Here is a 52,047-nt window from a genome sequence, read left to right on the forward strand (position 1 = left end):
TAAAATATATACAGGTCGTTTAAAACAGCCTTGCTGCATAAAAAAGTCTTCAGAAATATACCCCGTAACACGACACAAGATTACCTTGCTTTGTTTGGTTCTTACAAATACTAGATCGCCCGCCTGCATCACGGATAACCAATACCGAATAGCTAAATCACAGCGACGCTTACCTGAATCTTCTAGTTTGATTTTTCCAGCGTCTACAAGTGATAGCTTAATATCTCGAACTAATTTGGCTAAGTCTTTCCCACTGAGGCTAAGCTCAGGGAAAATTAAATGCTTATGTTTTGTCGCAACTTCTAAATCACCACAACTGCCGTGAGCACTGTAAATGTATGGCGAATTTTCATTAAGATCGAGGTCCTTCCAACCATCGTTGTCCATACGGATAAACCAAATATTCATTCTGAATCCTATCATTATCGAGAAAGTGCCTAACGCCCACATAAAAGGCGGAACGTCAGCGACGTCCAGCGCACGAAGTGTAGCGGTTTGGCTGTCCCTCTGGCTGGCCTTATTATGCGTGACCTTACTGCCCATTTTCTATGGCCTGTTTAATTATTGGCACAACGGTTTCGGGAGTAATCCCGCGCTCTTGGCAATATTTTTGTAGACACTCAGTTATACGCCTCTGCGCTCATATTCCACCGGTCTAAGACAGCCCAAACGGAGTGCCTGCTCTCTCGGTTATAAAACACTTCGATGAACTCGAAGATAGCGGATTTGGCCGCCGTGATCGACTCGAAATGCTCGGCATATATCAGTTTCACCTCCAGCTGACTGAGAAACGATCCCGTGTGCGCGATGTCCCAACAATTTCCCTTACGGCTCATGGAGTAGCTCCGTGCTAAGGGCTAGCCAAACAATAGAAGGTATCTTCTGTTCGCGGGTAACTCTGTAGCCTAAAACGTCTCAATCAGCTGACGCTTTAGCTTTCGGATGAATTGATTTGCTAGGCAACTCAACATCGATAATCCAATCCGCCTCGGCGAACATATCCAATTATGCTCGATCACCAATACCGAGTTACCGGCATCCACTAAGCGATGCAATGTCCCGCTAAATGTGCCAACACAAATTCAATAAAACAGGAGGCCCAGTTGTACTTAGCGAAATTTTGCTGAATTAGCTATTGAAACTAGAACATATTTTCTTACGGCGTAGTTAAGAAGACACTTTTTTAGTGGGTGCACAGAGTTGGAATAGTTGCGTGTTTTGGTCCACCCATTTAAGCAATTCCGCCAATCGCGCAGACTTGTTATACCCTTGTCGATAAACCACAGATATTGGCAAAATTGGACTTCGCCACTCAGGCAGTAATTGTATGAGTTCGCCGCTTTCAACTTTTTCGCGCACGACAAACCAAGGCAGATGCGCAAGCCCCATACCACCTTCGACTATATTCACCAAGCTGACAAAATCGCCACATTGAAAGGCGACATCCAGATTCACTTGCTCAATTTCCTTGCCACTTTTTAACACCCAGGTGGGGCTTTCACCTTCAAAAATTTGAATACTCTTGTGTTTCACCAAATCTGAAGGCTGACGAATAGGCTCACACGACTTCAGGTACTCAGGGGACGCCACTACTACGCGGTTACTGGACCCAATTTGCTTTTCTATCAAATTTTCGTCTCGGTTTTTGCCCATTCTAAAGGCTAGATCAATCCCTTCCTTAAAGAGGTTTTCATATTCATAAGACAACTGAAGCGAAACGGAAATATTTGGCCATTGCTGGAGAAAAGTAGGAAACAACGTTTCAGACAAAAAACGCCCCAAGGCCGGAGACGCCCCTAATCTCAAGCGACCAGCAACCCTAGTGCTCATGGTACGCATGTCATCCAGTAAATAGCTGGACTCTTCAAGTAGCACCATAGCGCGACCGTAGAGCAATCGGCCAGCGTCAGTAAGCCTCACGACTCGGGATGAACGCTCGAATAAGCTCAGCTTCAATTGCCCTTCAAGCTTAGCAATACTTGTACTTAGTTTTGACTTGGGGATCCCCAGTTTATCTGCTGCCGCTGTAAAATTAAGAGTGTCCGCCGAGACCACAAAATATTGCAGCAACCTCAAATCCATTGTTTCATATTTCATAACGATATGTTTTATAACTCACTATTGTTTAAATGAAGACTATGCATCAAACTCCTTTTACCAGCAATGAAAGTTTGCTAAATCAAAACTGTTTAAAGGAGAGAGTCATGATTAAAGCCTATGCAGCATCAGCACCTGGGGCCAAGCTAGAACCCTTCGAATACGATCCAGGTCCTTTGGCACACGATGACGTGGAAATTGATGTTGAATCGTGTGGTATATGCCATAGCGATCTCAGTATGTTGGACAATGATTGGGGCTTCACTCAATACCCTTTTGTGCCCGGTCACGAGGTGATTGGCGTGGTCAACGCCGTGGGTGACAATGTGACGTCTATTCAGGTAGGCCAACGCGTCGGTTTGGGCTGGCATTCAGCCTATTGCAACACCTGTGGTACCTGTCAATCGGGCGATCATAATTTGTGCTCTAAAGCCGAGATGACTATGGGTGGACGTCACGGTGGTTTTGCTGAAAAGGTCCGTGCTCAGGCCAGCGCTGTAGTGCCTCTTCCAGAAGGCATAAATCCTGACTCTGCCGGGCCCTTACTATGTGGTGGCATAACCGTATTCAATCCCTTGATTCAGTTTGGTGTTAAGCCAACGTTTAAAGTCGGTGTTATTGGCATTGGTGGTTTAGGGCATATTGCCTTGCAATTTTTAAACGCGTGGGGATGTGAAGTCACTGCATTTACCCGCAGCACCAAAGAGGCTGACGAACTCAAAAAACTGGGTGCACATAAAGTTTTAAACAGTAGTAATGCAGAAGAGCTGGAAGCCGCCGAAGGACGATTTGATTTTATTCTTTCTACGGTTAATGTGAAGCTGGACTGGAACGCCTATATCGCCACACTCGCGCCGAAAGGCCGCTTGCACTTTGTGGGTGCCACGCTAGAGCCATTGGATATCAACGTGTTCCCATTGATCATGGGGCAGCGCTCTGTGTCGGGTTCACCCGTGGGAAGCCCAGCGACCATCCGTAACATGTTGGACTTTGCCAGCTTACACAATATTGCACCGGTAACAGAATACTATAGCTTTGAGCAAATAAACGAAGCGCTGGATAGACTACGCAATGGTAAACCCCATTATCGCATTGTCTTAAAACGCTAAATTTAAGCTAATTGTAGCGGCTTTATGGGTGTCCCAGATTATTGACTTCTACCGATGGTTCCAGATATTGCTGGAACCTTCTCCAAAATTCTATGATTTTGGTAAATGCTCGATTATCCATAGTGACACTTAACTTTTAAATAAGGTGCGCAGACGCGTAGGCGAAAATGGCGAAGCCGCCCGCGTGTTTGCGTCCCAGCGAACGCACTGAGTGCCAACAGCGTTTTGTTAGTCGTCCCTGAATAATGGCGTTTTTAGACTAAAGCGCCATTTCATTTTCTAGCCTTCTTGGCAATAAGGCTTGAATCCATTCCATCCCGCTATAAAAGCAACCCCAGATCAAGGTAAAATTAAGCCACTTCAGCAACTTACGAAGGTTTTAACCACAGGCACTTAAGATCACGTTATTAAGTTAGCTGGCATATATAAAATCAAATAATTGCTACATTTTTTCGAAAAAATAGTTTTATAGTTGATTGATACCTACGTGAAAGCTGTTTTTCAAGCGCATAGCATCCTGTTTTGGAGCATAACCAAGCAGCTTAGAGTATTCTCGACTAAATTGTGCTGGCTCACTATAACCCACCTTAAACCCGGCTTCTGCAGCATCGTAGCCTTCAACAACCATAAGGCGTCTCGCCGCCATTAAACGCAAATGACTTCTAAAGCGAATAGGGCTTGTTCCAGTAACCATTTTAAAGTACTTATGAAAACTAGAGTGTCCCATTAATGCTATATCGGCAAGATCCCTAGTGGATATAGATTCAGTGAAGTGAGATTCGATCCATTCAATCGCTTTTCTAATACGGCGTAACCGACTACTTGATGTAACCATTTGAGCAAGAACAGAATGAGTCTCTGGCTGCTGAAGAAGTCGCCAAATCAATTCTTTTTCAACCAATGGAGATAAAACATCAATACTCTTTGAATCATTCATTGTTTCCGCAAGTCTCACTACTGTATCGACGAGTTCATTATCCATTTCTCCAAGCCTTAACCCTGAAGAGATAGCATGGTTTATTTTCTCTTCAACAGATAACGACATCAATTCGACTATGATTTCGGAATCTAAGTCCAGTCTAAGACAAATATAAGGGTATTTTTTTGTGGCTTTTACAACGGAGCCAAAAACTGGCTGTCGGACAGAGCCCAATAGATAACGAGCAGAGTCATAACGATAAGTCTGATCATCAATTCTTGCTTCTTTGACGCCTTGAGCGACCACGCATATTGAAGGCTCGTATAAGACTAATTCAGGTATTGTAGGTGCGGAACAGCGCATGATAGACATTCGAGGAATAGGCGTATGAAATACCCCATCGCTGCCTGAAAACTGCATTAGCAAGTCCACTAAATCATTAATCGTACGCATTTAAATAATGTCCACACCTAGTTTCTCCCAACAAATACGAACACGGATAAATGGAGGATTATACAAGAACAAGAGAATGTAAACATACCGCATTGAAGCTCTTTTTTGGCAATATTTTCTCTACACCAGCCCGTGACCATGGGTTGATATTATTGAATATGTAGGAGCAAAAAGTATGAAAAAAACTTGGTTTATCACAGGTGGATCTCGCGGAATAGGCGTCGAAATAGTGAAAGCTGCCCTTGCTCAAGGAGATAACGTCGTCGCAACTGCACGCGATGTTACAAAACTTAGAGAACAGCTTAGTGAGCATGCAGATAAATTGGAGTGTATCGAGCTAGACGTGCAAAATAGTAAGGCAGCAACAAAAGCAGTGGCAAGATCTGTTGAACGGTTTGGAGGAATCGATGTTCTGGTGAACAACGCTGGTTACGGGCAGCTAGGTCATTTCGAATCTGTTGAAGCAGCGTCGATTGAGACGCAGTTTCACGTTAATGTTTTTGGCTTGATGCATGTAACTCGAGCAGTTTTGCCACAAATGCGCAAACAACGAAGTGGATGTATATTTAACCTTTCCTCCATAGGTGGCGCAATTGGGTTTGATGGAGCGTCAATATATTGTGCTTCTAAATTTGCTGTCGAAGGTTTTTCAGAAAGCCTTGCACAGGAAGTGGCTCGTTTTGGAATTAATGTCACTATCGTCGAACCTGGTTTCTTCCGCACTGACTTTCTGGATGCGTCTTCTGTACTCTACGGTCAGGTTCAAAATCAAGATTATACGGATGCTGTTAGCAATCAAAGATCACAGTACGATGCCTATAGCCATATGCAGCCAGGTGACCCTTATAAATTGGCACAACTCATTGTTAATACTGAAGGCCTTATCCAACGCCCGGCCCGCCTTGTTGCTGGTTCGGATGCCCTCTCAATGTCTCGTGTTGCTCTCAATGATCGCATAGCAGAGCTAGAACAGTGGGCAGCTTCATCAACATCAACAGATTTTCATGAAGGAAAATAGTAATAAGTTTGCTTTTCTTTCCTGCACTCTGGAAGTCAAACTTAACGTCGTTATCAGGAGGCCGAAAAGTGGAGCCAATTTTGTGTAAAATTGGAGCGGAGCGACATACACAAAATTTGCGTAACTTTTTGGCTCCCCTGCATAACCTTGTTAGGCATAGACACTCCGTTGGAGCAATAATCATACAAGCTATCAAAAGGCGTCCATTAAAGAATGAGCATTCGCTCTATTACTAGCAACCTTGTTAGTCATCTTTTGAAAAAACATAAATTTCACCTTCGTGATTCTCATAATACCCTGCTTTAACCACGTGGTCATACGCCAAAACATCAACCTGCTTCCCAAAATAATCTTCGAGAACAGCGTGTATGGACATATCTCTTCCGTCGCCATCTTCATTATTTACTAAAACGTATACTGAATTTTGAACACTGAGTTTCTGCAATTTTTTTAATACATCATCGGCTTCTTTAATAAGATATAATTGAAATCTCTGCTTATCTAAATGCCTTCCATCATGCAATAGATCCCATACACCATCCTTACGTCTTTTTTTACTACTTAGGAGCGATTTATAACGCTCTCTCTTATCTTTCAAGACGAAATTATCTATAAACGAATTTAGTACTTCTGACATGATAATTGCCTAACAATTAAGGGTTATACGGCAGCGTAGCTGCGGCTATAAGCCACTGTTGAACGGCTGCGTTGTCTATATAGGGAATTTGCTTTTTTCATGGTAGGACGTCCCTGTTAGATAACTCGTTGAACATCAAAGTCTGTTTGGACTATGCCGCTTCAGATCGTCCTTGATCGCCGCTGTGTAGGTTCTTTATTTACTCTTTTGTAGCGTAATTTGACCCGCGAGGCAAGCGCTTCCCTCAGGCTTTATGACTTGATCTGTTGTTAGACCCTGACCTCACTAAGTGCTAACGCTAACAGCTATTGTCCCATGGCAGCAGATATTAAGCTGTTCTGCTGTTTTACTCTCAGAGACATCGTCAAGATACATCTCAGCACGCTCGCTACAAGCAGGACATAAGCAATTTGATTCAGCCTTGATATGAGACTTTATGCGTTAAATTCTCGCCTCCTCAGAGAGTGAGACGTTAGCGCAGATTCACACGGGAACCGAGGTCCTACAGATCGCGAAAACATTTCGCTCGTACAAAAGATGGCTCAGTCTTAATGAGAGACTTTACGCGTTGGATTCGCGCTGACGGTCGCGGAGCGACATTACGCAAGCGAATGCAATGCATGAATTCTCGCCTTCTCAAGGAATGAGGCGTTAGCGCAAATTCCCTCGGGAACCGAGGTCCTACAGATCGCGAAAAAATTTTGCTCGTACAAAAGATGATTCAGCCTTGATAAGAGACTTTATACGTTGAATTCGCGCTGACGGTCGCGAAGCGACATTGCACAAGCGAATTGAATGCATACATTCTCGCTGCCTTAAGGAATGAGACGTTAGCGCAGATTCCCTCGGGAACCGAGGTCTTACAAATCGCGAAAGGATTTCGCTCGTACAAAAGATGATTCAGTCTTGATGAGAGACTTTATACGTTGGATTCGCGCTGACGGTCGCGAAGCGATATTGTGCAAGCGAATTGGTTACAACGCTGGTCTTTAAAAGCACCTTAATGGCGAAAAAACTCTGTTTCAACAACTCTTTTAAGAGGATATTTTTGAAAAACAGAAGTCAGAGCTAAATCGCACGACTTGTTCACAGCATCTTCAATATCTGTGATTTCAAGCACATATTCTGCTGAGGAAGATCACTATTATGCGACTCATATTATTGTGCCTACTAATCTCAATTTAAAAGGATTTTATAATGAAAAAAAACTACTCCCTATTATTGGGTGCCTTAATCACTTCCGCTCTTCCCTCTATTGCAAATGCTGATTTTTATGCTGGCGTAGAGGCAGCAGATAAAGTCATCAATATTAAACAAAATGATAAGCTAAGAAGGTTAGAGAGCCAGCTAACTAGTATACCAGAGGAGCCAATTGATAATGATGTCTCCATTGAATATCTAGATGACATTTACAAATCAGATAATATTGGAGGCAGCTTATTTGTTGGTTATAAGTTTAAAAACAATTACTCCGTTGAAATGGGGTACTTCACATCGAACGGTCGTTACAAAGATATAGACTATGGTACTAGGGATATTGGTAAAATAGATATAGACAGCCTAAGTATAGACATTAAAAAATCTGTCAAGCTTGATCCGAGTGACGCTTGGTCCTTCATCGGAAGCTTCGGGGCTATTTATCAAAAAAGCACGGTAACAACTAAGACTGTGCTTCGCTCACAGACATGTAGCAGCTATCCAGACCTTCCATGTTCTAGTTATTGGGTTGCTCCCGGGTCACAGACCAAATTCTACGATACTCGACTCGAACTCGGTATTGGGACCCGTTACGATCTCGATGAAAAAATTTCCTTAAGAAGTATGGTGAAGTTTATTCCTAATGATCTAAGTTTTAGCAGCAGCACGCCTTACTATATTAGTTTTGGGGCACTTTATAACTTTTAAATACTGATAAATAGTATTTTTTCATCATATAAAATAGAAAACTTTGGGTTTTAATTAAAAATATTTCTAAAAGAAAAGACATTAATAAAACAAGAAAAGGGCAGCGCTATAAAACATATCGAGTCTGCCCTTTTTACCCTAATTTCTTTATCTAGCTCAAGTGATGCACCTCGCTCCATTCGATAGACAGGAAAGGTAACCACGGTTAGGAGCGAAATTTATTCGTAGAATAACGAAAAATTTGGACTACCGCTTCCAGCTACGATGGCGTTATCACACAACATCAACGTACCCACTATATGAATGCTACGACGCCTCAACAAATTATGCATAAATTCTCACCTCCTCGAGAAGTGAGGCGTTAGCGCAAATTCCCTCGGGAACCGAGGTCCTACAGATCGCGAATAAAATTCGCTCGTACAAAAGATGATTCAGTCTTAATGAGAGATTTTACGCGTTGGATTCGCTCTGACGGTCGCGGAGCGACACTGCGCAAGCGAATGCAATGCATACATTCTCGCCTCCTCAAGGAGTGAGACGTGAGCGCAGATTCCCTTGCAACCGAGGTCTTACAGATCGCGAAAGGATTTCGTTCCCACAGATTAATTATGAGGTGATGGCTCAGTGATTTTCGTTATGTCAGTTTCTTAGCGACGAAAAAAAAACAGTGGGTAAGCGACCTCAATACCCTCATTATTCTCTTTCAAAACCTCATAGTATGGCGCCGCATGTTCGATGCGAAAACCGTTCTGCTCAGCGATGGTTTCTAGCTCCACTACATCAAAACCATTGTGCCCATCGAAATCAGGCTGGTTTTTATGAAATGAACCATCTTCTTTATAAAGATCCGCAATCATCAACGTTCCTTTAGGCTCTAGCGCTTGCCACGCCTGCGCGAAAAAGTCTTTTACATCAGGAATATGATGTAGCGTCATGAGCGTCACAATGGCTGAATGCTGATCCGGTAACTCAGACAAAGACATTATGTGGTGAATGTGGACGTTATCTAAGCCCGCTTTTGAGATTTTGTCTTGAGCCACTTCTAACATTTTTTCTGATGAATCGGCTAGATGCACGGTTGCAAACGTATGTCGAAGCTGTACGCCTAGCAAACCAGTGCCACTACCAAAATCCACCACACTGTCATAAGTCTCAAAATCAATGCTCTTGACCTTCGCAGCGGTCGCTTCTGCGCGCTCCACCTTCATAGGGTTATCATCCCAAGTGCTGGCTAACGAATCAAAATAATCACTCATAAACTTCCTTCCTTATCTGTAGGCGAGCCATTCACAGCCTGTCCATGTATCGGCCCTTTTAAAAGGTACTACACCCAAAGCTTTTATTAGACCAAAACTAGTTTTTTGATTCAAAACTGGTGCTTTGATCGCGGGTGAGATCCGTTCGTACAAGGCGTCTGTAGTTGATATTTGAGATCGCTATAAAGTCTTGAGCGGCTGTGCCGATACGAAGAAGATCTAAGTACTTCACAGGGAGTGGATCATGGCACATATTTCGTTGACAAGCTTACCGACGACGCATATTTCTGCGACGTCACGCACCAGTGAATCGCGTGTAAGTAAAGCCAGTGCTGAAGACATGCAAGACGCTTTGTCAGAGGTTCGAGCAGCGCAGTTGGCGCAACCAGCCCCTGAGATTGAAGCGGTCGATAGTTTTTCTTTGATCCGCCCTAAGGGTGACCCTTATCACCTTTACCAAAAAACGCCTGAGCTTTTAGAGCAAGCCAAAGCCCTCGCCGAACGCTTAGATGGCCCCATTCACCACGCCAACGCTGACAACTTTTTCTTTCAAGACAGTATGCGCGATTTTTTGCAGGCTGGTTTGCTGACCGATCCTGATTTTCTCGATCTGAGCGCGTCGTTAAGTGACGAAGAGCTTGGCGAGCTGGCGATGACGGTATCTGCGATGAGGTTACCCGCTTCTGCCAACTACACGATTCCTAACGAAGCGGATCGATCTTATCAAGAGAAGGTCGCTGAGTTTATGGATGTCTTAGAAAACAGCTCTCCTGAAGACCGAGCAGCTATCTTGAGTCAGTCCGCAGAGTACGCTTCGCAAGTGGATACCGAGGCTGTCGCGAACTTTAGAAAGAATATTTATAGCCAGACACCGAACGACGTTAAGTTTAGCCCCTACCCTAGGGAAACCTCCGCTAATCCTCTGCATAATTACATTACGGCGGTTCTCGCAACCGACGACCCCGCGGCGCTTACCGAGCAACTGGGCCAACTGCCTCCCGATGCTGAAACGGGCTTACTGAGTGTCTATGGCTTAGACCCCTCACTTGGGGATCGATTATCACAGTTGGCGGGGCCTGATGGCCAAAACCTGCCCAACTCGTTACTCAGCGCTCTAGGGAGCATGGCCGATGCGGTCAAGCTGTCGCCATTCACCTCGCACGCAGACGGGAAGTTTGGTTTTGCATGGTACGGTGAAGAAGCGCTGTTAAAAGATAACGAACAAAGTCAGGGACGCGATTTTGCCTTGGACTCTGTGTCTAGCATGATCGACATGATAGAAACCTTTGACTTCTCTGACGAGCAATTAAACACAATGGGCTCCGAATTAAACGGCCTGTCGAATACAGAAAAACGCGCTTACATCGAAATCACCACACTCGGGCTAGAGGACATGCTGCATAGCAAGGTAGCGGACAGCTTTAACAAAAAGAACTTAGACGAAGCCATCGAAGTGGTCAGTGAACTGCGCACTAATCAAAAAGTACTGTCGTTGGTAAACGGGGCACGTTATCACGATGTCACATTGATCGAGCGCCCTGATATTGAGCGAGGGTCGTTCCTCGTTGCCTTAGAAGGCGCGGCTGTGTTCCAAGATTTGGATTCAGCCGTCCAGCAGTCTCGTCCGTTAATCGGTGCCGACACTGACAAAGTCAATATGGTCAACGGTCATTCTGAAATCGGTCATGAGTCAGAGAACCTGTACAGCGCTAAGAGCCTAGATCTTTATAAAAACGATGTGAGCAATCTGGTCAGTACCTTAGTCGCCTTTGAGAGTATGCGCGAAGATAGTACCGCCAAAGACAAACTCTCCCTAAACGCATTTAGTGATCATCTTGATGACATGCACTCTGGCATTCGTGATGAAACCTTGAATCGCGTCAAACAAGCTCTGGACACCAATGTCATACGCAACAAGGCCACCGAAAATACCCAGTTTGCGTTCTTATCTAATCTAATACAAGAAATGGCGTTTGAAACAAAGCGCGATTTCAAAGATGAGATCTCTCCAGCCATGGACAACTTTGTGTAGCAACCGAGAAGCCGTTAGAGCCGATCACTGACCGCCAGTTTAAGCCCAAGCCCAGCAAAACTGGTGGCAAACACCCTTTGCATGACGGTGCTGGCGGTCTTCGAGTGAACGATCACATCTCTGAATAAGCCGGACAGAAAGCCGTAGATTAGAAACACGGCGAAGGTCATCAGCATAAACACGGCCCCAAGCATGAGCATACTCAATAAAGCGTTATCCGCGCTGCTGGGAATAAACTGCGGTAAAAAGGCGAGAAAGAAGATCGACAGTTTGGGGTTGAGGATGTTAATCAAAAACCCTTTAAACAGCGTGTCGCGATAGCGAATGGCGGAGGATGTCGTGTTTAACGACAATGCACCAGAGGCGCGCCACATCTGCCAAGCAAGATACAACAGATACGCCGCACCAGCGTATTTGATCACGGTAAACGCCACCGCACTGGTATGGAAAATCGCCGCCAACCCCAACGCACTTGCGAGCAAGGCCGGTAGGATACCAAGGGTACAGCCTAACGCTGCGAAGACACTGGCACGCTTCCCCACAAAAAGCCCTGTGGCCACCGTATACAACACTCCCGTGCCGGGGATTAACACGACCACCAGTGAGGTGAGTAAAAATTCCATCGACCACATTTCACGTATCCTTTTGTTGGTTAATCTTGATCTAACGATACGTGCTTTGGGCCGTTTGTCTAATACATAACGGAGCCATTACGATGCAAAACATGGCGCCATTCACACCATTCACCCCATGCACAATGGCCTAGTGGTGCCATCGCACGACACCACGCGAACGGTCCGGTTTCGCTCATTTACGCTCAAGGTAGTTTGCCATTTTATGCAAGGTGCTCAGTGCATTGTCGAGCTCATCCCGCGTTATCTTTTGCGCGCCTGATGCAGCCCATTGCTCTTGTTTTCGATCAAGCTTTTCATAGACAACCGCTCCGGCTTCGGTCAACGCCACCAGCTTGGCTTTTTTGTGGTTGGGATTGTCCAACAGCTGCACCAGCCCATCCTTGCTCATAACATCGACGACACGCTGAGTGGCCTGTCGGCTTTGTCCCATGACACGACTGATTTCTGACACTGTAACCGGTTGATCGGCCTTTACGATTGCCCCCATAACCTTCCAACGCGCACTGCTCAGACCAAACTCCTCAGTGAGTTGGTCGCCTTCTGTATTCAACAGCCCACTGACTTTGAACACTTCCAAAACGATTTTAGTAAACACTTCACCATTTGTATCCATCATTCACCTTGACAACATATTGTCAACTAACTAAGCTCAACTCATAATTTGACAACATATTACCAACATCAGCCACCGAAGAGAACACTATGCTTCCAAGACTTCACCGCTTCGCCGCCCTCGTAGCGACCTTATGTATCGCCTTGTTCTTCACATCGACTCTGGTGGTTGAACTTGTTGGTACGACCGAGTCCATTGTGCGCATCAAATCACTCATTCTATCGCCGGGTTTATGGATCTTGATCCCCGCGATCGCGTTGACGGGCATCACTGGCGCCATCATGGGCCAACATAGCCAAAACACGTTTGTTGTGCGTAAGAAAAAACGCATGCCGTTTATCGCACTAAATGGTGTGGTCATTTTGATACCCGCTGCGTATTTCTTACATCACTGGGCAAGCTTAGGCGAATTTACCGCGACATTTTATCTTGTCCAAGGGATAGAGTTGCTGGCTGGGGCAATCAACCTCACCTTGATGACGTTGAATATTAGAGATGGCAGAAAACTTCACGCTAAGGCTTCTAAGCGAATGATTTAATAGAGATGCTCATTAACTGCATTCCATGTGTTTGATTTGCCCTGACGGTCGCGAAGCGACATTGCGCAAGCGAATGGAATGCATGAATTTTCGCCGCCTCAAGAAGTGAGGCGTTAGCGCAAATTCCCTCGGGAACCGAGGTCCTACAGATCGCGAAAAAATTTCGCTCGTACAAAAGATGATTCAGCATTAATGAGAGACTTTATGCGTTGGATTCGCGCTGACGGTCGCGAAGCGACATTGCGCAAGCGAATGGAATGCATAAATTCTCGCCGCCTCAAGAAATGAGGCGTTAGCGCAAATTCCCTCGGGAACCGAGGTCCTACAGATCGCGAAAAAATTTCGCTCGTACAAAAGATGGTTCAGCCTTAATGAGAGACTTTATGCGTTGGGTTCGCGCTGACGGTCGCGGAGCGACATTGCGCAAGCGAATGGAATGCATAAATTCTCGCCGCCTCAAGAAATGAGGCATTAGCACAAACTCCCTCGGGAGCCTAAGTTCTTCAACTCCCGAAAGGATTACTCTTTTAGCGAGCTTAGTTGATCCGTGTCCAGAAGGTCATATCCACGCTTTCGGAGTCAAGCAGCTCCAAATACTCCAGCGCCACCGCATTAGACAGCCATTGCTGGCAGTACTCTTCAACTTTTTCTTGCGTGCTTGCCATGGCTACGTCGGCGTATACACCATCGGCTCGCTTTAACAAAAAATGCGCCACCAGCTCTGATTGCTGGCTTAAAAACTCGGCTTCAACGCGTTTTGAAAGTACAATCAAGTCCTGTTCAAGACAGCCCTCTTTTAGCTTAAAGAATGCGATCTCAACACCGCCCATTGCACTTAAGTTGTTTTCATCGATCATGGTAACCTCCTCGTTTGTTAGAAGGTTCACTATAGGATGCCCCTACTGACAACCTTGTGTCAGTAGGATTCGCCTTGACGAAGATTAATATAATGAGATAACGATACGTTATTGGGGATGGAGCGTTGTTCGGCTGGCAATAACCCTTTAATACGATCAATACGAAAGTCACGGTAGGCATGACGTTTGAAACACCAAGCACCCAACGTCCATTTGCCACCCCAATAAAACAACCCCAAGGGGTAAATAGCACGCTGCGTCACTCTTTCATCGGCACTTTGATACTGGAGTGTTATCTGAGCTTGGTTTTGAATGGTGTCATGCAAGTGCCCCCAGACTGACCGATCCACGTCTTTCGTGGCCAACACGGGCGTCCGCACTATACGTTTGTCATCGGTTTGCGACATATGTTCTGGCAGAGCCGCTTCGATCTTCGCTAACAAAGACTGTGCACTTTGCGAAAAACTGTCCGTGGTTAACGCTGCCACAAAGTTTACCCCGGATACCAGCGCTTCGAGTTCCTGCGCCGTCAATGTTAAAGGCGGCAGCTCATAACCTTCGGACAAAGAGTAACCTACCCCAGCTTCACCATAGACAGGCACACCGGATACAGATAAGTCGTCAATATAACGATAAATCGTACGTTCGCTAACACCGAGCTTTTCCGCCAAGGTTTTAGCCGTTACTGGCTGATGCTTTATGAGGATATTCGTTAGCTGGAATAAACGATCGGATTTGCGCATGGACACTCAAATGAAAGAAAGGCTTACAAAGCAACATACTAAATACTAAAACCCCAAATCAATACCTTTAGGATTCTCTAGACCATTTTTCAAGAATGCACTCTAACTGCTTGAGATTAATCGGTTTGCCCAAAAAGTCGCACATGCCAGCCTCTTCACATTGTTTCTTATCGTCTTCAAAAACGTTAGCCGTTAATGCGATGATGGGGACATGGCGATAGTCATCCATTTTTTTAATTTCTAGGGTCGCTTGCAGGCCATCAATTATTGGCATTTGCATGTCCATAAAGATCAAATCAAACACCTCTGTTTTACAGATATTGATTGCTTGTTCACCATCTTCGGCGAGTGTAATCGAGCCAACTTTTAGCTTACTTAGGACCCCTTTAACAACAATCTGGTTAGTTTTGTTGTCTTCGGCCACCAGCACCTTTAAATTCGAATAGTCGGCATTCTCTGATGACGTATCACTCTTTTCAGCTTGCGCATCTGATACGGCTAGGGAGCATTGTTCGGTTTCAATTTCAAAAAAGAACCTCGACCCTTTTTTGACGTCACTCTCGACTTCAAGTTCAGATCCCATTAGAGACAGCAACTGGCTGGTGATGGTTAGCCCCAGACCCGTACCACCAAATTTTCGCGTTATGGATGTGTCCGCTTGTGCGAAGGCACCAAACAGCTTTTCAATGTTGTCGGGATCAATACCAATACCGGTATCGGTCACGCTGAACAACAAGGTCATTTTATCGTCCGAATCTACTTCAGCGTGGGTTGTTAAGGCGACTTCACCATGGTCTGTGAATTTGATCGCATTCCCCAGCAAATTCATCAGTATCTGCTTGATTCTTGTTTCATCGCCGACAAAGGCTATGTTCTGGTTTGTAGGGCACGTGCGGACTGATAATTGAATGCCTTTAGCAGTAGCTTGGCCATTGAATAAAAGTTCAATGTCTTTTAATAATGCATTCAAGTCTATGGGGCGTTGTTCAAGCTCAATTTTACCTGCTTCAATCTTACTCACGTCTAAAATATCATTGATAATCACCAATAAGCTTTCACCGGATGACGTAATAATATTGAGCATTTCTCTTTGTGGCGCGACTAGGTCTGTGTGAGATAACTGCGATGCCATCCCCAATATGCCATTCATGGGTGTGCGAATCTCGTGACTCATATTTGCAAGAAATTCAGACTTCACTTTAGACATCTGTATAGCGGCTTGTTTCTCTTTGTCTAAGTCTATACTCATATCTCGAAAACGACTGGCTGCCTGAGCCAGTACACCAATCTCGTCTTTACGGTTGATATGGTGTACTGATGCTGATAGATCACCACTAAGAAATCGACTAAAGCTATCTGTTAAGAGCGTAATGGCTTTAGTGATATGGACATGAAGGAAGAATGCCAGAAATATTAAATACAAAATAATTGCAATGCTTAAAATGTTCAGAATATTTTCTGTTGTGATGATGCTTTCGTTAGCACGTCCCTTTATTTTCTGTAGTCTTAATTGGGAATGTTCTCTTAACGTATTGGCTAATGTACTAAACTCGATGGCATTACCGGCCATTACCACATTAACAAGATTAAAATAGTTTCGATTAACCTGTATGCTTTTTAAAAAATATTTTCGATACTCTTTTGCAAGTTCATTTACCCTCAAAGACTCTTCGCTTTTGCCAAACAAACGACTTGAAGCTATTTCATTTAAAGCGGAAGTGACTTGTTTTCTTTTATGATAGTCTTTTTTAGATAAAAACAACCAAGCGTTACGATGTAAGGTATGCCATTTATTCATTTCCTCTACTAATACAAGCTCATTTTCTACGCTATTAGACATTTGATTTAAGTTATAGAGCTCAGCAATAGCTGTATGATAGATATCCTCTAGCACAACATCTATTAGAGTTGATCTTGATTTATAGAGTGAGGTAAGGCCCTCTAAGTTATGCCCTAGCTCATCAACTAACAAGGCAAGCGAGCTAATGTATTGACTTTCTACTTCTGAAGTATCGACAGCGGATAATGAATCTAACCTAATTTTTATGTCTTGAAAGTTTTCATCTATTTTTTCAAATACAGCATCGCTGCCCGATAAGCTGTAGACAGAAACATCTCGCTGCATCTCGATAATGTCTTTGTTTATTCTTATGATCGAAATGGTATTACTGCTTATCTCTGTCACGTTATTCATGGCCACGCCGATGGTATCGAGACGCTGAGCCATAACGATGTAGCTTACGACAAGCGTGACAATAACGAAGCTAAAGGCTAAAGCAACTTTTGCAGCAATTGAGCGAGAGATAGATAACAGCACATTTTTTCCTTAAGCGTTTAGCAACTCGTACCACTTATCTAAACTATAGTCATAGTTCTGCATGACCGTATTCCAGACTGCAATGTTTGAGAAGCGCGACACATAACTACCACCGTGCCTTACTTCTCCTGCTTTCACCGAAATATTACCATCCGTTCCTCTTAAATCGGTGACCGCTTCTTTTCCATCATACCAGTAATCCCACTCTGCCTGAGACATTAAATCTCGACTGCGCTCTGGATTGGAGATGTAATACCCTTGGCGCGCAATAAAGGCGCCAGGATAACCAGATAGCCACCAATTCATATACCTATAAGCCGCATCTTTCACTTCTTCACTGGCGTTCGAAGACAAACACATCACACCATGCCATGCCCGATACCCTTCTCTTGGCGCGGCATAAACAACAGGGACACCTTGACCTCGACAGGCACTTACCGCTGGCGAAAACATGCTTTGAATATTGGCGCGTCCAGATGTCATAAACTCAACCGATTGCGGGACGGACGTCCAAAAACCTGAGAAGTGCCCTTGTCTCTTTTTCTGCAATAAAATTTTGAACAATTGATCTATTTCATTGATGGTCATATTGCCGATATCACCAAATGTCATCAGCCCTTGTGCTTGGGCGGCCAATGCTGCATCAAAGATACCAATCGTGGGTGCGTTAATGAGTGCTACTTTTCCTTTGTTTCGCTCGTCTAGCAGCCACGACCAAGACTCTGTCTCATACGCGATACCTTCAGGGATATATTGGGTGTTGTAACCAAACGAATCCACATTATGAACATATGGCATAAAACTCAGCTGATTTGTCGGATTCGAGCCGAGGGATCCATCTGGCTGAACATAAATAATCTTGTTGGGCGCATCGCCTGCACCGACATGAGAGTTTTCCGTTAACTTTCCTGTTTTAGTCAGGTTGTTAACCTCGTGCCAGTACAGCAGTCGATCCGTTTCAAGGGGCTGAATGGAGCCAGCTTGCCATAAAATATTTATCGAGTCAGACCAGTGCTCATACAGATCAAAAGCGCTAGGATCGGAGGACGCTTTTTGCAGTAACGCCGCATCTCCCATGGGAGTAAATTCGAGGTTAATGCCTAATTCTTTCATGGCCCTCTGACGAAGCTCTTCTTGCAACGTGACATGCGTCCCCATCACTCTTAACGTAACCATCTTGTTGGGGTAGGCGTAAGGAGCCTTGAGTGCAACGGTCGATAATGCAGCACCTGCCCCAAGTGTCCGTAAAAAGCTTCGACGATCGATTAAATCACTCATAGTGCTTGTCCTATCACAGCTCTAAAGAATTACTACAGTGTAGATCGTAAAACAGACAATGCATTAAGGGCTCTGTTTCAATACTACTGTTTACTGATAGCAACGGTGATCTTTTATTGTATTAGAATAAACTGAGCAGGATGTAATATTCTGTAATCGAGCGTTTCAAGGTATCGTACTGTGTCTTAGTGCATCCGTTTGAAGGTTAAATACTTTCGATTTACGATCACTCTGTAACCTAAAAGCAAAGCAAAAATCACTGAAAAAATCACCGCGAGCGAAGTATCGCTTTTCACTTGCCACCACAAGTGCAAAAGGATGGCGAGCGCTGCGAGGTAAACAAAGCGATGCAGACGCTTCCAGTTGCGTCCGAGTCGCTTCATCATTTTCTTAGTGCTAGTGATGGCTAATACAAAGAGAACCACAAGTGCGAGCACACCCGCGTAAATATAAGGTTTTTCAAGCAAATCTGAGCGTATCCAACGCCAGCTCAATCCGGCGAACAGCACCAAATAGATCACAAAGTGCAGGATGGCGTAGAAGAATGCAGAAAGCCCAATAAAGCGCCGATATCGAGTCAGTGCTTTTAAACGCTTAAATTTCATCAGCGGGGTAACTGACAATGCCGCTGCCATCAATACACAGGCCCAAATACCGCTTAATCGCATTAATAGTTTGCCCGGATCCGGAAAATAGTGACCTAATAATAAAGAGCCTAACATCCAAAAAAACGGTAATAGAAAGACAATCAGTACGTACGGTTTCTCTTTACGATCCCAAAATTTTTTCACGTTAAAAGTTCTTCTTCAGGTCCATACCGGCATATAAATCCGCGACTTCCTCTTGGTAGCCATTGAACATTTCGGTTTCAATGACATTCGGAAAAAGCACACCACTCGGTAATCTTCGCTCTTCTTTTTGCGACCAACGAGGGTGATCAACTTCTGGGTTTACGTTGGCATAGAAGCCGTATTCATTCGGCGCTAGCATCATCCAGGTGGAAGTCGGCATCTTCTCAACAAAACGTATTTTGACGATGGATTTGATACTTTTAAAACCGTATTTCCACGGCAGTACGAGTCTTACTGGTGCACCATTTTGATTGGGTAAAATACTGCCATACATGCCGACACTGAGTAATGCTAGTGGATTCATAGCCTCGTCCATGCGCAAGCCTTCTCGGTAGGGCCAGTCAATTGAGCCACCTCGCTGTCCAGGCATTTGCTTAGGATCATGAAGCGTTTCAAAGTAAACATATTTCGCTTTAGAAGTAGGTTTGAATTTTTTGAGAACATCCGCCAGCGGTATGCCCACCCATGGAATCACCATTGACCACGCTTCAACACAGCGAAGGCGGTAAATCCGTTCTTCTAAAGCAGCTTCTTTGATAATATCATCTAAATCAAACACACCAGTAACCTCAGCTTCACCTTCAACGGTAATGCTCCATGGACGCGTCTCTAGCGAGCCTGATTTTTTTGCAGGATCATCCTTGCCATATCCAAATTCATAGAAGTTATTGTAGGACGTCGCCACATCATAAGGTGCAGGCGTTTCACCTTTGCCATAGGTCGTTTCAGCGATGTTTTGAAAAGCGTTTTGCAGCGCTTGTGGCGGCGCTAAAGGATTGCCAGATTGCAGTGCTGCAAAGGCATTGCCAAAGCTTAATCCTAACGCAGCGCCTCCTGTGACTTTCATAAACTGGCGTCGGTTTAGATAAACCGACTGATCAGTGACCTCATTTTCAGAACAATCGGACCGTTTCTTATTTTTAATCAACATAGCACTTTCCTCTCTTGTTAACTGGATTGACTACCAAAGTACGTGCTTGTTCTACAAATATCTTAAACATCACATTTACGCCACATTCACAAGTTTATGAACCATCTTAGACGAGCAAAATGGCAAAAACGTTGCTCAAGTTTCATTCAACTCGGCCGCTAACAAAGCACAGATTCATTAAAGGGACTTTGAAGATGGCACATATATCAGTAACCGGTATGAGCAATATTAACGTGGCAATAACGCCTTACTCATCCCAACGATCTAGCCAATCTCAACTCAGCAATGCCTCCTCTTCGGGGTTGCAAGACGCTTTAGTGGATCTAAACTCGTCGCTGGTTCAACAGAGTGAGAGTGATACCTTAGAAGAATCTTCCTTTTCACTGATTCGTCCAAAAGGCGATCCATTTAATCTGTACCAAGATAATCCCGAGCTTAAAGGAAAAGCAAAGGCTCTCGCTGAGCGCCTTGATGGCCCAATACACGAGGCTAATGCGGGGCAATTCTTCTATCACGACAGCATGCGCGATTTCCTTCATGCGGGTGTGTTGACCGACCCTGAATTTCTGGATATGGCGGAATCCATGAATGATGAGGCGTTGCAGGATTTAGCCGTTACGATCAAAGCAATGGTTCTGCCAGCGTCGGCAAATTACACAACTCATAACGAAGCCGACCGCTCTTATCAAAACAAAGTCGCTGAATTTATGGATGTTCTAAAAAGCAGTAACACTGCTGAGCGCAGCGCTATATTAGAACAATCAGCCAAATACGCAGGGCAAGTCGATGTCGACGCAGCCGCCAGTTTTACACAGAATGTCTTCGGCCAAAAGATCACTCAGATCAGGTTTGACCCTTATCGTAATGACACTTCCGCCAATAACCTACACAATTATGTCTCTGCTGTCGTCGCCACAGACGATCCTAGCGCTCTAACCGAGCAACTGGACCAGATGAATGATGAATCACAACGGGGCTTACTCAGCGTTTACGGTTTAGACACAGCCCTAGGCGACCGTTTGGCACAACTAGCGGGGCCAGAGGGCAACCAACTGCCCGACTCCCTACTTGGCGCATTAGGTGATATGGTCGACTCGGTCAAGGTTTTTGAGCTGACGTCTCAGGTCAAAAAAGACTTTGGTATTGCGTGGCATGGTAATGAAGCCTTGTTAAAAGATAATGAAGAAAGCCAGGGACGCGATTTTGCCTTGAACTCGGTGACCAGCATGATCAATATGTTGGAGCAATACGACTTCTCTGAAGAACAACTTGAAACGATGGGATCTGAGCTAAGCGGCTTATCGAACCCAGAAAAACGCGCTTACATTGAGATTACCACTATAGGGCTCGATGAGATGCTACAAGCCAAGGTGTCAGAGAATAGTAATAAAAAGAACCTTGATGAAGCGGTTGCTGTGGTGAGTGAGCTGCGTAATAACCAAGATGTTCTCTCATTGGTTAATGGTTCACGCTACCATGATGTCACTTTGATCGAACGTCCTGACATCGAAGAAGGCCAGACGGTTGTGGCATTAGAAGGCGCGGCTGTGTTTAAAAACCTCGACAGTGCGGTGAATCAGTCAAGAATACTCTTAGGCGCCACCAAAGACCAAGCCAACATGGTTAACGGCCACTCGGTAAAAGGCCATGAATCGGAAAATATATACAGCGCTAAAACCTTCGACGAATACAAGCAAGATGTTGGCAATATGGTCAGCACGCTTGTAGCGTTTGAAAGCGCTCGAAGTGACAGCACTGCCAACGATAAAATGTCTCTTAACGCCTTCGCCGAGACCTTAGCGGACATGCACTCGGGCATTCGTGATGAAACTTTACAGCGTGTCAGCGATGAAATAGTGACGGACTCATTCCGTAATAAAATCACTGAAAACACACAGCTCGCGTTTTTATCTAACGTTGTGCAGCAAATGGCATTTGAAACACAGCGTGACTTCGAAGAGTCAGCAAACAGAAGTGTTTAACACGTTATGATAAGCGCTAGCCTGTTACCCTTCACAAATTAATTACCGCACTATAATGTCCAACTTTTTGAGTGGCAAAGTATGTGTTACGTAATACACTGGGGAAGGACTTAGACAAGTTATAAAGGATAAATAACCATGCGAAAATTACTGTTAGCAACCTGCTTCTCTTTAGCGCTTGTTGGTTGCTCTGACGATGAAGTGGGCGATGTGTCTCTGGGCATGTTTACCTTAAAAGATATTAAAATCTCGAAACTGACCGATGACAAAGTCCTCGGTGTCACCTGCCATATTGCCTCGATCGAAGCCAATTTGAGTTTTTCAGATCCTAGCGACAGTTCCATTGCCTGCCGTCAAACCGGTGAAATCACACCGGCGATGATCGCGACCATCGACAAAAGCTCATCGGGTGAAGTCGTCTTCCGAAAATCGAAAAGTATTTTCTTTAAAACAATGAAAGTACGACGTATTTACGATGCCGAGAATCAAACGCTGATGTACGTGTCGTATACGACAAAGGAAACTAACGGCAGCTTTAAGCACAGCCTGTCAACGGTACCATTGTGGGGGACTCAAGCGTACGTCGAGCCGCAAACATCTCGCTAGCATGACGCTGCAAAAAAGCCCTTTAAACAATGTCTAAAGGGCTTTTTTAAGTACATTCATCTTCTTGAAGATTACAAGTTTATCGACTGACCATTCAGTGTCATTTCGCCTTTATCCATAAGAAAATTTGAGACATAGGCATCTTCACGTTCTTCTAACAAGCCTTGTGCTATAAGGCCACCGATCATTTGTTGCTGAGCGTCAGAAAGCATGCTGTCAAATTCTTCCTGTGTAATGTGGCCCTGACTTAACATTGGCTCAAGTTGCGTCGCAATAAACGGCGATACCATGGCCTCTAAAAGTGGCTGATCTATAGTGAGCGACGCATCCGCTTTAATTAAAGGCAACCAAGCCTCAGGCCCTAACACAAGCGCTTTAACGTCAGGGTTTTCACCCGCTTCGATATGGCTGTGAGCACCAAATGCAAATGCATTACCCTCATAGTGAGCTGTAAACTCAGTCACATTAAATTCAGGCTTTGGTTCTAAAAACAACGCAAGGTTATTCTTCAAAAACTCGACTAATTGCGACTGCTGCATGGTCGAGTCATTTGTCATTAGCCCATTCATAACGGCGTCATTATAACGACGTAAAAATTCAGTACTAATATGATTGAGCGCCATCGTTAACTTAATGTCTTCGACTTTACCAAAATCCGTTAGCTCCATCACATCCGTTGTCATTGTCATCGTCGTATCATTCAGCTCTTTTGAATCATCCAATGTGTTATGTGCCGAAGCCTGAATGTCCTCGATTGAAACAAGGTCTGCTAACTTGATACGTTCAATTTCAGCGTCCATGCTGTAACTGTATGAAGAGCCATTAAACAAATCTTCTAGAGGTGCATGAAAGATACTATTCACAGTGTAATTTTCGATTAACACAGGACTGTCACCTTTAAGCTCAATACGATCAATGCTCGCATCATGCTCTAATACACCAGACGAATAAGTGCCGTGTCCTTTATACCCATCAAATATCAGCGTTTCATTGTCCCCTGAACGCGAGGCTTCAAATGCTGCTAGCTGATCTTTATGGGTGAAGCCGCCGCCAAAGCCACGGACAATCTCTAACTGATAAAATGGCGAGTCTTTATCCCATTGGATAAAATCAGGCAGATTTTCGCCATCTACTTGAACCGTCGCTTGTGCGGCACCAAAACCGAAAGGCCCAGCAAAAAACAATGGCCCGTAAGCGGTCGTTATCTGCAGTGGCACTGTTACGAGACCATCTTCGCTATCAGTCAACTCGGCTAATTCAGGGTCAATCAAACTGATGTCGTATGACAATTTCGCAGTATAGTGAGAGCGAAACCAACCATCTTCTTCAGGCTCAATGCTTAGCGCATAACCTGGGGTTTGATTAACTTGTTCCTGCCAAGCGCTAAAGTGCTGCTGTACCGTTGGCTTAATAAAAACAGGGGGGATAATCACTGCTGCCGCAACGACAACGGCCGATAAAACAAAAATAGGTTTTCTTTTCACGAAATTCCCTTTCTACAAATATTAAGTGGGTCACATTTACCATGGCAAAACCGTGGTTTGAACACTATCAAAAGGGGCATAAAGCAAACATCCTTTTAGGCCCCTCTGATAAAGCCTGCAAATCTACTACATTCTCGCATAACACCCCAAAACAACCGGCCGATCTTTACGTATCCATTACGCTTATCGCGTTATGCTTGCGAAAACAGTGTCATCTGCCGTTCACAAATGCTTTTATCATTCGACGTTGTGTTGATGATGCTTATAGCGTTGAAAATTTGGATGACAAAAGAAGAAACCTTTAAAGGCGGCTTTTCAACGCATTCACGATAGCAATAGCGCAGTGGGCGTCATTCGCGGCATAGAGAATTTGATGTTCGCGTAAAGGATAAGCTCCCCAATTTGAGCGTTGAGCACCTTTTCCTAAACGTGCCCCTAATACCATGGCAACAGCCGCACGAGCACCGATACTGTCTTTGTCTCCTGCAAGACGTTTCAATGTCATCGATAAATCTTTTGTATTGACGATATCGATATCGAGTTTATTACGCAGCTCTTTGTTATCGTCTTTGAGGCCAAACCCTACTTTTTGAATCTCGGGATTCGATAATAATGCTCTCGCAGCGTTTACCGCTGCAACAAATCTTGTGGGGAAAAGGAACGCCTCTGTTTCTGTCGCTAACTGAATAAGCGACGGGCCAGGGCTCACCTCACCTTTAACAAAAATAGGTTTGCTTTCCGTATCGTATCCTAGGCAGGTTTGATGCTGCAGAACCTGCAACGCATGGGCGGCCTCCTGCTCATTTTCAACGATCCAAATATTAGGCAAAGCTAAGCCAACATATAAAGGTAATTGACGAATTTGTTCCTTGGAGGGACGTTCCATACGATGTCTCTTTTCTTAAAATCAGAGGTTTATTCTGAGCCACGATCGACGTGAGTTAAACCCAGTCTTCTGGGTTTTATGACGCTTTAAGTTCGGTTAATAGGTTATTAATCTCAGCTTTTAGTTCTTTATCTATGATCTTATTACTGTGAACTTTAGCCTGCTCTAAGTATTCAATGGCCGCGGCATGATCACCCAATTCGACTTTTAAGCGTGCGGCAGACATACCAATTGAAGACAGGTAGTCCTTGGAGTTAATCGCTGCAGCTTTTGCCAGGGCCTTATCGTAGATGACGATCGCCTGCATCAAATCATCGGTAAAGTCGCCCAACGCTTCCCACTGGACAGGATGGTCCTTGTCCGTGCTCTCATTGTCATCGCACAGTTGTTTCAATTCTTGATAAAACGCATCGAACTCTGCTTGATTTTGGTTGTTCGCACTGGCCATTAATTCATTGGCTAGATACAAAACTTCTTTGTATATTTTTGTGTTCATCGGTTACTCAAAGACTATCGCCTTGTTAGGGCGTGGGGGTCGGCTTTCCAGCGTAAAGCTGCGCACTATACGGGCGTTGAGAGAGATTAATCAAGGAGTAATGAGTAAAAGCACAAAAAGCGTAATATGATAAGCCGCTCATCTGTTGCGGCACGTGATCAGTAAGCTACCCAATAAAGCACGGTTAATAGTTGATAGCTCAATTTTTTGACACCGACCACTAAACTCGTCACGATGCCCAAAATTTTAGACTCGAAGAGCAGTTACTTATGGCGAAACCGAATAAAAAGGGCCCAACGAAAACCGTCGATATCTTTTGCAAAAGCTGTGACACCGTTCTTTTTAAATACCGAAAAGGTGGCAAAGGGGCTTTAGTAAAGTGTTTTAAAGAACGCATTGTCGACGACTTCACAACGACGCCTTGCCATTGCCCAAAGTGCGAAAAAGAATTCGCTCGCGATACATTAGTACGCGGCACACCGGCATACAAGTTTATCGGCGGCAAGGTGTGGTTTAAGTAAACACTTATCAGCAACCAAAGAAGCGTGACTAGGACATTGTATAAGAATGTTATGAAATGGATTTTTTACGGTCATTTTGCGTAAATTAGCCGCAGCGTTTGGCATATTCACGATAGATGATGGCAAGTAAAACACAGCTGATGATCGGAAACAGCAATGCCATGAACTGATATTTTACAAACAATAATGCGCCCAGTGTACCGCCTAATACAAAACCAATAATAATAAAGGCAAACAATTTCGCTTTGCGTTGGTCAAGGGGCTGCCCTCTAAGTAGCTTGCCTACCATGATGCCTAAATCCGTAAATATGCCTGTTACGTGTGTGGTTCTTACGATCGCCCCGCTATATGTGGTTGCTAAAGCATTCTGTAAACCACATGCAGCCGACGCAAAAAAATGCCCATAGAATGACCCAGAATATAACAACACCAAAGAAATAGATAAAAGGACGGCTTCTAGAAATAAGGCCGTATCATAGTGCCTACCTAGCTTTAGACTTGCCCCATGCAGTAAGAACCCAGACAGAATGGAGCCCAATAGAAACGCAAAAAGCACACCCACTAAATGAAGCATTTTATGCAACGAAAAGCTCAACAAGCTTGCCCCTAACAATGTGGCCGTACCAGACAAATGAGACACGGATTGGTGCTCGAAGCTGAGTAAGCCAATCGCATTAATGAAGCCCGCAACGAGCGCCAAAATAAAGGCCCCAACTTCCACCCACTTTGGTAGTTGTGAAATCACTTAGAGCACTCCCTATGGACTTACACTGGCTAAGTTTAATATCTCTTCATGTCAAAATAACTAAGTAAACTGGTACAGTGTAAATCCTAAATTAGCCGGCCACAATCTCTACCCCCAGTGACGCAATTTTGCTTTGTAAATACGGTGCCAAAGGCCGATCTGTAATGATGCAGTCAGCCCACACGCTGTTAAGTTTATTAACGACAATGTGGGGGTTAGGTAAGCACCTTAGTCTTCATGCTGTAACTGTCGCAACAAGCGTAGCGCAAATACAAGCAAGACAATTACGGCCAGCACCAACGTGATCCAAAACAAAACATCCGTCCAGTGAGTTAAGGATTCAGAGTGATCAGGCCGCGCTACACTGTCAAGCTTAATCAAATCAGCGTTGATCCAATCTACTTGCTGTCTCTTCATTACCTGCGTAAATACCTTAGCGGATGCGCGCTCAGCAGGTACCTCTGCAACGACGGCCACTTGATAAGGTTGATGGTTATTGGCAATAAATTGGACGGTTTGTGACGGATATTGAAACATCAATTCAGGTTCAGCTGAGCGGCTCAGGTTCGGGTTAAACTCGACACGCCAATAAGGATCAGTATTCGGTGATAGGTTCATCGCTTCGCTGTGTTGCCACGTATCACCTACTTTTGCGTTAAACCAAACACCGTTGAACCGCAGCCGCCAGTCGCCGTTAGTACGACTACGAGAGTATATTCGCACTGTGTCACCATGCGCTGTTTGGCCTAGATTGATGTTGAGTGCTTGCACTGGCGCCTTATCGTCGCGTTGATATTCCCAAGCAGAGACTGGATTATCACCGTTCGCAATGGAACGCTGTTTCTCAGCAAGACGCCCTTGAAGCTGCCAATGCTGATAAGAGACTGGCTCAATCGAATGCGGCTGATAACCCAACACTTCGGTCAGTTGAATATTTCGATGTTCGGGAAAATCAATTCGTAGGTACTGGTAACGCTGCGCAGCAAGATTAACCTGAACTTTGTTACGCAATAACGCCTGACCCTCTTTGTTTAGCTTTACTAAAGTATCTTGGGTAACGGTCGTCCAGCTGACTAAGTCATTACTGCCACTTAAAGTAACCGGTAAATACTGGCTTGACGTATCCGCCACCCACTCTAACGCTACGCTTTGCAGTGCTTGCGCTCTTTCACTCAAATCAATCAGATAAAATGGTTCTTCCGAGCTTTGCTCATGACCTTGTTCCATTGATATCGCAATCACACCTTTCTCTATTTGTAACTGCGTATTGCCTTTTAGACTGTCGCTCGGCACGTAATCGGTCGAAACTTGGAAAAACGCCAATGCAACCGAATCGCTTTCTTGGCGCTTCGCTTGAGTACTTTTCACTATCTTCGAAGGCAGTGCGTTGCCATCACGATCCAGTACCACCACATCCGTAAGCTGACTGCTATTGGAGTAGCGATAAATACTGTGCGGCAGTGTTGCTTGTAAGTAGACGCCTGCCATGTCTTGCACTTCATAAACAGCCGTAACAGACATTTGCTCTTTTGCTCGTGTCGTTTGGCTAGCAAAGGCAAACGTCATAAGCACCATCAAAAGCCCCGCGGATAAACGCTTTTTAATCACACTACTCATGCCTGCTCTTCCTTTGTTTCTGCCGTGGTATCAGAAGCATTACGGCTTGGAATAGGTGACAGATAACCAATAAGCAACATTAAGCCTCCAACGACCATAAAGGAAATAATACGAGCCAAGTTACCCGTTCCGGTTAGGTCTTTGGTAAACAGTTTCAGCAGCACAAGCCCCAATAACGAGGCCCCAAGTATCCATAGTTTTCGATTCTGCAGGCGGCGGGAAGCATTCATAATGACCAACGCACACAAACTCCAAAGAATAGAGAGCGCCATATGGACCGTGCTTGACTGCCAAAGATCGTTTGCGCTGTAAGGCGTACTGTCATAATGGTGCATCGTGCGCAGTACCAAAATATTGAGCCAGATAAAGCCTAGTATCGCAGGCGCTCCGATACGATAGACTCGATCAACGTAAGCGAGCCCCAGTATATTATGCTTAAACAAATAACCCAGCAGCACGACCACAGCCAACTGCATCAAGTCCAGCGGGTTCAATAAGGGTAAATAGAAAAATCCACTTTCACCAGCGTCAAGGCTCGCCGCCACAAACCAAAAACCTGTTAATACGATAAGCGGAATCGGTACCCTATCTTTGTATTCAACCAGATACGTTTGGAACGGCCAGTATGTTCGTTTTAAGACGGTCATCAACGCCACTAAGGGCCCTGTAAAAGCAATAAACCAAAGCCCTAGCGTCAATATAGGGTGCCAACTCATTTCTTGTTGCCACCACTGCAGTTCCCAGTATGCCGTACCTAGCAGCAGCCATGCTGTAAGCACATGCCAATGTTGAGTCAGCTTTGATTCAATGGTTGCTTTAACGCCCTCTTCTCGGCATTCACGTTGCAACCAAAGAAAGCGGTATTGCACGACAGCAAACACGCACAACGCTAGCCAACCTAGACTCGCCAAAGGGTGCATTGAGCTGAGGCCAGCCCACCACACCAGCGCAAAACCGCTTATCCAGAGCGTCACCAGTGGCAACAGACTGTAGGTCGCGCGCAACAAATGAGGCCAGCGTAAACGACCACTCAGCAACATGACACCCAGCATAGACAGAGATAGAAAGGCGATCGTTGCAGCAAATACCCAGTGTTCAGGTAAGCGTCTTAACAGCTCTAATAAGCCAAACATCATCCACCAAGTAAGTCCTATGACGATGCCCACCCATTCAAGGTATCGCTCTTGAAGCGAAACAGACTGACCTTGACGCTGTAGCACTAAAGCGATCGCTAATGCCGATACCGCCAAAATCAATAAGCCAATACCATTGTCTGCAAAAATTGCCAATAAATCGGCATGGAAATTAGCATCAAACTGCAATGAAATCATGCCTAACAAATACATCGCATAACCGGCAACACGTGGTAATAAGCGTTTTTGTCGAGCACCGATCCATACTAAACCCGCTGCCTCAATACACCATGTAGCAGATGTCCAACTCGCATCCAATGCCAGTGGTACCGCCAATGTGACAAACACTGCACCGATTGCAATAAACGATTCAATCAATAAACGATGAGTCTCTGGGTATCTCTTCCATAACATGCTGGCAAGCGCGATGTAGACAGCCGACAACAGCAATGCGCTGATCGCCAAGCCGTATTCAGTCTGCTCTAGCAGCATGGTTTGTAAACCGAAAGCGACGATGGGCAAGCCGAAAACCAGGCTGCCATCAACAAGGCCTTTCAGATTTGGCGGCTGCTTCATCGAAAACAATACTGAGATCGTTAAATACAAGGCAAAAAAGGCGAGTAAAAATGGCTGGGTGGTAACGTAAAGATCCGGTTCATAACTCAGTACGCTCCAAGTCGACGTAATAACAAAGGTAAATATGAAACCGACCCAGTTCAGCAGGCGCCACGACTTGAACCACGCGATGGTCAGTACACCCATGTTTAAAATTAAATAGAAACTAAACAATCCGACGTGGCTACCAGTGCCGTCGGACGTCAGAATCGGTGCCAAAAAGCCGCCCGCAGTCGCCATCAACGCCAATATTTGTGCGTTTTGTAAGACCGCTAGAGCGGCGCCAAGCAAGACAATGACAAACATTAAGCCAAAGGCAAGGCTGGTCGGCATCAAGGTATACAATTTTCCAGCCGCGAATAGTGTGAGATAGAGTGCGGCAATACCACCGCCCTGCAATATCAAACCATAGCCATTATGTCGGGTTCGAGTTTTCCAACCTAAACCCAGCAAGCCAATCGCGACTAACGCAATGACAGTCAAACGTAACTCGATAGGAAACAGGCCTGCACCAGAAGCGTACTTCGCTAAAAAGCTAAGTCCAAAGAACAACACCAGCATGCCCACGCGAACAACAGGGTTTCCCTGAAAAAAGAAATCGCGCACTTTTTCACTCGCTTTCGTGAACAAGCTTGGCGCTTTAGAGTTACTATCATAAACATCAAAGGTAGAGGCCGATGTCTCATTCCAGTCCGACTCTTTATAGGTTTTTGGCGTTTTGTCTGCGACTGAACTAGCAAATGTATCAGGTTCCAGATCAGAAGAGGACGTGAAGGTCATAACAGGCACAGTGTCATCGGCAACAGATTTATTGTCGGAAGCTGTGCTGTCTTGGGTGACCGTTTCAGACGTAGTCTGCGTTATTAATGAATGTAAGCGCGTCACTTCGCGCTCCAACCCTTTGACTTGAATTGAAAAAATCCAAGCCTGACCGAGCAAGAACCCTACGATGCCACCGATCAACCCTCCAAAGAAATCTTGAGAGCAAACCGCGCCTAGGACCAATCCCGCTAAGGCTAAGGCCACTTTCTTATTCATCTACACGACTCCTTCGCTTTCCCTTAGAGTAAGGAAAATCCATGACGCAAAATTTGAAGCGCACAAAGTAGCACAGTGCACAAGTAAGCTCTACAAAACGATCACTATCTTATAAATACCTTACAATCCCCCATCCATTGGACCACTCATGACTCATTCACCCGGTGGCAGAGAACGCCTTTTCTATTACCATGGTATTTACTCACGCGAATTAATGTTAAGGACTTTATGAAGATCACGCCTGTAAATGAAAAGATCGGCGCATTTGTGAAAGACGTTAGCCTAAGCGATCTAGATCCCCATGAGTTTAAGACTCTGTATCAAGCTCTACTACGCCATAAGGTACTGTTTTTTCGAGATCAACCCTTATCGACAGAAGAGCATATAGCGCTGGGCCAACGCTTTGGCGCGTTAGAACCCCCCCATCCGTTTTTCCCTCATCTGACAGATAATGACCAAGTCGTGATCATTGAAACTGCACCTGGAAACCCGCCCAGTAAAAGCTATTGGCATACCGATATGACATGGCAAATGGTGCCGCCAAAATGCTCGATTTTGCATGCTCAGTTTGTCCCCGAACAAGGGGGCGATACTATTTGGTGTGATATGGCAGGTGTATGGGCTGACCTCTCAGCTGCAGAGCAATCCGAGCTACGATCATTAGAGACCATTCATGCATTACATGCCTTCGAAGACAGCCGGTACGATCATTTAGATGACAATGGTGAAAGCATTGTTAGCAAGCGCGCTCGAGACTACCCGCCTATTCGCCGTCCAATGATGCAAGTACATCCAGAAACAAGCCAAGAAGTACTGTTTATCAATGAGCAGTTCACGCGTTCCATTATAAATTGGTCCGAGGCCGCTAGCCAACAGCGCCTATCAGCGTTATTCAGCAAGGCTCGACAGGTGCAATATCAGGTGCGCTTTTCGTGGCAGAAAGGCTCTGTAGCCATTTGGGATAACCGCGCTACTCAGCATTTTGCCGTCACGGATTATGGCGATACTCCAAGAAGGCTGCACAGAGTCACCGTTCAAGGCGAACCATGCCTAGCGGGTAAGCCTTACTTGCCTTAGCCCCATTTGATCTCACCAACATCGGACAAAAATATTAAGCACAAAAAAAGGGCTACCTTACGGTAGCCCTTCCTTATGTATCGCTCTAATCGGTTTCGATTATAGCGCTACGATGTTCTCAGCTTGTGGGCCTTTTTGGCCTTGAGTTACAACGAACTCTACACGTTGGCCTTCAGCCAAAGTTTTGAAGCCAGAGCTAGAAATAGCGCTGAAATGTGCGAACACATCTGGGCCAGACTCTTGCTCGATGAAACCAAAACCTTTAGTTTCGTTAAACCATTTTACTGTGCCAGTAGTTGTATTAGACATAATATGTATCCTGTGTATAAAAATAAAAAGTGCCAATGTAGGCGGAATAGCGTGGAAATTAAGACAAAGTTTTAAATACTACAGGACGGAGAACTACGAATAACGCTACGTGATGGAGATATGTAAAAAGCCGCTAAGTTTCTAGCTGCGTTTAATGTATAGGTAATGCGGCACTGCGTCAATGTTTATTTCAATTATCTTTCCATATGAACTTATATTACTAAGCTTTCGCACATCAATAAAAAATCAACCAACGTACTCATTGTCTTCTGCTCGAACTATCTAACAAAGTTTTAGGCAAAAAAAGGCTACCTCTACGGTAGCCCCTTCTTTTATAACGCGTTAATCGTTTTTCGATTATAGCGCTACGATGTTCTCAGCTTGTGGACCTTTTTGGCCTTGAGTCACAACGAACTCAACGGCTTGGCCTTCAGCCAACGTTTTGAAGCCAGAGCTTACAATAGCGCTGAAATGTGCGAACACATCTGGGCCAGATTTTTGCTCGATGAAGCCAAAACCTTTAGTTTCGTTAAACCATTTTACAGTGCCAGTAGTTGTAGTAGACATAATATGTATCCTGTAGATCAAAAATAAGAGTGCCTTAAAGGCGGAATAGCGTGAAAATAAAGACAAAGTTTTAAATACTACAGGACGGAGAACTACGAATAACGCTGCGTGATGGAGGATGTAAAAAGCCGCTAAGTTTCTAGCTGCGTTTAATGTATAGGTAATGCCACACCGCGTCAATGCTTATTTCAATTACCTTTCCATATGACCTAATTACTAAGATTTCACGCATCAATAAAAAATCAACCAACGTAATCATTGTCTTCTTATCAAACTATCAAACAAAGTTTCAGACATAAAAAAAGGGCTACCTCTACGGTAGCCCCTTCTTTTATAACGCGTTAATCGTTTTCGATTATAGCGCTACGATGTTCTCAGCTTGTGGGCCTTTTTGGCCTTGAGTCACAACGAACTCAACGGCTTGGCCTTCAGCCAACGTTTTGAAGCCAGAGCTTACAATAGCGCTGAAATGTGCGAACACATCTGGGCCAGATTTTTGCTCGATGAAGCCAAAACCTTTAGTTTCGTTAAACCATTTTACAGTGCCAGTAGTTGTAGTAGACATAATATGTATCCTGTAGATCAAAAATAAGAGTGCCTTAAAGGCGGAATAGCGTGAAAATAAAGACAAAGTTTTAAATACTACAGGACGGAGAACTACGAATAACGCTACGTGATGGAGGATGTAAAAAGCCGCTAAGTTTCTAGCTGCATTCAATGTATAGACAACAGCTAACCACGTCAATGTTTATTTCACGTCATCTCATCAAATAGGCGGACTCTTGCCACATTAAAACAGAAATATTCGGTCTAACTACTCTGAAAACTTAAAGTGCATAAACAATTACCACAGACTTTCAAAAATCAACATTGATATAAATAACAATAAAAACACACTCACATGTACCTTGAATGGGTACACCATTTTTGTCGTTTTATTAAGAGAAACAGTGTAATGATGCTTTAGCAACGAAAATACCAATCCCTCACTATCAACACTCCAGTGAGGGATTTCGATAGTGTTGCCTTTGCTGGTATTAAAGGCAACTGATATCAGATGTGATCTTTTCATGGTACTGCCGATCAATTCATCATTGGCCTTTAAGTTATAGTTCCATATAGAATCAATACTGATTATGTCCTGCTTATTCACCGTACGCGGCTTTTTATCAGTAAACAGTGATGCAGGTAAGTGCAACTCCCTATCGTCAATGGTTATTTCATCAATCGGAGATGTAGGGATGACATAATAGTTACTACAAACAAGTGCCCGTACGGCCCAATAACTTAGATAGGTTAATACCATAAAAGCCATCGACATTTTCCAATCTTGCGTCGAATATGCAATATAGCCAGTTAGTAACGCTAAGCATAGTACTGTGAAATATACAGGACGTCGTTTACTTTCAGGGAGCGGTAAAGCATAGTGAGAGATCGAAAATCTTTTTTTAGCCTCAGCATTTCCGAATATTGTATTTTGAGGAAAAAGACTGGAAAATTTATCGATTGTGAGTATGTGTGGTGATGTCCCCTGCCCCCTTTCTGGCTCAATTCCATCATCACTCTTCTCTTTTGAAAATTGACTTATTAGTGAACTCACTTGCTTCAATTGCATAAAACATCTGAACGTATAGCTACACTGTTTTTCTTTGTCAGCTACGTAGTGTATGTCAATTTCACTAAAACTTCGATTCTGCCTAGTAGAGATTGATTCTACGCTGATCTCTTTAATCTCAAGATGCCTAATTTTTAGGATACTTTTACCTAAAAAGTAGAAACCAAGCTTCTCTTCTAGCAAACCACTATTTTCAGAAAATTGTAATCGATGCTGAAACAGTAACAGGATCAGAATGAGCGCCACATCCAATAAATCCCCCCCATCGAACATCAAAGTTTGGTTCAATACATCCAACGCCAAGCTGGCAACAGACAACCAAATGACTATCCATTTGATCGTTTCGAATATAGACTTTAATATTACTTTATCTGACAAAACACCCTCCTGAAAAACAGCATCCATTACAACTACCTATTATCTACATTCTAGCTATAAACGGTACATTTACGCCTAATGATGATTCGCTAGAGAAGAGGCGCTCGATAATAATTATTGCTAAAACAGCGATGCGAACGACAGGAGAACGTCTCGACCTTTTGGTGATGGCGCTACGCCATCACCAATGCATCACGGTTAAGTTCATGAATGTTTTTAGCGCCTGTTAGGGTCATAGCTACTCGCATTTCTTTTTCAATCAGATCTAATATGTTTTCCACACCAGCTTGGCCCGCAGCGGCCAGCGCATACACAAATGCGCGGCCCAGCAAGGTACAGTCTGCCCCCAACGCCAACATACGTACTACGTCCAAACCAGTACGGATACCAGAATCCACTAAGATTTTAATATCGCCTTTTACAGCATCAGCAATCTCTGGCAAGGCTCTAGCTGAAGACAAGACGCCATCTAGTTGACGGCCACCGTGATTTGACACAATGATACCATCGGCACCAAAACGTACCGCATCTTTGGCATCTTCGGTATCCAGAATGCCTTTGATAATCATCGGACCATCCCAGAACTCACGTATCCATTCTAAGTCTTTCCATGAGATCGATGGGTCAAAGTTATTCCCCAACCAACCAATGTAGTCTTCTAGCTTGGTCGGCGAGCCGCGATAGGTAGAGATATTACCTAGATCATGAGGCTTACCATTGATACCGACATCCCATGCCCAAGCCGGATGCGTCATGGCTTGTACAACCCGGCGCATGGCCGCATTAGGACCGCTCATACCTGAATGCATATCACGGTAACGCGCACCAGGCACTGGCATATCCACAGTGAAGACCAAGTTTTTGATGCCTTGAGCTTTAGCACGCTCCAACACATTTTTCATAAAACCACGATCTTTCAGCACATACAGCTGAAACCAAATAGGCTTGGTCACGGCGGTGCTCACCTCTTCGATCGGACACACCGACACCGTAGACAAGGTAAAAGGAATACCTTTATTTTCAGCCGCTTTAGCAGCCTGAACTTCTCCACGACGAGCATACATCCCTGTTAACCCTACTGGCGCCAACGCAATCGGTAGGGACATTTTTTCACCAAACAGCTCAGACTCTAGACTTAAGTCCGACATATTTTTCAAAATCCGCTGACGTAATGCAATGTCAGCCAAATCACCTGTATTTCGTTGCAGGGTATGCTCCCCGTAAGAGCCGCCATCAATATAATGAAATAGAAACGGCGGTAATTTTGCTTTTGCCGCGGCGCGGTAATCTGTCGATGCGGAAATAATCATAAATAGCGCTCCAGAAATATAGGAAGGGCGAACTCAGAGTTCGCCCTTTTTACAAAAGTTAAGGCGTCATCAGTGCGTCGGTGATCTGTAGCCCATAGATCATTACCAGCCCGACAATCCCCGTCATGACTAGGTAATAGCAAGTTGGGATAATGGTTTTACGCAACGTGACACCTTCTCGGCCAAGCAATCCAACCGTAGCTGATGCCGCCACTACGTTATGAATCGCAATCATATTGCCGGCTGCCGCCCCCACCGCTTGCAGAGCAATCACCCCTGCGCTTGATACGCTCAAAGCTTGCGCCACTTCAAATTGAAATTGGCTAAACATCATATTGGACACCGTATTAGAGCCTGCAATAAAAGCGCCCAATGCTCCAATCATGGCGCTGATCGCAGGGAACGCATCACCCACTAAACCAGCGACCACATTTGCAGTCGTGACAGGCATGCTCGCCAAGTCCGCTGCATTCACCCCTGAGTTAATAAAAATACGCACCATTGGAATGGTAAACACCAGCACAAAGCCTGCACCAATTAGGGTTTTGGTGGACTCTCCTAGCGCATCATTAAAGGCCTTCATATTTTTGCCTTGCACCAAGGCTGCGACCAACGCGGTAAACACCAAAATACCGCCTGGCAGATACAATGGTGAGAACGACGCACTAACACCCACTTCGCCCAAAATATCTTTAAAACCAACAGTGACGCTCAATAGCAATGTTTTGAAATCAGTGCTTACGCGACTTACCACTAAAATTGCAGCCAGCAGTACGTATGGGAACCATGCTTTTACAAGATTCATAGATGCTTTTTCGGATTCATCTTTTAGATTCATTTTCAATGAGCCTAACCAGCTAATAGGCCAGTTTTTTTCGTCGGCAAAGTCCCACGCTGTCTTTGGCGTTAAGAAGCCCACTTTCGCCGCTGTGACCACTAAGATTAAGCTTACTAAGCCACCGACCAGTGCGGGAAACTCAGGGCCTAAGAAAATCCCCGTTAACGCATATGGCACGGTAAACGCAAGACCTGCAAACAATGAAAAAGGCAAGATGCTTAACCCTTCACGCCAGCTACGGTTTTCGCCAAAGAAGCGCGTTAGCATCACCGCCATTAGCGTTGGAATTAACGTCCCAACAATCGCGTGTACAACGGCTACATTGGTGGTGATCTGTTGCAAATAGAATTCCCAGCTCGCGCCATTTTCCGCCAGCGCATTGCTGATATTGTGAACATCGAGACCGTTGTTCACGCCAACCAGAATCGGCGTACCGACCGCACCAAACGATACCGGAGTCGATTGGATCATCATGCCGACCATCACAGCCGCTAAAGCAGGAAAACCAATCGCGACAAGTAAGGGCGCAGCAATGGCCGCCGGTGTACCAAAGCCTGACGCACCCTCAATAAAGGAGCCGAAGCACCAACAAATGATGATGGTTTGCACACGACGATCAGGGGAAATGTTGGTAAAGCCGTTACGAATCGCGGTGATCGCGCCTGTGTGCTTTAGGGTATTCAGTAGGAAGATTGCACCAAACACAATCCATAAAACGGTCACAGTAATGCCCAAGCCTTGCAGTAAAGAAGCCAGAATACGATTGAGCGACATCCCCCATGTAGTGAATGCGATGATCATGGTCAATAACAACACGATTGGCATCGCTTTCTTTGCAGGCCAGTTAAACCCAACTAATAGAGCACCCGCCACAATAATGGGAATAAAGGCAATAATGGCTAATAGAATTTCGCTCATTTAAGACTCCTAAAGAACGTCTCTACCCACAAAGAAATCGGCCGTTTTCACCGCTGACCTCGAAGAATAGAGAGCGCTACTATGTTTGATTATTTTTGTTGTGAAGAAATCTAAAGGTTTATCTTTGCTTAATATATGCTCATAATTAAAAACATTATTTCCAAAAACAACATAATAAAATGCACTCAGATGACCTGATCTTATTCTCCCAAGTAGTAGAGCTTGGAAGCTTTAGTAAAGCCGCTGAACAAAATGACTTGACCAATTCAGTGGTCAGTAAACGTATTGTGCGCCTAGAAAAAGCGCTGAATGTTCAGCTTCTATACCGCACCACACGTAAGCTGACATTGACCGAGGCAGGCCAAGCTTTATTTGTTAAAGCCAAGCAAGTGGCCTTCGCCACACAAGAAGCCACTAACTCAGTCGCAGGGTTTGGTGAAGCCATTCAAGGCCATATCAAAATGTCGGTACCGACGATTTCAGGGGAATTACTACTGGCGGATGCAGTAGCTGAGTTTTGTGGCATGCACCCAGGCTTAAGCGTGGATATGTCTCTCGACAACCAGTTTGTGAACCTCGTCAAAGAGGGCTACGACCTTGTGATTCGCACAGGGCATTTAGAAGATTCTAGCTTAATCGCGCGACACATTTTGGATTCTCATTGGATTGTCTGCGCCTCGCCAGCTTACATCAAGCGCCATGGGCGTCCTGACACACCTGAAGCTTTGATGAAGCATAATTGCTTGCTCTACTCCTATCAGACAACAGGGGCAAATGAGTGGGAATTTAAAGGACAAGAACAAAACTACATCGTAAAAGTGGCGGGCTCATTTTCAAGCGATAATGCAACAGCCTTGCGCAAAGCCGCATTGGGGGGACACGGCATCGCCTACTTGCCTCGCTGCTTGGTGTACCATGACCTTCGCAACGGCGAACTGATCGACATACTGCCACAACAAGTGGGCAAAATCCTCGGCGTCTACGCAGTGTACCCGTTTACCCGCCAACTGCCGAAAAAGCTCAAACTGTTAATCGAGCATATCCGGCAACGGTATATATCAATCGAGCATTATTTTTAAGGATAAGCACTACACGCAGTGGCAATCTCACTAAAGCTTAGAGACACCGGCTATTTCAATCACACTGCCCGCATCCGCTCTCTCAATGATTTTTAACAACACCGTCTGAATCGTTTCGTCATTACGCACATCACTTTGAGCATTGAATTTTTGCTCTTGAGGCTCAGCGCCCTCTTCGGCAATGAACTGAATAACTACCTGCGTCGCTAACTCTGGCGTCTCACCAAAGTATTCAATCGAAACCAATGGATACCCTTTAAAACCTTTGCTTACTTGTTTTGCAATGCGCTTCTTTGCTTTATCGACGTTCATTTTGACCCTTAGGTGGTGTGGCAATTAAAAATAAAGCCTCAATTTCTGACAATCTTACTCAGGCAACCCATCAAACGTGGGAACACTTATTAGCTCTTTATCCCAATTCCCTTTCCGAGATGCGAAGATACGTGCAGTTGGCACTATCGAAATCGGAGTATCCAAACATCCAGCTGGAACAACTAAAACCTCCTTGATCACGGTGCAAGGCAGCGCTGAGCCGCACACTTTACAAAAGCTTTTATTGTGACGGCTACCTTTAAGCGTAAACGACGTTACAGCTTCCTCACCTGACCGCCAAACCAACGTCGCTGAATGCGAAAATAGATTCGCCGCATGAGAAGTTCCCGTATCTTTTTGACAATAGTGGCAATGACACAGATAAAAACTGTCAAAATCACCTTGTATCTCGAAGTTTACGATACCACATAGACAAGAACCTAAATGGTTTGCCATATAAACACCTTTTATTTGCAGACTTATTAATCAACTTAGTGAAACAACAGGCACTGAATGCTCAATATATCAGTCACGCGCAAAAGCATTATGACTTAATCTGATTTCGGCCGCCTTGCTTAGCTCGATACATTTTTTGGTCTATTTCGACCAAAATACTCTCTAAAGAGTGATTGGCGGTAAACTCTGATAGTCCAAGACTTACAGTAACGTTGATCTGCATGGGAAAAGTATGTAAATGCACTGCGGAAAACACTTTCTCAGCAATATTCAGTGCCATTTTTTTATCGGTATTGGGACACACGATGACAAACTCTTCGCCACCCCATCGCCCTAATGTATCCGTATTACGAATCGTCGCTTTGACGACTTGAGCAAGTTCGATAAGAACCTGATCGCCCACTTCGTGCCCAAACGTATCATTCACTCGCTTAAAATGGTCTATATCAAACATAAGTACGCTAAAAGGACGTTTTTTTCGCTGAAAACGACTGACTTCCGCATGAAGCACTTCCATCATTTTGCGACGATTCGCAATCGACGTTAGTTGATCTGTATGAGAAATAGTACTCAGCAAGGCATTTGTGTCTTTCAGTTCAATGTTTTTCTGGATTAAAGCTTTTTCAGTGAGCTTTTCGATGGCCTCCGAAATTTTACCTATTTCATTATTAGGGAAAACATATTGGTCTAGTTCGTCTTTCCCTTCAGTAATCTCTTGCACCCTGTTTTGTAATTTTTTTAGCGGTAAAATCAGATGCCTACTTAATATGTAACTCATCAACCACGTCGTAAAAAGAGATCCTAAAACTATCATCAATAACGTTGATGTAATGGTTTCTAAAATGGGTTGGCGGACATCAGACAAATTTACTTCGGTCACCACGATCCAGCCCAACTCATCAATACGATTAAAGTGCGCCAGTTTTTTCTGGTCTCCATCGTCGTAAGAAAGGCTGCCTGAAGCATTCACTTCCTCTGGTATATGAGAGAATATTTCTTGATGAAGAGTATCAGGTAGCGTTTCATCAGGATGAATCAGTATTTTACCCTCAGTATCCATGACAAAGTTGTATATAGTCGGATACTTTTCATCTCGAATGGCCAGCGCTTTAACAATGGCATCCATTCCCGCATCAATGGAAATAACACCTACAATATTGTTATCCGCATCTAAAAGTGTTTTCCCAAACGAAACCAACCACTTTTTAGAGTTAATGTCTTGATAAGGCACACCTTCGGAAATTAGTGGGTTTGACTTGATTGCCGCCAGATACCAAGGGCGAATGGTGGAATTAAAACCTTCGGGTGCAGTGTAATCATTAATCAGCAAGGAGCCATCTTCATAGCCAGAAAAAATGTAATGTATGTTAGGTATCGTGTTTTGTAGTACCTCAAATAAACTCAGAATTTTTTCTTGTGTTTCTTGCTCACGAAAGCGACTATGGTCAACACCTGAAGCAGAGCTACCAGTGTATTCAACGGCTTTGCGTAAAGGCGCAACATAGCCATCTATCAGCGTTGTGACAGATCTATTTTTATTACGAAGTACTGATTCAGCGTTATCTATACCTTGTGTATACAAAAGAGAGGCAATGCAGACACTGATAATAACGATGGTTATCAAAGCTAATGTTGTGGTGATAGCAAAAATTTGGCGATGTAACTTTGAAAACTGTTTCATACGAAATATCAAATATGCTCGATCATTTGCTTCAAACGCGAAGCATTATACAGAATGTATTTTGGTCAAAAAGCGTTCGATATTGTCAAAATGAACTCAGCTTGTCTACCTATATCTCAGATGCCTTTATCATGGTAACAAGCCCACCATTTTAAACATACCCTTTCAGAGCCACTAGACTCGCCGCACATTACACCGCTCAAACAACCGTGAAAACGTGTATCAATGACAAAGTAGAATGCCTAGCGTTAACTGTCCTCATTTATGCACTTGGTATGCATTACAAACCCCCAGTTAAATCCAAAAAGCTACCCGTGGAAAATGATGACTTTTCAGACGCCAACCAATAAACAGCCTCCGCAACTTCGCTAGGCAAACCACCCCGCTGCATTGGGATTTTACTTTTTAGCCTTTCTATTCGCTCGGGCTCTCCACCGTCAGCGTGCATATCAGTGTAAATCAATCCCGGTCGAACACAATTCACTCTGATACCTTCTGCCGCAACTTCTAATGACAGACCTTTTGTTAACGTGTCAATTGCACCTTTTGACGCTGCATAATCAATGTACTCGTTAGGTGAACCCGTTCGAGCCGCGCCCGAAGAGACATTGATTATGACACCACCTAAACCTCCATGACGAGTGGACATTCGTTTCACGGCTTCACGACAGCATAAAAAGTAACCCGTCACATTAGTTTCGAGGATCGAATTGATTCTATTAGCATTCATGTCTTCTAAGCGCATCTGCTTCTTTAAGATGCCCGCATTATTGACCAGAACAGAGACAACCCCAAGCTCTCGATCAACACATTCAAACAACCGAAGAACATCATCCTCTTTGGAAACGTCAGCTTGTATAGAAATACAATGACCGCCTAACGCTTTAATTTCTTCAGCGAGTGCCTTAGCTGACTCAATATTAGATTTGTAATTAATGCATATAGCATAGCCATTTTGAGCAAAAATTTTTGCTGTAGCAGCCCCAATTCCTCGACTCCCTCCCGTAATAATTGCCACTCTTTGATTGTTCATTTTTTCATCCTTTCAAAGCGGTATTTGAAGTAACGACTTACTCAGCACACCATTAAAACGCAGCGTAAAATGTTCCGTTGCAACTTATTGTAATGCAGCCTATACAACGTCGGTATGGCCCAAACCTTGCTTCTCATCAGTCAACGATTGAAAAGGAGATAATCATGCAGGTTAATAATGTATTTCAGACAACAACGGCAACCTCTATCGTCAAAGGCAGCAACAATTTGCCGCCAAGTCAGACGGACAAGACTGATGAGCCTCAGAAAACAACCTCATTAAGAGCGTTAGCTCAAACTATTGATCCAACCAACATGTCTCGAAACGAAGCTCGCGCAATGGCAAATGAACTTATGAAATCTGGAGACACGGACCTTTCCTCCGAATTCCTTTCACATAGCGCGGTGTTAATTCCCACTGGGGGTGGTGCGTTTCGAAATGCCACCGAATCAGACTCCATTATGAACGAAAAATTTAATATGTTTGATGCGATACAGAGAAGTATAGAATTTAACAAATCCAAAGGAATTTCAAATGAAGGCAATCTATCTGCACTCTCATTTTTAGAGAAGTTTGAAATGATGGGAAACTCTCCAAAAATTGATACGCGTGCATAAAGTCTACTGTTAACCAGACACAAAACTTGAACTGTACAAAAATGGCTCTTTGCACCTTAGTCAGAATGTCCCAAAGTAGAAGTAAACCGACAACCTCTGACCCTGTTCTTTTTTTTGTACATTTAATAAATCAAATCCGCAAATCATCTCACTCAAACACTTAACATTCCCCATACAATCAGTAATATACCCGACCAACAATAAATCATATAAACCTTGCTTGACTCTAACGAATCGAGCCATTTTGTCAGCGCCATTCTCTGACGCCTATAAACCGAATGTAATCGCTCAAATTTCGACAAGTTTAAGGAATCGTTATGAAGACCCTCTTAGAGAACCTATCCATTGGCGCAAAGCTTGCGTTAGGTTTCGGCCTAGTGCTATTGCTAACCCTGATTGTTGGTGGCACCAGCATTTATGGTGTTGGTACTTTATTAGAACGTGCCGACAAAGTTCAAGTCGCAAAAGAACTCAATCAATCTGTTTTCGACTTAAACAAAGCAAGCCTAAACTACATTGAAGCAGGTGGCGATGAAGCGCATAAAAAAGTAGAGACAGTGGGTGTAGACCTGTATAAGTCTTTTCAACAATCACTGTCCGTGTATACGGGGAAAGACAGCGTACGACTTGTTAACGAAGCCATGGCACTACTCAATAAGTACGAAAAAACATTTGAAGAGCTTGTTAAAGATCGTCAGCAGTTAACCAGTACCGCAGCCATTGGCGCTAAAACACGCACCGATATCTTATCTGAGCTCGATGCGCTAACCAACGATCTGCGCTCGACAAATGACCAAGGCGTCATCATTGATGCAATCGACGCCAAAAACAAGATGTACAAAACTGTTTTTACGATTAGCAATGCGGTCGTGAGGAAGCAGCCTATCCCTGCGAGCGTTAAAGAAAAGGATATTCCTGACCTGATCGCCTCTATTCGTAGCCTTAAAACAACCGGAACAGCGACTTCCCATAAAGAAAAGCTTCTTGATCTTTTTAATGGCTACACCAAACTACTCGATACAAATAAACCACTAACCACCGCGCTGAACAAGCACACCGACTCACTGCTGACACTCACCAAAGAGATGAATCAAAAGCTTGAGGAACTAAGCGAGACACAGCGCGCTAAAAGCCTGAGCGACGGCAATAGTGTCAACCTACTAGTGATCAGCATTACTATTATTGCTGTCATCATTGGCATTGTGTTCGCTTTTGTCATTCGCAATCTTATCGCCAAACCTATGCAAGAAGTTACCGCAGCGGTTGAAACCATCGCCAATGGCGACCTCAGCCAACAGTTTTCAACCCAACGTCGTGACGAGCTAGGCAAGCTATACAACGACGTAGGCCGCATGAGTGTGACGTTAAACGAGCTGATATCACAAACCGTAAGTGGCGTCATGAGCCTAAGCGCCACAAGCGAGCAACTAGAAGCGATATCTAAACACAGCCAAACCATGATGCAGTCCCAACGTGACGAGACCGATCAAGTCGCCACCGCAATTAATGAAATGTCGGCCACCGTTGCTGAAGTTGCACGCAATGCTGAAACCGCTGCTACCGCGGCGACTAATACCGACAGCATGGTTAACAAAGGCCACAGCTTAGTCAGCACGACCGTCGATGAAATCGGAAACCTTGCGGAAGACCTGAATCTAACCAGCGCGACAATGGAAGCTTTAAAACAACGCTCTGACAATGTTGGTAATGTGCTAGAGGTTATTAAAGCCGTTGCTGAACAAACCAACTTGTTGGCACTTAACGCCGCAATTGAAGCCGCACGTGCTGGTGAAGCAGGCCGAGGCTTTGCCGTGGTAGCCGATGAAGTGCGTGGTCTTGCTAGCCGTACACAGGATTCTGCGAAAGAAATCGAAGAGCTGATCATACAATTGCAAAATGGGGCTCAAGAGTCATTGGACAAAATCCAAGTAAGCCGTGAGAAGTCTACGCAAAACGCCGACAATGCACGCAGCTTAGTCACCTTATTTGACGACATTCGTGAGCAAATGGGCCATGTGCAAGACATGAACCAGCAGATCGCCACAGCGTCAGAGCAACAATCTCATGTTGCAGAAGATATTAACCACAGCATCGAAAATGTACGCCGACTGGCAGATCAAACCAGCGAAGGTTCTCAAGAATCGGTTGTTGCCGTGAATACGCTGAAAACGCTTAGCACGGAGCTAAACACACTCAGCGCGCGCTTCACGATCAAGTCTTAATCAGACGCGCAAAAGAAAAAAGCGCTGCTAGGACCACCTAGCAGCGCTGTTTAAACTTGATAGCTCATCCGTAAAGCCAGCCTCTCACGAAAATGACGCCCGTACGTTTTTGTTTTCACACGCAGCACCGTCCTGTGGTCAGTGTTTTACGAACTGTCTCAAAGCCACGCTTCTAGCGGCTTTGATATTTGCGATCTAGTTAATAGGCGACAATAACTCAGGGTTGGTTACGAGGTTACGCACGCCATGGGCATGGTCTTCTTCGAATACATTGCCTTCACACCATTTACCCAACGAAGCAATACTCACCTTTTTAACGTTAGGTCGAACGCTCCATGTCACTTGATAGGGTGAGCCTTTTTCGTTATAGCTTGGCCCTGTGGTGGAGCCTGCGTATTGAACCGGAGTCCCTGTATCAGTCGGAATGTTGATCGCTTGTATTCGTTGGTTATGGTCTTCAAATTTTGCCATATCAACAAAGTCAGCAGCACGATCATCATTCACAACAACAAATACCTGAGCTTCTACTCGTAACTGTGGATTCAGAATAGGATTGGCAACACAAGCCCCTAAGGTAGCACCAGGTTTTACCTGAGATGTAGAATAGACATAATGCACCTCGATGGTATCACCCGATTGCACTGCACTGTGATCGTTAGCACACACCGCTTTTGCCAGTGGTTTCTGCTATGCTGCCGTTAACTGCCCCGAGTATTTGTAGCCAGTGTTGTAGCCATAACCATCGCCATTACCTGCAAAAGTCGTAAACTCGCCGCCTTTGTGCTCAGCATTTTTATGCAAATGAATATTGCATAAGTTCATATTCTCAGAACTTGGCGCAGGACTAAACACCACTCGATTTACACCTAATGTATTATCAATATCGCGCGGAGACTGAGGGCCAATACCTGCGTTTATGGTGTTCTGTGCTAACGCAGCACGCTGCTCTACAATAGTCTTATCCGAAGCCTGCTCAAGGGTTGTTGCGAACGCAGGCAATCCAATTACTGGCAACGATAGCACTGCCAATTTTACCAATGAATGAATGTGCATTTGGTCTCTTCAATTTGAATGAGTGTTCATAAAAGTCTAATAATGCCATAAAAAAAACTAATAACTGATTTTTTTATTACTCAATGGTTATTTTTGAACTAAGCCAGATATAGGATGCAACAGTCTGAATACACGCATAAAGGCAATCTTATCGCGAGCAGGCTTGGTGGAATGCTTGAACTTTAAATTAACGACAGATCATTATTTCAACTGGGTGATTTTGTTAGTGTAACGATTTAAATCCCCATCATCGGCTACCACACAACGCATGAATCCGCCGGATGAAACTGAGCCATTAGTCACTTTTTAAGGTGGGTGGCTTGTTAAGAGTATGCTTTTGAATCAATATGATAAGCGATATTGTTTTATGAAAAGGTCTTTAATCAAATAGGTATCGTTTTGTCTCAGCTTTCTCACATATATTTTCTCATCACGCCTGATGTTCACATGATGGATTTAGCTGGACCTTGCCAAACCTTTCATGAAGCGAAAAGTCGTGGCTTAAATCTGACACTACATTTTATTAGCCCTGTTGAGAATATTAAGAGTCATGAAGGCCTCACCTTCTCTGATCTCAGCGATCTACCCGAGTCGATTAACGAACACGCATTGATTATCGTGTGTGGCTCAAATTATTACGACGGCATCTATACAGACTCGTTAAGCCAGCAATGTATTGCATGGCTGCAATCAGTGCTCTCATCCGATATAAGAGTATTAGGTGTTTGTACTGGCGCATTTCTCTTAGGACACGCAGGGTTACTCGATCAACGTACTTGTACGACGCATCATCAACGCACAGAGGAATTAGCGCGTGTCTTTCCAACAGCAAACGTTTTACCTAATCGAATCTATGTGCAAGACGAGCACATCTACACCTCCGCTGGCGTCACAGCTGGCATTGATTTAGCGCTTGCATTAATTCAACAAAGTGCCGGAGCACAATTTGCCGTGGAGGTGGCACGAGAGTTGGTCGTGTCTCAGCGCAGAATGGCTCATGATCCCCAACTGTCACAGCAAGTCAGCTACCGCAATCACATTCAACCTCTGATTCATGACGTACAAGATTACTTGCAATCTCATCTTACTCATAAGCTATCCGTCACTGAACTGAGCACACGGTTTCGCATTTCTACACGCCATTTACAGCGCGAATTCAAGCTAGCCACTGGACTCACAGTACGTGACTATCTCGTAGAACTGCGTCTTGAAGTAGCCAAGAACTATCTAGATCAGGGCTGCACTATCGAGTCATCTGCTTATCAGGCAGGATTTCCCGATGCAAAAGCTCTGCGCACTGCTTGGAAGAGGAAACTCAACAGCGCTCTGCGCTAGGCCATTACAGCACACCCATCATCATGATGAGGTTTAAAACCCCATAACAGCAACCCAATCACCACAGATAAACAAGACAACCCAATCGTAAAATAGGTAATCCATTGGTAGCTTCCCGTAACATCATAACTAACGCCACCCAGCCAAATCGTGGCGAAGACAAACACTTGGTGCACACTGAATAAACAGCCAAATATCTTGCCTTTTATCTGAGCCCCGTAGGCCTGTAAACACATCAGTGAGGTAACAATTACCGTGCCCATATAACTTAAGCCAAACACCACGGCAAAAACCAGCACTGCTTCCATTGTTTCTGCATTCAGCAGCACCAATAACGATAACGCTCGCATGCCATATAAAGCTGCCAACATCAGTGCTGCTGGCGAAAATCGCAGCAAATACCCTACTAAAAAAGCTCCTACTAGCTCCGCCGCTCCCAGCACACTCAAAGACGTAGCAACGACTGCTGGTGCCCCCTCTACAAAACGCTCTTGCAGCAATGGCACAAGATGGACATCGATATACGCCATGGATGCTCCACATCCACCAAACGACAAAGCTAACAGCAAAAATACAGGCTGTTTTAACAGACTCAGCCACGATCTGTCTTGCACTAAAACTCGCTCACCAGATTGCTGAAATATTCGCTTAGGAAAAGCCATACATAAGGCGATGCTGGCTGGTAATATCACTAAAACAAATACTGCTGCAATCAGCCCACTCAGTGCTTGCCACGTCATGAAATTATGTAGCCACACCCATAATGGAGACAACACCATAAAGCCAATAGCAGTGCCATTTGTGATCGCTGCATAGGCCATACCTTTATGTTTACTGGCAAAGATGTGGTCTACCAACAGCGCCAAGGGAACAAAGGTCATTGCACACAGCGCATAAGAAGCCAACACCCCAAACAGCACCACGAATAACCAAAAATGAAACATCAGCCCCATCAAGCTAAAGGTAAAACACGCAACTAAAACTCCCGATAAAATAGTCAATGCAGGGCCAACACGATCACTGAGCCAACCAACTATTGGAGAGAAAACACCGATGGCTAATCCAAAGATGGAACTGCTCAGTGCAAATTGCCCTCGACTTACGTTGCTCATTTGCAGTAAGTCTAAAAAATACACTTGGTAACTTCCCTTAATTGAAGAAGCCCAAAATGTTATTAAGATACCGATTAAAACTGCTAACGCCTGTTTTTTATTCACTTATTCTCCCCTCATGCGCACACGCCAAGGTGTTTAAAACGAATATTTTAGAGAGTCGACAGCACCATTAAACAGGCCAAAACACGCCATTTATACGGTGAAAAAGTGACATTAAGTGCAGGCTACTGTTAGGGTTCCGTATACCTAAATCTAACCGGATTGAACTAACTACCAGTATTTAAAGGCTAGATAGATGCCAACAAGCCAGCTATGGCAAAAACTGACTTGTTAGCAAGCTGGGGGGAACTGAGCTAGAAGTGACTTTTTGAAATGGGTTGATAATTATCACAGTCTACACTTTTGTGCCGATTTAAAAGTGCATCTTAAGATGTAACGCTTTTAGCAGAGGCTCGCGGCTTTTTGCGCGTCCTGCTAGCTAAACTTGTTAAGTTCCAACTGCACTGCTGACATTGTTGATTCGTCGTACTCCCACAGCTCAACACCTTCTGGAATCAAATGGCTATAAGTACGAATGTAGTATTCCGCTAATGTTTTCTTACGCTTCTCACTATAATCACGAAGTACAAACATTATTTTTCGATAACTCGTAGGGGTAGCTAAAAAATAGTACATAGCTTCATTCCAAACGGTTAGCTTAGCACTTGGTACATTGTCATTTGGCGCAGTCCATTTGTGCGACTTACACTCAATTAGTACTTTTTCTTTTAGGCAGCCCAAATCAAACGCGTGATCTTTCTTGATTTCGCCGATGCCAACAGGGATTTTTATATTAAGCTCAAGAGCAAGCCCTTTACTGGCAAAAAACTTTTGTGCGGCCAATTCAAAATCTCTTCCTACATGAGCATTTGATGTTGCGCCTATTCTTTGATGTGGTTTATCCATGACTCTCCGTGGCATTTAACGCCGCATTAAGGTGTGAGCGGCGCTACCACCCTACCTAACCCATTGTGCCGTAAACACTAAAGCTGATTCAAACCGAAAATGCCAAGCGTTGGGAATCCGTCTTAAACGCTTTGTTATAACTCATTTAGCCGACAAACTCTTCGAAGGGAATATCAGATTCTTTCGCTAAACCTTCATCGAGCATTTCGTTAAACCAAGCTTTTAAAGCTACTTGCATTTCTGGCATTGAAGATTTCCACACAGGTTTGATGTGTTTAACCCAAAGCTCAATCTCTTTCTGTGTATATGTTTGATGCTTACACAAAATACTAGCGACTCTCAGAATACCCTCGGCTGCCTCTTTATCGATTACTTGACTAGGTACTGACCAGTGTTTGTTACCTAAGCAATCTGTGTAAAACCCGACTTGCTTTAGATCGTCTAGTAATGCTGGAAAATCGTTTTTCTCGGAGTAAATACCACCGAAATCACGCAGTTTTGTACATCCATTTGCAACCAAGTAAGGAAATACGTACATCACATTCTTTTTTGTATGGGTGCGATAGGCTTTCCAAGCCTCTTTGACATCATTGCCGTTTCTTGCAACTGCTAACTCGCACAAGATTGAAATTTTACCTGCCTCTTCAATTGCTAACACAGCTATCGAATAAGCCGTCGGATAGCTTTCAAGTTCAAACAGTTTTTCAGCATCACTCAATAGTCGGTTAGCGTTTTGTTGAGCAAAATTCATCCCATCAGCAATTTCACTTGCATTGAGTGTATTTTTCCACTGTTTTAAATTTTTACTCACGATCACTCCTATGAGTTATAACGCCGCGATAAGCGCGCTGTAGTTGCTGTGACAATATGAGCGAAGCGAATCACTGCAACGTAAGTCCGCTTGATTGCCTTGTTAAGAGAGTAACTGCTCAATAGTATGCTCTTCAATTTCTTGACCATACATTGGAACAGATATAATAACGATCTCTCTATCAATGGTAACCCCTTCCTCTATGGCCCTATTGATGTGCTGTAATATGCGCTCATTGCTAATGTTTATGCAATGAAACACACCAAGATTAAAACGATATCTTTCTTTTAATTCGCTTAATTTTGAAAGATCTTCTACGCACTCACCATAACCAATATCTTGCCTTGCTTTTACCTCAACTGCCGCGATTTGATGAGCTGTAGTAAGAGGATCATGAAATAAAAAGTCTGGTGACCGGCGATGCCCAAGAGGCATAATTCCGAGATTTTGTGCGATTTCATAGTCAATTTCCCCTTTAATTATCTCGGAGTGTAGAAATAAATTAGGGTATTTCTTGTCTATTGCCTCATGGAACATTGCTACACGCAAGAAATGATAAAGTTCATAGCAATACACTCTTTCAGAGTAGTTATAATATGAGCGACCAACTCTACCAATTGCATATCTTAACCATCCAAGGAAAGTCTCGGAGTTCATTCTTACCTCTTAACAATTAAGGGTTATACGGCAGCGTAGCTGCGGCTATAACCCACTGTTGAACGGCTGCGTTTCTATATAGGGAATTTTCTTTTTTCATGGTGGGACGTCCCTGTTAAATAACTCGCTAAACATCAGAGTCTGTTTGGACTATGCCGCTTCAGATCGTCTTTGATCGCCGCTATGTTGGTTCATAATGTACCCTTTTGTAGCGTGATTTGACCAGAGAGGCAAGCGCTTCCCTCAGACTTTATGATCTGATCTATTTTTATACCCTGACCTCACTGAGCGCTAATGCTAACTGCCATTGTCCCATGGCAGCATGACGCGAAGCCGTTCTATCACTTTACTCTCAGAAGCATCGCCAAGATAAGTAACAGTACGTTCTCCACAAGCAGGGCATGAG

Annotated in this window: 47 protein-coding genes and 1 pseudogene (1 of these 48 cut by a window edge); 13 read left to right on the forward strand and 35 right to left on the reverse strand. The window is 44.3% G+C overall.

Translation table 11 applies throughout. From position 1 onward, the window contains the following. The 3 genes from AYW76_RS12755 to AYW76_RS12765 all read right to left on the reverse strand — a co-directional run. On the reverse strand, positions 1–408 hold the 5' portion of the coding sequence (locus AYW76_RS12755) for a hypothetical protein (protein ID WP_067220763.1). It extends 138 nt beyond the left edge of the window; 408 of the gene's 546 nt are visible here — the first part of the coding sequence; the start codon lies at positions 406–408; the stop codon falls past the left edge of the window. A gap of 212 nt (positions 409–620) precedes the next feature. After that, the gene (locus tag AYW76_RS19680) at positions 621–836 is read right to left on the reverse strand and encodes an IS3 family transposase (protein WP_067220766.1); all 216 of its coding nucleotides are present in this window, start codon (positions 834–836) and stop codon (positions 621–623) included. 331 nt (positions 837–1,167) lie between these two features. Continuing rightward, complete coding sequence (locus AYW76_RS12765) at positions 1,168–2,097, reverse strand: LysR family transcriptional regulator (RefSeq protein WP_067220768.1); 930 nt, start codon at positions 2,095–2,097, stop codon at positions 1,168–1,170. A gap of 107 nt (positions 2,098–2,204) precedes the next feature. Between AYW76_RS12765 and ahr the strand changes: the two genes are divergently transcribed. Further along, entirely contained in the window at positions 2,205–3,206 is a 1,002-nt protein-coding gene (gene ahr / locus AYW76_RS12770; RefSeq protein WP_067220771.1) for an NADPH-dependent aldehyde reductase Ahr, read from the forward strand. 466 nt (positions 3,207–3,672) lie between these two features. On the opposite strand, the gene AYW76_RS12775 is transcribed toward ahr, so the two are convergent. Beyond that, entirely contained in the window at positions 3,673–4,578 is a 906-nt protein-coding gene (locus AYW76_RS12775; RefSeq protein WP_067220775.1) for an AraC family transcriptional regulator, read from the reverse strand. 175 nt (positions 4,579–4,753) lie between these two features. Here AYW76_RS12775 and AYW76_RS12780 point away from each other — a divergent pair, with 175 nt between their 5' ends. Further along, positions 4,754–5,596 (forward strand): SDR family NAD(P)-dependent oxidoreductase, encoded by an 843-nt coding sequence (locus AYW76_RS12780; protein WP_067220778.1) that lies wholly within the window; start codon positions 4,754–4,756, stop codon positions 5,594–5,596. Between the two features lie 244 nt (positions 5,597–5,840). On the opposite strand, the gene AYW76_RS12785 is transcribed toward AYW76_RS12780, so the two are convergent. Then, positions 5,841–6,233, reverse strand: coding sequence for a hypothetical protein (locus tag AYW76_RS12785; protein ID WP_067220780.1), 393 nt, complete (start codon positions 6,231–6,233; stop codon positions 5,841–5,843). 1,197 nt (positions 6,234–7,430) lie between these two features. Between AYW76_RS12785 and AYW76_RS12790 the strand changes: the two genes are divergently transcribed. Continuing rightward, positions 7,431–8,138 carry an outer membrane beta-barrel protein gene (locus AYW76_RS12790; protein ID WP_067220782.1) on the forward strand — a complete coding sequence of 236 codons (708 nt, stop codon included), beginning with the start codon at positions 7,431–7,433 and terminating at the stop codon, positions 8,136–8,138. A 647-nt stretch (positions 8,139–8,785) separates the two neighbouring features. On the opposite strand, the gene AYW76_RS12795 is transcribed toward AYW76_RS12790, so the two are convergent. Then, a complete protein-coding gene (locus AYW76_RS12795) occupies positions 8,786–9,394 on the reverse strand; it encodes a class I SAM-dependent DNA methyltransferase (protein WP_067220784.1) in 609 nt (202 codons plus the stop codon). A 244-nt stretch (positions 9,395–9,638) separates the two neighbouring features. On the opposite strand from AYW76_RS12795, the gene AYW76_RS12800 reads away from it, so the two are divergent. Then, positions 9,639–11,426, forward strand: coding sequence for a hypothetical protein (locus AYW76_RS12800; RefSeq protein ID WP_067220787.1), 1,788 nt, complete (start codon positions 9,639–9,641; stop codon positions 11,424–11,426). A gap of 14 nt (positions 11,427–11,440) precedes the next feature. Here the strand turns inward: AYW76_RS12800 and AYW76_RS12805 are convergent, their stop codons facing one another. Together AYW76_RS12805 and AYW76_RS12810 are read right to left on the reverse strand one after the other, a co-directional pair. Beyond that, the gene (locus tag AYW76_RS12805) at positions 11,441–12,058 is read right to left on the reverse strand and encodes a LysE family translocator (RefSeq protein WP_067035870.1); all 618 of its coding nucleotides are present in this window, start codon (positions 12,056–12,058) and stop codon (positions 11,441–11,443) included. Positions 12,059–12,233: 175 nt separating this feature from the next. Beyond that, complete coding sequence (locus tag AYW76_RS12810; protein WP_197467824.1) at positions 12,234–12,677, reverse strand: MarR family winged helix-turn-helix transcriptional regulator; 444 nt, start codon at positions 12,675–12,677, stop codon at positions 12,234–12,236. A gap of 86 nt (positions 12,678–12,763) precedes the next feature. Here AYW76_RS12810 and AYW76_RS12815 point away from each other — a divergent pair, with 86 nt between their 5' ends. Beyond that, positions 12,764–13,213, forward strand: a complete 450-nt coding sequence (locus tag AYW76_RS12815; RefSeq protein WP_067220792.1) for a hypothetical protein — start codon at positions 12,764–12,766, stop codon at positions 13,211–13,213. A gap of 536 nt (positions 13,214–13,749) precedes the next feature. Here AYW76_RS12815 and AYW76_RS12820 read toward each other — a convergent pair. From AYW76_RS12820 to msrP, 6 genes are all read right to left on the reverse strand, one after another. Then, the gene (locus tag AYW76_RS12820; protein WP_067220795.1) at positions 13,750–14,070 is read right to left on the reverse strand and encodes a hypothetical protein; all 321 of its coding nucleotides are present in this window, start codon (positions 14,068–14,070) and stop codon (positions 13,750–13,752) included. 59 nt (positions 14,071–14,129) lie between these two features. Then, positions 14,130–14,813, reverse strand: a complete 684-nt coding sequence (locus tag AYW76_RS12825) for a helix-turn-helix transcriptional regulator (protein WP_067220798.1) — start codon at positions 14,811–14,813, stop codon at positions 14,130–14,132. A 67-nt stretch (positions 14,814–14,880) separates the two neighbouring features. Further along, positions 14,881–17,130 carry an ATP-binding protein gene (locus AYW76_RS12830; RefSeq protein WP_067220800.1) on the reverse strand — a complete coding sequence of 750 codons (2,250 nt, stop codon included), beginning with the start codon at positions 17,128–17,130 and terminating at the stop codon, positions 14,881–14,883. Positions 17,131–17,139: 9 nt separating this feature from the next. Beyond that, positions 17,140–18,408, reverse strand: a complete 1,269-nt coding sequence (locus tag AYW76_RS12835) for an ABC transporter substrate-binding protein (RefSeq protein WP_067220803.1) — start codon at positions 18,406–18,408, stop codon at positions 17,140–17,142. 185 nt (positions 18,409–18,593) lie between these two features. After that, positions 18,594–19,199, reverse strand: a complete 606-nt coding sequence (locus AYW76_RS12840) for a protein-methionine-sulfoxide reductase heme-binding subunit MsrQ (RefSeq protein ID WP_067220807.1) — start codon at positions 19,197–19,199, stop codon at positions 18,594–18,596. 1 nt (position 19,200) lies between these two features. Continuing rightward, positions 19,201–20,190, reverse strand: coding sequence for a protein-methionine-sulfoxide reductase catalytic subunit MsrP (msrP, locus tag AYW76_RS12845; protein ID WP_067220809.1), 990 nt, complete (start codon positions 20,188–20,190; stop codon positions 19,201–19,203). Between the two features lie 194 nt (positions 20,191–20,384). Between msrP and AYW76_RS12850 the strand changes: the two genes are divergently transcribed. Continuing rightward, entirely contained in the window at positions 20,385–22,172 is a 1,788-nt protein-coding gene (locus tag AYW76_RS12850) for a hypothetical protein (protein WP_067220812.1), read from the forward strand. A 138-nt stretch (positions 22,173–22,310) separates the two neighbouring features. Beyond that, a complete protein-coding gene (locus AYW76_RS12855; RefSeq protein WP_067035824.1) occupies positions 22,311–22,778 on the forward strand; it encodes a CreA family protein in 468 nt (155 codons plus the stop codon). A 71-nt stretch (positions 22,779–22,849) separates the two neighbouring features. On the opposite strand, the gene AYW76_RS12860 is transcribed toward AYW76_RS12855, so the two are convergent. The 3 genes from AYW76_RS12860 to AYW76_RS12875 form a co-directional block, all read right to left on the reverse strand. Next, entirely contained in the window at positions 22,850–24,262 is a 1,413-nt protein-coding gene (locus AYW76_RS12860; RefSeq protein ID WP_067220815.1) for a DUF945 family protein, read from the reverse strand. Between the two features lie 301 nt (positions 24,263–24,563). Then, the gene (locus AYW76_RS12870) at positions 24,564–25,148 is read right to left on the reverse strand and encodes a 3'-5' exonuclease (protein ID WP_067220822.1); all 585 of its coding nucleotides are present in this window, start codon (positions 25,146–25,148) and stop codon (positions 24,564–24,566) included. A gap of 76 nt (positions 25,149–25,224) precedes the next feature. Then, the gene (locus tag AYW76_RS12875) at positions 25,225–25,644 is read right to left on the reverse strand and encodes a Replicative DNA helicase (RefSeq protein ID WP_067220826.1); all 420 of its coding nucleotides are present in this window, start codon (positions 25,642–25,644) and stop codon (positions 25,225–25,227) included. 269 nt (positions 25,645–25,913) lie between these two features. On the opposite strand from AYW76_RS12875, the gene AYW76_RS12880 reads away from it, so the two are divergent. Beyond that, positions 25,914–26,165, forward strand: a complete 252-nt coding sequence (locus AYW76_RS12880; RefSeq protein WP_067220829.1) for a hypothetical protein — start codon at positions 25,914–25,916, stop codon at positions 26,163–26,165. Positions 26,166–26,250: 85 nt separating this feature from the next. Here AYW76_RS12880 and AYW76_RS12885 read toward each other — a convergent pair whose 3' ends face one another. From AYW76_RS12885 to AYW76_RS12895, 3 genes are all read right to left on the reverse strand, one after another. Next, positions 26,251–26,910: a YoaK family protein gene (locus AYW76_RS12885; RefSeq protein WP_067220833.1), complete on the reverse strand. Its 660-nt coding sequence runs from the start codon at positions 26,908–26,910 to the stop codon at positions 26,251–26,253. Positions 26,911–27,138: 228 nt separating this feature from the next. Continuing rightward, positions 27,139–28,527, reverse strand: coding sequence for a DUF3999 family protein (locus AYW76_RS12890; protein ID WP_067220836.1), 1,389 nt, complete (start codon positions 28,525–28,527; stop codon positions 27,139–27,141). After that, positions 28,524–31,313, reverse strand: a complete 2,790-nt coding sequence (locus AYW76_RS12895; RefSeq protein WP_067220839.1) for a DUF2339 domain-containing protein — start codon at positions 31,311–31,313, stop codon at positions 28,524–28,526. The genes AYW76_RS12890 and AYW76_RS12895 overlap by 4 nt, the downstream gene beginning before the upstream one ends. Before the next feature lie 228 nt (positions 31,314–31,541). On the opposite strand from AYW76_RS12895, the gene AYW76_RS12900 reads away from it, so the two are divergent. Then, entirely contained in the window at positions 31,542–32,390 is an 849-nt protein-coding gene (locus AYW76_RS12900) for a TauD/TfdA dioxygenase family protein (protein WP_067220843.1), read from the forward strand. 99 nt (positions 32,391–32,489) lie between these two features. Here the strand turns inward: AYW76_RS12900 and AYW76_RS12905 are convergent, their stop codons facing one another. The 6 genes from AYW76_RS12905 to AYW76_RS12930 form a co-directional block, all read right to left on the reverse strand. Beyond that, entirely contained in the window at positions 32,490–32,699 is a 210-nt protein-coding gene (locus AYW76_RS12905; protein ID WP_067035774.1) for a cold-shock protein, read from the reverse strand. 357 nt (positions 32,700–33,056) lie between these two features. Next, positions 33,057–33,266 (reverse strand): cold-shock protein, encoded by a 210-nt coding sequence (locus tag AYW76_RS12910; protein ID WP_067035771.1) that lies wholly within the window; start codon positions 33,264–33,266, stop codon positions 33,057–33,059. Positions 33,267–33,621: 355 nt separating this feature from the next. Next, entirely contained in the window at positions 33,622–33,831 is a 210-nt protein-coding gene (locus AYW76_RS12915) for a cold-shock protein (protein ID WP_067035771.1), read from the reverse strand. Between the two features lie 279 nt (positions 33,832–34,110). Further along, positions 34,111–35,286 (reverse strand): hypothetical protein, encoded by a 1,176-nt coding sequence (locus tag AYW76_RS12920; RefSeq protein WP_067220847.1) that lies wholly within the window; start codon positions 35,284–35,286, stop codon positions 34,111–34,113. A 146-nt stretch (positions 35,287–35,432) separates the two neighbouring features. After that, positions 35,433–36,569 carry an FMN-dependent L-lactate dehydrogenase LldD gene (gene lldD, locus AYW76_RS12925; protein WP_067220850.1) on the reverse strand — a complete coding sequence of 379 codons (1,137 nt, stop codon included), beginning with the start codon at positions 36,567–36,569 and terminating at the stop codon, positions 35,433–35,435. Positions 36,570–36,627: 58 nt separating this feature from the next. Then, positions 36,628–38,325 (reverse strand): L-lactate permease, encoded by a 1,698-nt coding sequence (locus AYW76_RS12930; RefSeq protein ID WP_067220853.1) that lies wholly within the window; start codon positions 38,323–38,325, stop codon positions 36,628–36,630. A 179-nt stretch (positions 38,326–38,504) separates the two neighbouring features. On the opposite strand from AYW76_RS12930, the gene AYW76_RS12935 reads away from it, so the two are divergent. Further along, complete coding sequence (locus tag AYW76_RS12935; protein WP_067220857.1) at positions 38,505–39,404, forward strand: LysR family transcriptional regulator; 900 nt, start codon at positions 38,505–38,507, stop codon at positions 39,402–39,404. 30 nt (positions 39,405–39,434) lie between these two features. Here the strand turns inward: AYW76_RS12935 and AYW76_RS12940 are convergent, their stop codons facing one another. The 4 genes from AYW76_RS12940 to AYW76_RS12955 form a co-directional block, all read right to left on the reverse strand. Beyond that, positions 39,435–39,716, reverse strand: coding sequence for a hypothetical protein (locus AYW76_RS12940; RefSeq protein WP_067220861.1), 282 nt, complete (start codon positions 39,714–39,716; stop codon positions 39,435–39,437). 54 nt (positions 39,717–39,770) lie between these two features. Continuing rightward, entirely contained in the window at positions 39,771–40,172 is a 402-nt protein-coding gene (locus tag AYW76_RS12945) for a GFA family protein (protein ID WP_067220864.1), read from the reverse strand. Positions 40,173–40,260: 88 nt separating this feature from the next. Then, complete coding sequence (locus AYW76_RS12950; protein ID WP_067220867.1) at positions 40,261–41,853, reverse strand: sensor domain-containing diguanylate cyclase; 1,593 nt, start codon at positions 41,851–41,853, stop codon at positions 40,261–40,263. Positions 41,854–42,133: 280 nt separating this feature from the next. Further along, on the reverse strand, positions 42,134–42,886 hold the full coding sequence (locus AYW76_RS12955; protein WP_067220871.1) for an SDR family oxidoreductase: 753 nt from the start codon (positions 42,884–42,886) through the stop codon (positions 42,134–42,136). 164 nt (positions 42,887–43,050) lie between these two features. Between AYW76_RS12955 and AYW76_RS12960 the strand changes: the two genes are divergently transcribed. Together AYW76_RS12960 and AYW76_RS12970 are read left to right on the forward strand one after the other, a co-directional pair. Continuing rightward, positions 43,051–43,503, forward strand: coding sequence for a hypothetical protein (locus AYW76_RS12960; RefSeq protein WP_067220874.1), 453 nt, complete (start codon positions 43,051–43,053; stop codon positions 43,501–43,503). A gap of 317 nt (positions 43,504–43,820) precedes the next feature. Further along, the gene (locus AYW76_RS12970; RefSeq protein WP_067220881.1) at positions 43,821–45,725 is read left to right on the forward strand and encodes a methyl-accepting chemotaxis protein; all 1,905 of its coding nucleotides are present in this window, start codon (positions 43,821–43,823) and stop codon (positions 45,723–45,725) included. Positions 45,726–45,920: 195 nt separating this feature from the next. On the opposite strand, the pseudogene AYW76_RS12975 reads toward AYW76_RS12970, so the two are convergent. Beyond that, a pseudogene (locus AYW76_RS12975) lies at positions 45,921–46,778 on the reverse strand (delta-class carbonic anhydrase). Between the two features lie 399 nt (positions 46,779–47,177). Between AYW76_RS12975 and AYW76_RS12980 the strand changes: the two are divergent. After that, a complete protein-coding gene (locus AYW76_RS12980; RefSeq protein ID WP_156489075.1) occupies positions 47,178–48,113 on the forward strand; it encodes a GlxA family transcriptional regulator in 936 nt (311 codons plus the stop codon). Here AYW76_RS12980 and AYW76_RS12985 read toward each other — a convergent pair. From AYW76_RS12985 to AYW76_RS13000, 4 genes are all read right to left on the reverse strand, one after another. Next, on the reverse strand, positions 48,110–49,330 hold the full coding sequence (locus tag AYW76_RS12985) for an MFS transporter (protein ID WP_067220885.1): 1,221 nt from the start codon (positions 49,328–49,330) through the stop codon (positions 48,110–48,112). The two genes, AYW76_RS12980 and AYW76_RS12985, sit on opposite strands and share 4 nt — an antisense overlap. Before the next feature lie 372 nt (positions 49,331–49,702). Further along, on the reverse strand, positions 49,703–50,173 hold the full coding sequence (locus tag AYW76_RS12990; RefSeq protein ID WP_067220890.1) for a hypothetical protein: 471 nt from the start codon (positions 50,171–50,173) through the stop codon (positions 49,703–49,705). Positions 50,174–50,318: 145 nt separating this feature from the next. Beyond that, entirely contained in the window at positions 50,319–50,984 is a 666-nt protein-coding gene (locus AYW76_RS12995) for an AbiV family abortive infection protein (RefSeq protein ID WP_067220894.1), read from the reverse strand. Positions 50,985–51,086: 102 nt separating this feature from the next. Next, positions 51,087–51,641, reverse strand: a complete 555-nt coding sequence (locus tag AYW76_RS13000) for a hypothetical protein (RefSeq protein WP_067220898.1) — start codon at positions 51,639–51,641, stop codon at positions 51,087–51,089. Positions 51,642–52,047: the final 406 nt, after the last annotated feature.

Source organism: Marinomonas gallaica, assembly GCF_001639745.1.
GTDB classification, from domain to species: domain Bacteria; phylum Pseudomonadota; class Gammaproteobacteria; order Pseudomonadales; family Marinomonadaceae; genus Marinomonas; species Marinomonas gallaica.

Coding starts and splice junctions, on each gene's coding strand:
- AYW76_RS19680 (WP_067220766.1), bottom strand. CDS start 836: ATGAGCCGTAAGGGAAATTGTTGGGACATCGCGCACACGGGATCGTTT.
- AYW76_RS12905 (WP_067035774.1), bottom strand. CDS start 32,699: ATGTCTAATACAACTACTGGCACAGTAAAATGGTTTAACGAAACTAAA.
- lldD (WP_067220850.1), bottom strand. CDS start 36,569: ATGATTATTTCCGCATCGACAGATTACCGCGCCGCGGCAAAAGCAAAA.
- AYW76_RS12800 (WP_067220787.1), top strand. CDS start 9,639: ATGGCACATATTTCGTTGACAAGCTTACCGACGACGCATATTTCTGCG.
- AYW76_RS12990 (WP_067220890.1), bottom strand. CDS start 50,173: ATGGATAAACCACATCAAAGAATAGGCGCAACATCAAATGCTCATGTA.
- AYW76_RS12895 (WP_067220839.1), bottom strand. CDS start 31,313: ATGAATAAGAAAGTGGCCTTAGCCTTAGCGGGATTGGTCCTAGGCGCG.
- AYW76_RS12775 (WP_067220775.1), bottom strand. CDS start 4,578: ATGCGTACGATTAATGATTTAGTGGACTTGCTAATGCAGTTTTCAGGC.
- AYW76_RS12785 (WP_067220780.1), bottom strand. CDS start 6,233: ATGTCAGAAGTACTAAATTCGTTTATAGATAATTTCGTCTTGAAAGAT.
- AYW76_RS12765 (WP_067220768.1), bottom strand. CDS start 2,097: ATGAAATATGAAACAATGGATTTGAGGTTGCTGCAATATTTTGTGGTC.
- AYW76_RS12945 (WP_067220864.1), bottom strand. CDS start 40,172: ATGGCAAACCATTTAGGTTCTTGTCTATGTGGTATCGTAAACTTCGAG.
- ahr (WP_067220771.1), top strand. CDS start 2,205: ATGATTAAAGCCTATGCAGCATCAGCACCTGGGGCCAAGCTAGAACCC.
- AYW76_RS12935 (WP_067220857.1), top strand. CDS start 38,505: ATGCACTCAGATGACCTGATCTTATTCTCCCAAGTAGTAGAGCTTGGA.
- AYW76_RS12805 (WP_067035870.1), bottom strand. CDS start 12,058: ATGTGGTCGATGGAATTTTTACTCACCTCACTGGTGGTCGTGTTAATC.
- AYW76_RS12825 (WP_067220798.1), bottom strand. CDS start 14,813: ATGCGCAAATCCGATCGTTTATTCCAGCTAACGAATATCCTCATAAAG.
- AYW76_RS12780 (WP_067220778.1), top strand. CDS start 4,754: ATGAAAAAAACTTGGTTTATCACAGGTGGATCTCGCGGAATAGGCGTC.
- AYW76_RS12915 (WP_067035771.1), bottom strand. CDS start 33,831: ATGTCTACTACAACTACTGGCACTGTAAAATGGTTTAACGAAACTAAA.
- AYW76_RS12810 (WP_197467824.1), bottom strand. CDS start 12,677: ATGATGGATACAAATGGTGAAGTGTTTACTAAAATCGTTTTGGAAGTG.
- AYW76_RS12880 (WP_067220829.1), top strand. CDS start 25,914: ATGGCGAAACCGAATAAAAAGGGCCCAACGAAAACCGTCGATATCTTT.
- AYW76_RS12870 (WP_067220822.1), bottom strand. CDS start 25,148: ATGGAACGTCCCTCCAAGGAACAAATTCGTCAATTACCTTTATATGTT.
- AYW76_RS12795 (WP_067220784.1), bottom strand. CDS start 9,394: ATGAGTGATTATTTTGATTCGTTAGCCAGCACTTGGGATGATAACCCT.
- AYW76_RS12955 (WP_067220871.1), bottom strand. CDS start 42,886: ATGAACAATCAAAGAGTGGCAATTATTACGGGAGGGAGTCGAGGAATT.
- AYW76_RS12930 (WP_067220853.1), bottom strand. CDS start 38,325: ATGAGCGAAATTCTATTAGCCATTATTGCCTTTATTCCCATTATTGTG.
- AYW76_RS12790 (WP_067220782.1), top strand. CDS start 7,431: ATGAAAAAAAACTACTCCCTATTATTGGGTGCCTTAATCACTTCCGCT.
- AYW76_RS13000 (WP_067220898.1), bottom strand. CDS start 51,641: ATGAACTCCGAGACTTTCCTTGGATGGTTAAGATATGCAATTGGTAGA.
- AYW76_RS12835 (WP_067220803.1), bottom strand. CDS start 18,408: ATGAGTGATTTAATCGATCGTCGAAGCTTTTTACGGACACTTGGGGCA.
- AYW76_RS12940 (WP_067220861.1), bottom strand. CDS start 39,716: ATGAACGTCGATAAAGCAAAGAAGCGCATTGCAAAACAAGTAAGCAAA.
- AYW76_RS12815 (WP_067220792.1), top strand. CDS start 12,764: ATGCTTCCAAGACTTCACCGCTTCGCCGCCCTCGTAGCGACCTTATGT.
- AYW76_RS12960 (WP_067220874.1), top strand. CDS start 43,051: ATGCAGGTTAATAATGTATTTCAGACAACAACGGCAACCTCTATCGTC.
- AYW76_RS12855 (WP_067035824.1), top strand. CDS start 22,311: ATGCGAAAATTACTGTTAGCAACCTGCTTCTCTTTAGCGCTTGTTGGT.
- AYW76_RS12950 (WP_067220867.1), bottom strand. CDS start 41,853: ATGAAACAGTTTTCAAAGTTACATCGCCAAATTTTTGCTATCACCACA.
- AYW76_RS12920 (WP_067220847.1), bottom strand. CDS start 35,286: ATGGATGCTGTTTTTCAGGAGGGTGTTTTGTCAGATAAAGTAATATTA.
- AYW76_RS12910 (WP_067035771.1), bottom strand. CDS start 33,266: ATGTCTACTACAACTACTGGCACTGTAAAATGGTTTAACGAAACTAAA.
- AYW76_RS12900 (WP_067220843.1), top strand. CDS start 31,542: ATGAAGATCACGCCTGTAAATGAAAAGATCGGCGCATTTGTGAAAGAC.
- AYW76_RS12890 (WP_067220836.1), bottom strand. CDS start 28,527: ATGAGTAGTGTGATTAAAAAGCGTTTATCCGCGGGGCTTTTGATGGTG.
- AYW76_RS12850 (WP_067220812.1), top strand. CDS start 20,385: ATGGCACATATATCAGTAACCGGTATGAGCAATATTAACGTGGCAATA.
- AYW76_RS12970 (WP_067220881.1), top strand. CDS start 43,821: ATGAAGACCCTCTTAGAGAACCTATCCATTGGCGCAAAGCTTGCGTTA.
- AYW76_RS12875 (WP_067220826.1), bottom strand. CDS start 25,644: ATGAACACAAAAATATACAAAGAAGTTTTGTATCTAGCCAATGAATTA.
- AYW76_RS12820 (WP_067220795.1), bottom strand. CDS start 14,070: ATGATCGATGAAAACAACTTAAGTGCAATGGGCGGTGTTGAGATCGCA.
- msrP (WP_067220809.1), bottom strand. CDS start 20,190: ATGTTGATTAAAAATAAGAAACGGTCCGATTGTTCTGAAAATGAGGTC.